The 57,671-nt window shown below is 59.5% G+C and carries 40 protein-coding genes and 1 tRNA gene (2 of these 41 running past the window's edge); 22 read left to right on the plus strand and 19 right to left on the minus strand.

Annotation, left to right across the window (positions count from 1 at the left end):
- Positions 1-719 carry the final stretch of a glycoside hydrolase family 97 protein gene (locus tag LOC68_RS25200; RefSeq protein WP_230224153.1) on the plus strand. 1,177 nt of this gene lie to the left of the window's left edge, so 719 of the gene's 1,896 nt are visible here — the last part of the coding sequence; the start codon falls outside the window, past its left edge; the stop codon is at positions 717-719.
- Between the two features lie 119 nt (positions 720-838).
- Complete coding sequence (locus LOC68_RS25205; RefSeq protein ID WP_230224155.1) at positions 839-2,428, plus strand: ankyrin repeat domain-containing protein; 1,590 nt, start codon at positions 839-841, stop codon at positions 2,426-2,428.
- A gap of 81 nt (positions 2,429-2,509) precedes the next feature.
- Here the strand turns inward: LOC68_RS25205 and LOC68_RS25210 are convergent, their stop codons facing one another.
- The gene (locus LOC68_RS25210) at positions 2,510-4,867 is read right to left on the minus strand and encodes an arylsulfatase (protein ID WP_230224157.1); all 2,358 of its coding nucleotides are present in this window, start codon (positions 4,865-4,867) and stop codon (positions 2,510-2,512) included.
- Between the two features lie 387 nt (positions 4,868-5,254).
- Between LOC68_RS25210 and LOC68_RS25215 the strand changes: the two genes are divergently transcribed.
- A complete protein-coding gene (locus LOC68_RS25215; protein WP_230224166.1) occupies positions 5,255-7,126 on the plus strand; it encodes a CocE/NonD family hydrolase in 1,872 nt (623 codons plus the stop codon).
- Between the two features lie 8 nt (positions 7,127-7,134).
- On the opposite strand, the gene LOC68_RS25220 is transcribed toward LOC68_RS25215, so the two are convergent.
- Positions 7,135-7,575, minus strand: coding sequence for a hypothetical protein (locus tag LOC68_RS25220; protein WP_230224168.1), 441 nt, complete (start codon positions 7,573-7,575; stop codon positions 7,135-7,137).
- 138 nt (positions 7,576-7,713) lie between these two features.
- Positions 7,714-7,842: a hypothetical protein gene (locus LOC68_RS28385; protein ID WP_255670720.1), complete on the minus strand. Its 129-nt coding sequence runs from the start codon at positions 7,840-7,842 to the stop codon at positions 7,714-7,716.
- Between the two features lie 117 nt (positions 7,843-7,959).
- On the opposite strand from LOC68_RS28385, the gene LOC68_RS25225 reads away from it, so the two are divergent.
- The 9 genes from LOC68_RS25225 (at position 7,960) to LOC68_RS25265 (ending at position 22,174) form a co-directional block, all read left to right on the plus strand.
- Positions 7,960-9,453: a class I adenylate-forming enzyme family protein gene (locus LOC68_RS25225; RefSeq protein ID WP_230224171.1), complete on the plus strand. Its 1,494-nt coding sequence runs from the start codon at positions 7,960-7,962 to the stop codon at positions 9,451-9,453.
- Between the two features lie 114 nt (positions 9,454-9,567).
- On the plus strand, positions 9,568-13,500 hold the full coding sequence (locus LOC68_RS25230) for a CHAT domain-containing tetratricopeptide repeat protein (RefSeq protein WP_230224173.1): 3,933 nt from the start codon (positions 9,568-9,570) through the stop codon (positions 13,498-13,500).
- Positions 13,501-13,502: 2 nt separating this feature from the next.
- Entirely contained in the window at positions 13,503-13,802 is a 300-nt protein-coding gene (locus LOC68_RS25235) for a hypothetical protein (protein WP_230224174.1), read from the plus strand.
- Positions 13,803-13,977: 175 nt separating this feature from the next.
- The gene (locus LOC68_RS25240) at positions 13,978-17,853 is read left to right on the plus strand and encodes a CHAT domain-containing tetratricopeptide repeat protein (RefSeq protein ID WP_230224176.1); all 3,876 of its coding nucleotides are present in this window, start codon (positions 13,978-13,980) and stop codon (positions 17,851-17,853) included.
- Positions 17,854-18,004: 151 nt separating this feature from the next.
- Positions 18,005-19,579, plus strand: coding sequence for a sulfatase family protein (locus tag LOC68_RS25245; protein ID WP_230224179.1), 1,575 nt, complete (start codon positions 18,005-18,007; stop codon positions 19,577-19,579).
- A gap of 118 nt (positions 19,580-19,697) precedes the next feature.
- The gene (locus LOC68_RS25250; protein WP_230224181.1) at positions 19,698-20,651 is read left to right on the plus strand and encodes a hypothetical protein; all 954 of its coding nucleotides are present in this window, start codon (positions 19,698-19,700) and stop codon (positions 20,649-20,651) included.
- 85 nt (positions 20,652-20,736) lie between these two features.
- A complete protein-coding gene (locus tag LOC68_RS25255; protein ID WP_230224183.1) occupies positions 20,737-21,510 on the plus strand; it encodes a 3-keto-disaccharide hydrolase in 774 nt (257 codons plus the stop codon).
- A 49-nt stretch (positions 21,511-21,559) separates the two neighbouring features.
- The gene (locus tag LOC68_RS25260) at positions 21,560-21,784 is read left to right on the plus strand and encodes a hypothetical protein (protein ID WP_230224185.1); all 225 of its coding nucleotides are present in this window, start codon (positions 21,560-21,562) and stop codon (positions 21,782-21,784) included.
- A 129-nt stretch (positions 21,785-21,913) separates the two neighbouring features.
- Positions 21,914-22,174 (plus strand): DUF542 domain-containing protein, encoded by a 261-nt coding sequence (locus LOC68_RS25265; RefSeq protein ID WP_230224187.1) that lies wholly within the window; start codon positions 21,914-21,916, stop codon positions 22,172-22,174.
- Positions 22,175-22,359: 185 nt separating this feature from the next.
- Here LOC68_RS25265 and LOC68_RS25270 read toward each other — a convergent pair whose 3' ends face one another.
- The 5 genes from LOC68_RS25270 to LOC68_RS25290 form a co-directional block, all read right to left on the minus strand.
- Complete coding sequence (locus LOC68_RS25270) at positions 22,360-24,930, minus strand: c-type cytochrome (protein ID WP_230224189.1); 2,571 nt, start codon at positions 24,928-24,930, stop codon at positions 22,360-22,362.
- Between the two features lie 722 nt (positions 24,931-25,652).
- Positions 25,653-26,111: an Imm30 family immunity protein gene (locus tag LOC68_RS25275; RefSeq protein ID WP_230224191.1), complete on the minus strand. Its 459-nt coding sequence runs from the start codon at positions 26,109-26,111 to the stop codon at positions 25,653-25,655.
- Positions 26,101-27,651 (minus strand): hypothetical protein, encoded by a 1,551-nt coding sequence (locus LOC68_RS25280; protein ID WP_230224192.1) that lies wholly within the window; start codon positions 27,649-27,651, stop codon positions 26,101-26,103. Before LOC68_RS25280 ends, LOC68_RS25275 begins: the two co-directional genes overlap by 11 nt.
- Before the next feature lie 1,528 nt (positions 27,652-29,179).
- Positions 29,180-29,252, minus strand: a tRNA-Lys gene (locus LOC68_RS25285).
- A gap of 93 nt (positions 29,253-29,345) precedes the next feature.
- On the minus strand, positions 29,346-31,298 hold the full coding sequence (locus tag LOC68_RS25290; RefSeq protein WP_230224195.1) for a sigma-54 interaction domain-containing protein: 1,953 nt from the start codon (positions 31,296-31,298) through the stop codon (positions 29,346-29,348).
- Positions 31,299-31,482: 184 nt separating this feature from the next.
- On the opposite strand from LOC68_RS25290, the gene LOC68_RS25295 reads away from it, so the two are divergent.
- Positions 31,483-32,316 (plus strand): enoyl-ACP reductase FabI, encoded by an 834-nt coding sequence (locus LOC68_RS25295; protein WP_230224197.1) that lies wholly within the window; start codon positions 31,483-31,485, stop codon positions 32,314-32,316.
- Between the two features lie 104 nt (positions 32,317-32,420).
- Here LOC68_RS25295 and LOC68_RS25300 read toward each other — a convergent pair whose 3' ends face one another.
- A complete protein-coding gene (locus LOC68_RS25300; protein ID WP_230224204.1) occupies positions 32,421-32,717 on the minus strand; it encodes a hypothetical protein in 297 nt (98 codons plus the stop codon).
- Positions 32,718-33,099: 382 nt separating this feature from the next.
- On the opposite strand from LOC68_RS25300, the gene LOC68_RS25305 reads away from it, so the two are divergent.
- From LOC68_RS25305 to LOC68_RS25320, 4 genes are all read left to right on the plus strand, one after another.
- Positions 33,100-33,549 (plus strand): CBS domain-containing protein, encoded by a 450-nt coding sequence (locus LOC68_RS25305; protein WP_230224206.1) that lies wholly within the window; start codon positions 33,100-33,102, stop codon positions 33,547-33,549.
- Between the two features lie 114 nt (positions 33,550-33,663).
- Complete coding sequence (locus LOC68_RS25310; protein WP_230224208.1) at positions 33,664-34,143, plus strand: ATP-dependent zinc protease family protein; 480 nt, start codon at positions 33,664-33,666, stop codon at positions 34,141-34,143.
- A 385-nt stretch (positions 34,144-34,528) separates the two neighbouring features.
- On the plus strand, positions 34,529-35,647 hold the full coding sequence (locus tag LOC68_RS25315) for a hypothetical protein (protein ID WP_230224210.1): 1,119 nt from the start codon (positions 34,529-34,531) through the stop codon (positions 35,645-35,647).
- Positions 35,648-36,098: 451 nt separating this feature from the next.
- Positions 36,099-38,126, plus strand: coding sequence for a hypothetical protein (locus LOC68_RS25320; protein ID WP_230224212.1), 2,028 nt, complete (start codon positions 36,099-36,101; stop codon positions 38,124-38,126).
- A gap of 110 nt (positions 38,127-38,236) precedes the next feature.
- Here the strand turns inward: LOC68_RS25320 and LOC68_RS25325 are convergent, their stop codons facing one another.
- The 3 genes from LOC68_RS25325 to clpX all read right to left on the minus strand — a co-directional run bounded on the left by LOC68_RS25325 (position 38,237) and on the right by clpX (position 41,349).
- On the minus strand, positions 38,237-38,689 hold the full coding sequence (locus LOC68_RS25325) for a hypothetical protein (RefSeq protein WP_230224214.1): 453 nt from the start codon (positions 38,687-38,689) through the stop codon (positions 38,237-38,239).
- A gap of 74 nt (positions 38,690-38,763) precedes the next feature.
- Positions 38,764-39,273, minus strand: a complete 510-nt coding sequence (locus tag LOC68_RS25330; protein ID WP_230224216.1) for a hypothetical protein — start codon at positions 39,271-39,273, stop codon at positions 38,764-38,766.
- Between the two features lie 798 nt (positions 39,274-40,071).
- Positions 40,072-41,349 (minus strand): ATP-dependent Clp protease ATP-binding subunit ClpX, encoded by a 1,278-nt coding sequence (clpX, locus tag LOC68_RS25335; protein WP_230224218.1) that lies wholly within the window; start codon positions 41,347-41,349, stop codon positions 40,072-40,074.
- A gap of 841 nt (positions 41,350-42,190) precedes the next feature.
- Here clpX and LOC68_RS25340 point away from each other — a divergent pair.
- From LOC68_RS25340 to LOC68_RS25360, 5 genes are all read left to right on the plus strand, one after another.
- Positions 42,191-42,841 (plus strand): bifunctional 4-hydroxy-2-oxoglutarate aldolase/2-dehydro-3-deoxy-phosphogluconate aldolase, encoded by a 651-nt coding sequence (locus tag LOC68_RS25340; protein WP_230224220.1) that lies wholly within the window; start codon positions 42,191-42,193, stop codon positions 42,839-42,841.
- 65 nt (positions 42,842-42,906) lie between these two features.
- Positions 42,907-43,872 carry a DUF1559 family PulG-like putative transporter gene (locus tag LOC68_RS25345; RefSeq protein WP_230224222.1) on the plus strand — a complete coding sequence of 322 codons (966 nt, stop codon included), beginning with the start codon at positions 42,907-42,909 and terminating at the stop codon, positions 43,870-43,872.
- A 339-nt stretch (positions 43,873-44,211) separates the two neighbouring features.
- The gene (locus LOC68_RS25350) at positions 44,212-45,972 is read left to right on the plus strand and encodes a hypothetical protein (protein WP_230224224.1); all 1,761 of its coding nucleotides are present in this window, start codon (positions 44,212-44,214) and stop codon (positions 45,970-45,972) included.
- 54 nt (positions 45,973-46,026) lie between these two features.
- Positions 46,027-47,133, plus strand: a complete 1,107-nt coding sequence (holA, locus tag LOC68_RS25355) for a DNA polymerase III subunit delta (RefSeq protein WP_230224237.1) — start codon at positions 46,027-46,029, stop codon at positions 47,131-47,133.
- 234 nt (positions 47,134-47,367) lie between these two features.
- Positions 47,368-47,625 carry a hypothetical protein gene (locus LOC68_RS25360; protein WP_230224239.1) on the plus strand — a complete coding sequence of 86 codons (258 nt, stop codon included), beginning with the start codon at positions 47,368-47,370 and terminating at the stop codon, positions 47,623-47,625.
- A gap of 3 nt (positions 47,626-47,628) precedes the next feature.
- Here LOC68_RS25360 and LOC68_RS25365 read toward each other — a convergent pair whose 3' ends face one another.
- From LOC68_RS25365 to LOC68_RS25395, 7 genes are all read right to left on the minus strand, one after another.
- Positions 47,629-49,257 carry a GumC family protein gene (locus LOC68_RS25365; protein WP_230224241.1) on the minus strand — a complete coding sequence of 543 codons (1,629 nt, stop codon included), beginning with the start codon at positions 49,255-49,257 and terminating at the stop codon, positions 47,629-47,631.
- A gap of 135 nt (positions 49,258-49,392) precedes the next feature.
- Entirely contained in the window at positions 49,393-50,532 is a 1,140-nt protein-coding gene (gene solA / locus LOC68_RS25370) for an N-methyl-L-tryptophan oxidase (protein WP_230224243.1), read from the minus strand.
- Positions 50,533-50,541: 9 nt separating this feature from the next.
- On the minus strand, positions 50,542-52,413 hold the full coding sequence (locus LOC68_RS25375) for a hypothetical protein (protein ID WP_230224245.1): 1,872 nt from the start codon (positions 52,411-52,413) through the stop codon (positions 50,542-50,544).
- 160 nt (positions 52,414-52,573) lie between these two features.
- Positions 52,574-53,875, minus strand: coding sequence for a Glu/Leu/Phe/Val family dehydrogenase (locus LOC68_RS25380; protein WP_255670715.1), 1,302 nt, complete (start codon positions 53,873-53,875; stop codon positions 52,574-52,576).
- 129 nt (positions 53,876-54,004) lie between these two features.
- The gene (locus tag LOC68_RS25385) at positions 54,005-55,027 is read right to left on the minus strand and encodes a hypothetical protein (RefSeq protein ID WP_230224247.1); all 1,023 of its coding nucleotides are present in this window, start codon (positions 55,025-55,027) and stop codon (positions 54,005-54,007) included.
- Positions 55,024-56,808, minus strand: a complete 1,785-nt coding sequence (locus LOC68_RS25390) for a hypothetical protein (protein WP_230224249.1) — start codon at positions 56,806-56,808, stop codon at positions 55,024-55,026. The genes LOC68_RS25385 and LOC68_RS25390 overlap by 4 nt, the downstream gene beginning before the upstream one ends.
- Positions 56,805-57,671, minus strand: partial view of a MotA/TolQ/ExbB proton channel family protein gene (locus LOC68_RS25395; protein WP_230224250.1) — the 3' portion only. It continues 465 nt past the right edge of the window; only the last 867 of its 1,332 coding nucleotides appear in the window; its start codon lies off the right edge, out of view — the gene reads right to left on this strand; its stop codon occupies positions 56,805-56,807. Before LOC68_RS25395 ends, LOC68_RS25390 begins: the two co-directional genes overlap by 4 nt.

A 57,671-nucleotide genomic window follows, 5' to 3' on the forward strand; every position in this document is an offset into this window, starting at 1 on the left:
CGCAGCAATGGACCGCGTGGCTGCACGACGCCGTGCGTAAAGCGGCCGATCATCAGCTGATGGTCGACATTCATGACGAGTACCGCCCTGTCGGCTATTCACGCACCTATCCGAACTTGATGACGCAGGAAGGCGTTCGCGGCGACGAGGCGACTCCGTCGACCAGCCTGGCGGTCACGACCCTCTTCACCCGCAACCTGGCCGGCGCGGCGGACCATACGATCTGCTACTTTGATCCGCGTGTCGACAAAAACTGGTCGCATGGTCAGCAACTGGCCAAAGCGGTCTGCACCTACTCGCCGTGGCAGTTCATCTACTGGTACGACACGCCGCTCACGTCGCAGCAAGATGGCAAGAAGTCGCGCAGCCGAATCGTTGCGTCGCCGGAACTGGAGTTCTATAAGCAAGTCCCGACCGTCTGGGACGAAACCCGCGTGCTCGACGGCAAGATCGGCGAGTACGCCGTGATCGCTCGCCGCAGCGGCGACGATTGGTACATCGGCGCGATCAACGCCAACCAGAAACGTGAGTTCAGCTTCCCGCTTGATTTCCTTGCCGCGGACAAAACGTATCAGGCCCGCAGCTACCGCGATGATCCGACTCTCAACACGAAGACCAAAGTTCGCATCGAAGACGAGCAGGTCAACGCCGAGTCGGAACTGGTCCTGACGCTCGAGCCGAACGGCGGCGAGGCGATTCGGATCTCGCCGGCCAAGTAGTTTGATTCTCTGCCGCAGCTTTTCCAATCGGCCGCGAACCTTCGCGGCCGATTGCGTATCTCGGTATCATGGATCGCAGTACGCGCTGCAGAGGACTACGCGAAGCTTCGGAGCGTCTGATGAAAATACATGATCTCGCGGCGAGCGGCGACCTGGAGGGGGTACGTCGCGAATTGGAACAGGGCGTTCAGGTCGATGTCGCCGATGACGAAGGCTACACGCCGCTGGCGCGGGCGACCAAAAGTTGGCAAGTCGAACTGCCAATGCTAGAGCTGCTGCTGGAAGCAGGCGCCGACGTTAATCATCGTGACGACAACGGCTACTCTCCCCTGCTCAATCTTTCTCATTGCCCGCACGATAGCGAACATCTGCTGCCGATGGTGGAACTGCTGGTCCGGCACGGCGCCGACGTCAACTTCGCCTCGAAGTATGGCGAGCTTCCGTTGATCGTCGCCTATCAAGGATGTCAGTGGGGCGTCTTCCAATTTCTACTTGAGCACGGGGCCGATCTGCGCCCGCTGCAGTGGACCGAATTGATGCGGGAAATTGTGTTGGGAGATCAGGAGACGGCGAAGCGGCTTTTGGCGGAACCGGGGGCGATGGGGTGTCGCGATCGCTACGAGCGCAATCCTTGGCTGCTGTCCGTTTGGAGCGGCCGACTTGAGATGGCTCAGCTGGTCTATGAGATCGGTGTTGACGTCGACCAGCGCGGTTGGTGCGGCGCCACCGCACTGATGTCGGCCGCCACGACCGGCGACGCCGCGATGCTGCGGTGGCTGATCGAGCTGGGCGCCGACCTCGAGTTGGTCGATGAATTTGGACAGACGGCGCTCGTGATGGCGTCGTCGTCTGGATCCGCCGATTGCGTTCAGGCGTTGCTCGTAGGCGGCGCCGATCCGGCGCACGCCGAGGGACATAGCGAAAAGCCGATCGTTGCGGCAATTAGTACCGACGTGGTGCGTCTACTAGTTGGCGCAGGGGAAGAGCTGAGCGAGGCGAACGCCGAAATGCGGCGAGCTTTGGTTGGTCTAACGCCGCACGAGAAGATCAACGTTAGCGACGCCGAGTATCTTGCCGGACGTGAGCGTACGTTTGGCCGCACGAATCCGGAAGTGATGGATGTCCCGTTTTGGCGGGAAATGGTGAAAGCGGGGATCTCCGCCTACGCCGGAAAGGTGCAGTTCGACCATGACGACATGATGAAACGCGTCTGGAGCTTTGACCGGTTCGGCACAACTCTCACCGCGCTTCCCGATGGGCGTTACGTCCAAATCGGCGGTGAACATGAAGACTTCTACGATCCCGATTTCTGTATCTACAATGACGTCGTGTTGTTCGACGGCGCCGGCGATTTCACGATCTTCGGTTATCCGGCCGAGTTGTTTCCTCCGACCGATTTTCATTCGGCGACGTTGGTTGGCGACGTGATCTATATTATCGGATCGCTCGGCTACTATGGGAGCCGGATCTATGGGACGACGCCTGTTTATCGACTTTGCTGCAAAAGCTGGAGCATCGAGTCGGTTGTGACGTCCGGCGAATGCCCCGGTTGGATTCACAAACATCGAGCCCTTCTGGTCGCCCCCGACTTGATTGTCGTACAGGGGGGAACGATCGTAGAAATCGTCGACGAAGATGAAGCGTATCGAGAGAACGAAGCGAATTACCAGTTGGACTTGAAGAGCGGTAGCTGGAGACTCCACGCGTAACGAACGATCCGTGCTCCCACCAAAAAACGCTCGGCCAATCGGCCGAGCGTTTCTCGCTTCTTGGAGGAAACGAACCGCGTCTTACTTCACTTCGATGACGACCTTCTCGATCTCACCGGTAAACTTGAACGGAGGTTTGTAGGTGGCGGCGACCGGTTGTCCCGAGTCTTCGCCGAGGCCGAAGGTGTCGGCGCCGAAGCGACCGCCGACCGTTCCTTCCATGCGACCGGAGGCGACCTTTTCGCCGTTCACTTTCAGCGTGATGTCGGCCGGGCCGCCTGGCTTTTCCCCTTGAAAGGCGAAGTCGACTTCCACCGTCGCTTCGCCCGCGGCCAGCGGCTTCGTCCCTTTCAAGACGAAGTGTTCGTCAAAATAGTTGTAGTCGAAGACCGGGACTCCCTTGTCGACGTACAGGACCAGGCCAGCCGCCAAGCCGCCGAACGCGACGATCACGCCATCGGTCTTTTCGCCTTCCGTTTTAACGTTCGTCGTCATCGTCCACGAGCGATTTTTCATCGGTGGCGCGGCCGTTTCAGGAATTCGCGTCGCTCCGGCGAAATAAGCGAAGGTGGTCGCCTTCGGATCGGCGCCAGGGGCCAAGGGCTTCGGAATCGCGAGTCGGCCCGAGCCGCGATCATCAAGCGGGTAAACCTGATGCTCCTCGGCCGCTTTGTCGAACAGCTTTTGCAGTTCGGCCAACTTCTCCGGATTGGCGTTCGCCAGGTCGTTCGCTTCGCTGAAGTCTTCGTTCAGATTGTAGAGCTCCCACTTGTCTTTGTCCCAGTTGCCGGGGGCGAAGTCCTGACGCCACGGGAACGTATGCTGGGCGTTCGCCTTCCAGCCGTCGGCGTACATCGAACGATTGCTGAAGACCTCGAAGTACTGCTCCGGCCGACCTTCAAAGTTCGGATTGGTGAAGCTGGCGTAGAACGACTTTCCTACGAGCGGATCTTGCTCGATGCCGTTGACCGTTTCCGGCATCGGAATGTGGGTCGCTTCCAGGATCGTCGGCACGACGTCGACCAAATGGAGAAACGCGTCGCGCGGTTTGTCGTCAGGGCGAATCTTCGCGGGCCAACTGACGATCATCGGGTTGCGGGTGCCTCCTAAGTGAGACGCCACCTGCTTCACCCATTGAAACGGCGTATTCCCCGCCCAGGCCCAGCCCATGGGATAATGCGGTTCGGATTCAGGTCCACCCAGCTTGTCGATGTTTTCCATCGTCTCTTCCAGCGTCGTCGTCAGACCGTTTAGTCCTTTGATCTCGTTCAGCGTCCCGTCGGGGCCGCCTTCGGACGAAGCGCCGTTGTCGCCGACGATGTAGATCACCAGCGTGTTGTCGGCGTCCGGCAGTTCCTGCACGGCGTCGAGTAGTCGTCCCACTTCTTGATCGGTGAACGCGAAGTAGCCTGCGAAGTTTTCCATGAACGCCGCATAAAGTTTTTTCTGTTCGTCGCTCAGCGAATCCCAGGCCGGGACCCAATCAGGACGTTTGGTCAGTTTCGTTCCCGGCGGAATGATCCCCTGCTCCAGTTGGTTCTTGAAGACCAACTCACGGTATTCGTCCCAACCCATGTCGAATTTGCCTTGGAACTTCTCCCGCCACTCGGCCGTCACATGGTGCGGCGCGTGCATCGCTCCGGGTGCGAAGTACATGAAGAACGGCTTCTCCGGTGCGACCGACTTCGCGAACTTCATCCGCGCGATGGCGCGGTCAGTCATGTCGGTCATAAAGTGGTAGCCTTCCTCAGGCGTCTTGTCCGCTTCGACCGGCAGCGTGTTCTCAAAAATCACCGGGTAAAACTGATGCGTTTCGCCGGCGTTGAAGCCATAGAAGTAGTCGAAGCCCATCCCGGTCGGCCAGCGATCGAAGGGGCCGGTCACGGTCGTTTCCCAGTCCGGCGTATTGTGGTTCTTGCCGAACCACCAAGTCGCGTAGCCGTTGTCCTTCAAAACTTCGCCGATCGTGGCGGTCGATTTGGGGATCATGGTCGAGTAGTTCGGGAACCCGGTCGCCCATTCCATCAAGAAGCCGCTGCCGCATTCGTGATGGTTCCGCCCAGTTAACAGAGCCGCTCGCGATGGACCGCAGATTGCGGTGGTGTGAAAGCGGTTGTATTTGAGGCCGCGTGAAGCGAGCTTGTCGAGATTCGGCGTCGGAATCAAGCCGCCGAAGGTCGAAACCTGCCCGAAGCCGACGTCGTCAAGGAGGATAACGATCACATTCGGGGCGCCTGCGGGCGCGGGGATCGGATGCTGCCAAGCCGCCTCCGAATCTTTGTAGGTCTTGCCGATCTTCCCTTCAAAGGGACTCAACTTCATCGGCAGTTTGGTCCGGTCCGGCTCGGCGGATTTTTCTTCGGCCTGCAGCCGGTGAGGCGCTGCTACGGAAAGAGTTGCGACTAGCAGCGCGATCGCAAGGTACCAGGTAACTCGCATATCGTCATCTCCCAACAATGTCGACTACGATTTGGCATTCAACGAGAAAAGAGAGTCGCAGCAATGAAGAGCTTCCGTAAGCTTACCATTACCGTGGGCGTATTGCCTCTCACGACGAGAAAAAAGTGGAAGTCGCGGCGAGTCTTCACAATGCGCCGCCCCGCCGCTTTTCCAGCGACTTTCTCCGGTTTCGCGGGGCGTACAGATCGACGGCGGTGAATGCGAAACTCCTCAAGGAAAGCCGCCGCTTTCTCACGCCGATCACCGCTAGTTGAAGTTGCACGTGATATCAGGCTAAGATGAAATCGCTCCAGCGAGCCCTGCCCCTTGTTCCCGCCTGACTTTCGCCGCAACCGGCGTCCCTTCCTGTTCACCGAAGACGAGACTATGCAGAAACGTACTCTTGGCGTTGCGCTATTCGCGGTTGTTCTCTGCTTGGCGTCGGCCGGCGCACTGGTCGCCCAGGATTATGTGGTCGAAAAGAACGTCATGGTCCCGATGCGCGACGGAATTCGCCTGGCGACCGACGTCTATCGTCCAGCCGTCGAGGGGCAGTCGGTCGCCGAGAAGCTGCCGGTCATCCTTAGCCGGCTCCCCTACAACAAAGATGGTCAGGCGACCGCCGCCAAGTACTTTGCGACGCATGGCTACGTCTTCGTCGCCCAGGATACCCGCGGGCGGTACAAGTCCGAAGGAACCTGGCACATGCTGACCGACGACGGGGTCGATGGGGTCGACTGCGCCGCGTGGATCGGCAAGCAGCCTTGGTCGAACGGCCGGATCGGGATGATCGGCACGTCGTATTTTGGCGGTACGCAACATGCGATGGCTTTGGCCGGCGCTCCAGAACTGAAGACAGTGATCCCGGTTGATGCAATGTCGAACCTGGGGCGACAAAGTCTCCGCAACGCCGGCGCCTTTGAGCTCCGGTTCTGGAATTGGATCTTCCTGAACGCCGGCCGCGGCAGCAACGCGGCCCTCGATGAAGGAACCGCCGCCGAGTTGAAAGAGATGGCGGACGAGCGTTTCTATTACCTGACTCATTTGCCGACGCGCCGCGGCATGACGCCGTTGAAGTTGGCGCCGGAGTACGAAGATTGGTTGATCAACGCGATGGAGCATGGCGCCAACGACGAGTTCTGGGCGCAGAACAACATCGTTGATCATCCCGAGCAGTACAAAGACATCCCGGTCTATCTCGTCTCCGGCTGGTACGACTCGTGGGGCGGCAATAACACAGCCAACTACATCGCTCTCAGCAAGACGATCAAGGGCCCGGTTTACCTGATCATGGGCCCTTGGATTCATGGCGCTCAATCGTCGTACGCCCACGGACAGGTCACCTTTGGCAACGAGGCTGCGATTGCCGATCAATGGGCCTGGCGACAAGAGTGGTACGACCATTGGCTGAAGGGAATCGACAACTCGGTCGGCAAAGCGGCGCCGTTCGCCACGCCGGTCCGCATCTTCGTCATGGGAACCGGCGACGGTTCGAAGGACGAAAAGGGATGCTTGGTTCACGGCGGCTATTGGCGTGACGAACAGGAGTGGCCCCTGGCCCGCACCAAGTACACGAGCTTCTATCTGCAGCCCGGCGGAGGACTAGCGACCAAGGCCGCGACGGCGCCGAACAGCGTGACGCAATTCCAATTTGATCCGGCCGATCCGGTTCCAACGATCGGCGGCAACATCTCGTCGGGCGATGACATCCTCGTGCAAGGCGCCTGGAACCAAAAGGGAGGCCCGCATATTTGGAATTTTCAACAGCCAGTCCCGATTTCGTCGCGACGAGACGTCCTGGTCTTCCAGACCGAACCGCTAGAGGAAGATCTGGAAGTGACCGGCGAGATCGAAGTGAAGCTCTACGCGTCGAGTTCGGCGGTCGATACCGACTTCACCGCCAAGCTCATCGACGTCTATCCGCCGTCGACCGATTGGCCCGGCGGCTTTGATCTCAATCTGGGAGACGGCATCGTCCGTGGCCGCTTCCGCGAATCGCTGACGAAAGAAAAGCTGATGACGCCGGGCGAGGTCTACGAGTTCACGATCAAACTTTACCCCACCTCCAACGTCTTTAAGCAGGGACATCGGATTCGCGTCGACATCTCCAGTTCAAACTTCCCTCGCTTCGACGTCAATCCGAACACCGGTGAACCGCTCAACCGCAATCGCCTGACGAAGGTGGCGGACCAGACGATCTATCATGACCCCGAGCATCCAAGCCGGATCATGTTGCCGGTGATCCCGGCGGCGAAGTAGCGGCGCAGCTAAAAGTCGGGTTCCTGTTCGAAGTAACCGAACCCGACTCCATGCTCCCGGAAGAATTCCTCCGCTCGGGCATCGAACGCCCCTTTACGAGCGCGAATGGACACGGTCCCTGTCAGAGAGGCGAGCCACGACCAATCGGCGGCGTCGATTTGGTGGTGGGAAAGTGAGATGGTCACAACGGCGCGATTTGCCAACGCTTGCATCGCGCTACGATGACGTTTGTCGAATGCGGACGGCGACACCGTTTCCGGAACATCGACAAAATAGCCCCCCTTGGGACCATATCTGACACGGCAACCGATCTCGCCAAGAAGAGATTGATTTCGGTAGTGCTGGACATTATTCCAACCCTGGTACGCCAGCCGAAGTCCCAAGCCAGCGACCAACAGCAAAAACACCGTCGTGAAAACTGTGTGTACGATTTTGGAACGTCTCGTCATATTCGCCTACGCTGGTGGTCGTCCGTCAGTCTCCTTCCTAGCGTCTCTGTTGGTCAAGCGTTTGGCAAGATAACGAGGCCATCGCCACGTCGGCGTGGCAATGGCGCCCCAGTTTACTCGTTACCGGTTCACCAATTTCTACGCCGCTTCCGAATACCGTGCCCCAACCGCTTGGATCTCCGCGGCTCCCTCGTTGATTTCGGCCAGTTCGGCGTCCGACAACTCCAACTCCGCCGCGGCCATATTCTCTTTCAGCCGATGCGACAAGAGGTTCTGTCCCCCTGGACGATCGCTTGCGGTATCATCGAACGAAGCGATCTTCCGTTTCCGCAGGAGAATAACGTGACGATCGGGCCAACACGCTTACAAACATTGCTCGACGAGGTGGTACGCACTACACCGGAGCAAACGGCCCTCCGGCACGACGACAAAGCCCTCACTTACGCCCAGCTCGACATGGCGAGTCGCACGATCGCCGCAGGCTTACGTCAGTTCGGAATCGCCCCCGGCGATCGGGTCGCGTGGCTCTTGCCCAATTGCCCCGAAGCGGTCGCGATCACGCTCGCCTGTTACCAGCTCGGCGCGATTGCCGTGCCGCTCAACTATCGCTACGTGACGCAGGAGCTGGAGGAAATCCTCACGCGGACTGCGGCGCGGCTCCTCTTCTATCATGCCGATCGGGCCAGCGTCGTTCAGCCCCTGACGTTGAATTCTCTGCAAACGATCGAAGTGGCCGGAGCCGGTGACGCCCCCCTTCCCTTTGAGCAACTGCTCTCCGGCGAGCCGGACGACGTCAGGGCGCCGGTTCACGAAGAAGACGCGGCCTTGATTCTCTTCACCTCCGGCAGCACCGGACATCCCAAGGGAGTCGTGCACTCGCACGGCGGCGTCTACAGCGCGATCGCCCAGTCGCGCGAACTGTTCGACTTTCAAGCGAGCGACGTCGTCCTGGTCGGCAAGCCGATCAGTCACGCCGGCGGACTCCACACGCAAATGATGGCCGCCTTTTTGGCTGGCGCCGAAGTTGTGCTGATGATGAAGCCGGCTCCGGCCGTCGCGGTCGCCGCGATCAATCAGTTCGGCGTCACCGAATATGGAATGCTGGCGAGCGATCTGCTCGACTTTGTCGAATACCTGGAACAACATCCGACGCCGCTGCCGACGTTGAATAACGCCATCGGATCCGGCGATGCGGTCCCGTCCGATTTGCATCATCGGTTTCGCGATTTGCTCGGCTGGGAAGTGATGGAAGGCGCCGGCATGACCGAGGTCAGTTGCTACTATGCCGGCAATCCACGTTACGGCAAGCGGAAGTGGGGATCGCTCGGCTTAGCGGCGCCAGGCATGCAGCTGCGCGTGATCGATCTGAGTGGGGATGATTGTCCCGTCGGCGTCCAGGGAGAAATCGTTCTGCAAACCCCTTCCGCTACGATCGGCTATTGGAACGACGACGAAGCGACGCAAACGCTCTTTCAAAACGGTTGGCTCCACACCGGCGACCTCGCCTATCGCGACGAAGAAGGCTACGTCTGGTTCGTCGGCCGGAAAAAGCTGATGATCGTCCGCCGCGGCTCGAACATCGCCCCGGCCGAAGTCGAGAACATCGTCGACGAACACCCGCTGGTTCACGCCACGGTGGTAGTCGGCGTCAGCGACCCGCGCGACGGCCAAATCCCGGTCGCCTGCGTAGCGCTGGTCGAAGACGCTGATCCGTCAGCCGAAGCGTCGATCCGCGAATATGTCGAGCAGCACCTGGCCGCGTACAAGAACCCGGTCCACTACCTGTTTCTGCCCGAGCTCCCTCGCAACGCAACCGGCAAATTCGACCGGCATCAACTGGGCGAACTCGCAGCTCAGCAGTTCGGCGGCGAAAAGTAAATCGCGGTAGCGCCGCAAAACTCGGTCCCCCCGAAAGTTGGTGCTGGCGATCCGTCGTGGTATCATGGCGGCTTCGCGTTGGCATCCGACTTTCTCGAACGACGAGCGAGCGAAATGGCAGTAATCCGGGCAGCAATCTTGGCGACCGCCAGCGTGCTGTTGATGTGCTGTCTGCTCGCCGGGACGCTGCTGTTGCGAAGCGATCGCTCGCCGCAAACGGGTCGTGAAACGGTTGCCGGGCATCTTCCGCAACGACCCAGCGCCGACCACTCGCCAACCGTGCTGGGCAAACTCGGCCATCATCTTCCCGATTTTCGTCCCCCGCGTCGCGCATTAATGCAGGATGGCGCGCCGCCGAAGCCCTTCGGGGCTCCTCAGGGGACGCCTCCCAATCCATTCCCCTCGACATCAGGTCAAAGCAATGTCCGAAACTTCTGGGAAGGGATCCAAGGAGGAATAAACGGCGGGTGGAAAGGTCCTGTCCAGAGACCAGAGTTCACAAGGCCGAACCAGTGGAATCCAAGCCAGCAATATTATTCCCCCGCGCCCACGGCGCCCGTCAATAGACCAGAGGTCCACATCGACGAGACCGGGCGGCTGGTCAGCAGCGGCAACGAACAACAGACGTTCAAAACGCTTGACGAACAAGTTGCAAAAGATCGTCGCGGTCTGCTTCCCACGGATAGCTCTTCCGCCGGAGCCGCTCACGAAAGGGGGCGGCTTGAGAAACAACTTCGCTTTCTCGATTCGGCGTTGATGTTGGCGAAATTCCTCGAAGGGGAAAGACGCTACGCCGAATGCCTGACACTGCGCGAGGAGATGCTGCAAGTTGCGACCGACGTTTATGGCCCGGATGACTGGCGGACCATCGATCAAAAGTTGGAGGTAGCGCAGCAGAAGAAAATCGTCGCCTTCAATTCGTCGCAATTGGCCGCCCTCGCCCAGTTGCAAGAGGCGAAGATGAAAATGCTCGAGCTGTACGCAAAGGGGAAATACGACGAGGCGATTCCCTACGCCGAAAAAGTGAAGGAGAGTTCCGCACAACTCTTGGGCGTCGATGATTCGCTTTACGCCAGTGCGCTCCATAATCTGGGAACGTTGCATCAGCGAATCGGCAAATACCCCGCCGCCGAATCGTTCTATCGGCAGACGCTCGACGTCCGTCGCCAGACGCTGGGCGCAATGCATCCGCGCTACGCCGGCAGCGTGAACAATCTCGGCGGCCTCTACTATCTGCTCGGCGACTATGCGAAGGCGGAGCCCCTTTACGCCGAAGCGCTCGCGATTCGTAAAGCGACGTTAGGTAACGACGATACGGACACTCAATCGACGCGTAACAATCTGGGACTGCTCTATCAGCGTCGTGGAGAGTATGAGAAAGCGCTCCAGATCGTCCAAGAGGCGTATGAAGTACGTAAGGCGTCCCTGGGCGACACGCATGCCGACGTCGCCGCGAGCCGCAACAATCTGGCGAGTCTCTGTCGTGTTATCGGCGACTACGATCAGGCCAAGTTGCTGTACCGAGAAAACATGGATGCTGCAAAAGCGACGGTTGGGGAAAGGCATCCCGACTACGCCCAAAGCGTTCACAATCTGGCCGTCCTTTACGAATCGACCGGCGAGTACCTGTTGGCCGAACCGCTCTATCGCCAGGCGCTGGAGATCTGGACGCAGGCCTACGGCGAAATTCATCCGGACGTCGCCCAGTGCCAGTCGAACCTCGCCGCGATAGATCGCAAATTGGGAAACTTTCCTCAGGCCGAAGCGCTGCTGCACGCCGCCTTACGAAGCCAAAAAGTTTTGCTGGGCGAAGAGCATCCGGACTACGCCAATACGCTGAACGAGTTGGGATATCTTTATTGGAAAATGGAACGCTACGCCGAGGCGAAAGAGCCTCTTCAGCGTGCGGCGGCGATTCTGCTCGCTTCGCTGGGGGAACAGCATCCCGAATATGCCGCTTGCCTGGATAGCCTGGCGTCGGTTGCGCGCGATACCGGGGACTACGCCACGGCGGAAAAACTCTTCAACCAAGCGACCGCAATCACCGCGGCTCGCCTTGGCAAAGAGCATCCCACTTACGGCGAATGTCTGACCAACTTGGGCGTTCTCTATCGCCGCATGGGACGCTTCGATCGGGCCGAAGCGTTGCTGCTGGAATCGCTCGGGATTCGAGAAAAGTCGCTGGGCGGCGAACACCCCGACGTCGCCGAAACGGTTTTCGAGCTCGCCCGGCTCTACCACCTGAAAAACGATTTACCGAAGGCGACCGCCCGCTATCAGGAAGCCTATGACCTGACCGCGCATCACGTCGACGTTACCTCGACGATCTTAACCGAGCCGCAGCAGTTGGCGCTGAATCGGTTGATGGCCGAACGTCTTTACGGTCTCTTAACGATCGTGCTCATGCAGCCGGAGCAATTCAGTCGTGGATACGAAGCGGTCTTGCGCTGGAAAGGGGCTGCGATGGTTCGGCAAAGGGCGATTCGCCGCATCGCCGATGAGCCGGACAGCGCCCAGCTGTTTGCAGAACTGCAGCAAACGACCCGCTTGTGGACGGCGCTGGCCCATGCCGAATCGATGGAGCCGGGCAATGAAGACCGCCAGCGGCGACTGCAAACGCTCGCCAACCGCCGGCAAGAGTTGGAGCTTGGTCTGTCAGAACGGAGCGCCGCGTTTCGTGCTTTCCCCGGCTCGCATACCGCCGCCGAGATCCAAAGGGCGATCCCGCCAGAGACGGTGCTGATCGATTACTTTGAGTATCTCCACTCGGCGGCGGATCCGGTCGACAAAGGGAAGCTGGTCACTTCGCGCAGGCTGATCGGGTTTCTCCTCCAGCGCGAAGGGGCGCCGTTGATGATCGACCTGGGATCGATCGCTCCTGTAGAACAAGCGGTCGAACAGTGGCGACAGTCCTTCGGCGCATCCTCCGAGGGCGTCGCAGCAGGCAAGCTGCTGCGCAACGTCTTGCTCGAACCGTTCGCGCCTCAACTGGCGGCGACGAAGACATTGCTGATTTCGCCGGACGGCGTGATCGGACGCATCCCTTTCGCCGCCCTGCCGGGGAAAGAAAAGGGAACATACCTCCTGGAAGACTATCGTCTGGCGACGTCGCCGGCGCCGCGACTGCTTGCTGAGAAGTCGGTCTCAACAAACCATCAACCGTCGAAGGATCTGCTGTTGATGGGAGGGATCGACTACAACCATCGGCAAGCGGCGCAGGAAGAGGCCGTTAAACCATCGACAGGGCGATTTCGCGGAAGCGAGGAGCAACTGCGAAATCTGACGAAGGATTGCTGGTGGTCGTATCTCCCCAACACGCATGGCGAAGTCGCCTACATCAAAACGCTCTACGTCGACGAACTGAAGGTCCCGGAGAACCTGGTCGCCTTTTACACCGAAGAGCGAGCCACCGAGGAAATGTTCCGTAACAGCGCCGGCGATTGCTTCGTGCTCCACTTGGCGACGCATGGTTATTTCGTGCTGCCTGATTCGGCGCGACGCGGCGCCGCCGATCGCGACGCCCCGAACCAGCGCTTCGAACGTCGGGCCGAATACGGCGCCGGTCTTCTCTCCGGCATCGTCTTCGCCGGCGCGAACAAGCCGCCGGAACTTTCCGCGGACGACGGCGACGCGCTCGCGGACGACGGCTATCTGACCGCCGACGAGATCTCGACGCTGCCGCTGTTCGGCGTAAAACTGGTCGTGCTGAGCGCTTGCGATACCGGTCTGGGCGAAATCGCCGGCGGCGAAGGGATTCTGGGGATTCAGCGCGCCTTTCAAATCTCAGGCGTCGACGCGACGATCGCCAGCTACTGGAAGATTGACGACCTGGTGACGCGCCGCTTGATGGAAGAGTTCTACAAGAACTACCTCCGCGAGGAGATGTCGCCGGTCGACGCATTGCGCGAAGCGCAGCTCTGGGTGCTGCGCAATCCCAATCAACTGCGCGGCGCTACGATCGTGCGAGAACCAGGCGCGGAAGAAGCGGACGAACGAACCCCGCCGCGTTATTGGGCGGCGTTTAGCATGTCGGGGATTGCCGAGTAGCCATGGAACATGACGGCGAAGAACAAGCTCCGCAAGGCCGTAGATCGTGGGCGGTCACGTTCCTCGTCATTTTCGTCATCATCCTTGGCGGAAGGCTATTGTCACGTAAATCGGTCGTGATTACCCCAACGCTAACGGCGGAGGAATTGGAGACGCTGCGCGCTTTGGAAGCGGAATCCGAAGCGTTGGACGCGAAGTTTGAGCAAGCGACAACGTTGATACGAAACGGCGAGACGCAGCAGGCACACGAGATCGTCGAAGAGATTCGCCGCCAGCGCAGCGAATCGGCAAAGGGGCCCTGATCATGAGTCCGCTTCCCCCTCTTGCGATGATTTGTTCTTTAGTAACCGCGGTGGTATTATGCCCCAACATCTGGAGTTCCTTGGTGCCGACCGATTTGCGCTGCCGACGTCAGGATCTTCGCCGACTATGCACATCTAGTTTGCATGCGAATTCTTTAATCGCTGGGTGAATAGCATGGCAGTATTCCGAGCAGTCTTGTTCGCTTCCGCCTGTCTGTTATTGATGCTCTCACTCCTCTTCGGCGCGGTGCTGCTGCGGAGTGAGCGGGCAACGACCGCCGACGTTCGCAGCGTCGCATCGCAATCGGCCAGCTCGCAAGAGTTGGAGTCTGCCTGGATCGAGTTCGAGGAGCGATTCGGCGAGATCGGATCCAATGGTCGGTCGATTCGGCAATTTGGATTTCGCGGCCGGCGGTCCAGAATGCAGCGCACGACCGCGCCTCAAAACAACACGGCGCCGGCAAAACCTCGGGCCATGAATTCATCGGACGAATCCGATCCCCCGTCGCCGGAAGCTCCGGTCGATCTGCCGGATGTTGATCCGGTTTATCCACGCAGCATGCCTCGTGCAGTCGTTAACCAACCGGAGAATAGTTTTAACGAAACGCAAGGCTGGAATCGCAACGACGTTTCGCAGGAGGAGATCGAGTCGGTCCAAAGCGTGGTTGCAAAAGATCGGGCCGACCTTCTGTTGAAACGATCGGCCTCGAATCCGACCAAGGACGACGATCATTGGATCGAAGAACTTCGCTTCCTCGATTCGGCCGATCTGTTGGCGCAATACTACGAGAGTAAGGAGCGCTTCGCCGATTGTCTTGCCGTTCGCCAGGAAATGCGAAAACTCGCGATCGAAACCTGGGGCGAGGACCATTGGCGATCGGTGGAGCAAAAGGAGGAGGAGCGGCGCCTCAAGAAAATCTCCGCATTCAGTCTGGGGGAACGATTGGCGCTTCGACAACTGGAAGAAGCGAAGACGAGAGTTCTTGAGCTCCACTCGCAGGGGAAGGACAAAGAGGCGATCGCCGATGGAAAAGCGGCTGTTGCAAGCGCCGCGCGACTCTTCGGCAAGGAAGATCTGAGTTACGCTACGGCGCTCCACAACCTGGGCGTCCTCTACCTGGCCATCGGCAATTCGACATTCGCCAAGACGAATTTTGAACAATCGCTCGAAACCTACCGCAAAATGATGGGGGAATCGCATCCTCGCTATGCGAGCGGCCTGAGCAGTCTCGGTGGACTCCACTACACGACCGGCGAATATGAGCAGGCCGAGCGGCTTTTCCAGGAAACGCTTGCGATTCAAAGGGCTTGCCTAAGCGAAGATGATCCCGAGTATCTTAAGACGCGCAACAACTTGGGGCTCCTGTATCAACGGATTGGCAACTACGACGACGCGATCGCCCTGACGAAAGAGACGTTTGAGTTACGGAAGGCGACGCTCGGTGAGGAAGATTCTCATGTCATATCAAGCCGCAACAATTTGGCGAATGCTTATCTAGCCATCGGCGACTACGACAACGCCGAGGCTCTCTACCAGGAAAACGTCGACGTCGCCAAACAGAACGTCGGCGAAACGCATCCTGACTACGCACGCTGCCTCCATAACCTTGGCAGTCTCTACGAAGCGAAGGGGCAATTGTTGTTGGCCGAACCTCTCTATCGCCAATCGCTCGACATCTGGACGAAGGCCTACGACGAAAGCCATCCCCATATCGCCAAGTGCCAGGTCAATCTCGGCTCGCTCCATCAAAAGCTGGGGAACTTCCCCCAGGCCGAAACCTACTTTCAAGCTGCGGTCAAAAACCAGCGATCGCTCCTTGGTGAAGAGCACCCCGATTATGCAAATTCGCTCAACGCTTTAGGGCATCTCTATTGGAAAACTGAGCGCTACGCCGAGGCGAAAGCGACCCTCGAGAAAGGGGCGGCGATTCTCTCCGCGGCGCTTGGCGAGCAGCATCCCGATTACGCCGCCTGTCTCGACAGCCTGGCGTCGGTCGAGCGCGATACCGGCGAGTATCTTGCGGCGGAAAAACTCTATCTCCAGTCGCGTCAAATCATCGAACGGCAATTCGGGAAAACGCATCCCTCCTACGCCGAACGCCAGAACAACCTCGGCGTTCTTTATCGGCGTATGGGAAAGTTCGATCAAGCCGAGCCGCTGTTGCTCGAAGCGCTGGAGATTCGGGAAAAGGTCTGCGGCGAAGAGCATCCCGGCGTCGCCGAGACCGTCTTTGAACTTGCTCGGCTCTATCACTTGCAAAACGACTTGCCGAAAGCGACTGCTCGCTATCAGCAGGCTTACGACTTGACCGCACGTCACGTCGACGTCTCGTCAGCGATCCTGACCGAACCGCAGCAATTGGCGCTCAATCAGTTGCTGGTGGAGCGACTTTACGGACTGCTGTCGATCGTGCAAGCTCAGCACGACCAATTCCCCGCCGCCTACGCCGCCGTGCTCCGCTGGAAAGGCGCCGCCATGGTGCGGCAGCGAGCGATTCGCCGAGTGGCCAGCGAGTCGGACAGCGCCGAGCTCTTTCAATCGCTGCAGCAAACGACCCGGCTTTGGACGGCGCTCGCGCATGCCAACGCGAACGAGCCTGTCGATAAGGAACGCACTACGCGATTGGCAGCTCTCGCCAACGAGCGGCAATCGCTGGAGCGCGAATTGGCTCAGCAGAGCGCTGAGTTTCGCGCTCTCCCAGGCGCTCCATCGCATGCCGCGATCGCAGCCGCGCTGCCGGCAGACGTTGCGCTGCTCGATTACTTGGAATATGTCCATTCGCAGCCCGACCCGAATGACGCCGGCAAGCTAGTCGCTACTCGCCGGTTGATCGGCTTTCTGATCCAGCATGACGGGCCTCCGATGATGGTCGACCTGGGGCCGATCGCCCCGGTCGAGCAAGCGGTCGACGATTGGCGGCAATCGTTCGGTACATCCCCCGACGGCATCCAGGCCGGCAAGGCGCTTCGCAGTATTCTGATTCAGCCGTTCGACGAACAACTTGCCCAGAAGAAGACGCTGATCATTTCTCCGGACGGCGTTTTGGGGCGAATTCCCTTCGCCGCGGTCCCGGGCAAAGAGGACGGCGCCTATCTGCTGGAAGACTTTCGCCTGACGACCGCCCCAGCGCCGCGACTGCTCGCCGATACGGCTGCCGCCGCGCAGAAGCGACCGTCGAAAGACTTGCTGCTGATGGGCGGGATCGACTACGACCATCGCCAAGAGCCGAAGCCAGCGACCAACAAACCGTCGGCCGGAAGGTTTCGCGGAACCGAGGAGCAACTGCGGAGCCTGACCCGAGGCTACAAATGGTCGTATCTCCCCGGCACCGAAGGAGAAGTCGCGTTCATCAAAACGCTTTACGTTGACCAACTGCAGGTTCCTGAGAACTTGGTCGCTCTCTACACGCAAGAACGAGCCACCGAGGAATTGTTCCGCAAAAACGCCGGCGATTGTTTCGTTCTTCATCTGGCGACGCATGGTTATTTTGTTCCTGCGGAAGCAGTGCAGAATGGCGCCGCGACCGATAGCGAACGATTCGAACGTCGCGCCGAATATGGCGCCGGGCTCCTCTCCGGCATCGTCTTCGCCGGCGCGAACAAACCGCCGGAACTTTCCGCGGACGACGGCGATGCCCTTGCGGACGACGGCTATCTGACCGCCGACGAAATCTCGACGCTGCCGCTGTTCGGCGTGAAGCTGGTCGTGCTGAGCGCTTGCGATACCGGTCTGGGCGAAATCGCCGGCGGCGAAGGGATCCTGGGGATTCAGCGGGCCTTCCAAATCTCCGGCGTCGACGCGACGATCGCCAGCTATTGGAAGATCGACGACCTGGTGACGCGCCGCTTGATGGAAGAGTTCTACAAGAATTACCTTCGCGAACAGATGTCGCCTGTCGACGCCCTGCGCGAAGCGCAGCTCTGGGTTCTCAAGAACCCCAATCAACTGCGCGGCGCCACGATCGTCCCAGAACCAGGCGCCGAAGAAACGAACGAGCGAACTCCGCCGCGCTATTGGGCGGCGTTCAGCTTGTCGGGTCTGACCGAGTAGACGCAGCATGCGTCCATTTAAGTCGCTACGCTTTGGGCGCCGTATGGTAAAATGCGGATCGCGCCTCACTCGTCGATGAAGGCCGGGTTGTGGGCGTTTGTTTGCGATTTCTCTGCCGGCATTTGCCTTTCACGCCTGGGTGACCCTCCTGATGATCCGCTTGTCCCTGTTCTGCTTCGCCCTGCTCGGCTGTTCCGCCCTGTTTGCGGACGATTTGGCGAGCCGCCCGAACATTCTTTTCATTTTTTCTGACGACCATGCGATCAAAGCGATCTCCGCCTATGGGGGCGATTTGGCGAAGGTCGCGCCGACCCCGAACATTGATCGTTTGGCCCACGAAGGGATGTTGTTTCGTAACTCGTTTTGCGCCAACTCGATTTGCGGACCATCGCGGGCCACAATCTTGACCGGCAAGCATAGCCACAAGAACGGGTTCATGCGCAACACCGGTAAAGGGCTCGATCAGTCGCAATGGACCTTGGCGAAAACGCTGCAAGCCGCCGGCTACTCGACGGCCGTGATCGGCAAGTGGCATCTGATGAGCGAGCCGCAAGGCTTCGATCACTGGGAGATCTTGCCGGGACAAGGGAGCTACTACAACCCCGACTTCATCCAACAAGATGGCAAGACGAAACGGTTCGAAGGATACGCCACTGATCTCACCACCGACAAATCGATCGCGTGGCTCGAGCAGCGTGATCGCTCGAAGCCGTTCCTGTTGATGTGCCAACACAAGGCGCCCCATCGAACCTTCGCTCCGCCGCTGCGTTTGTTGGACGCTTATGACGACGTTGAGATTCCCGAGCCGGCGACCCTGTTCGACGACTACGCCAATCGGAGCGTAACGCTCGCCACGAACGAAATGGAGATCGATCGCCATTTCGATTGGGCCTACGACGCGAAGGTCCGCAAGGACGAACGGGGGGACGTGAAGTTGCCGCCGCCCGATCGTTACGGCACGCCCGAATACAACCGGATGAATGCCCAGCAGAAAGCGGCCTGGGACGCTCACTTCGGTCCGCAGAACCAGGAGTTTCTGAAAGAATTTGCAGCCGGAAAGATGACCGAGCGCGACATCGTCCACTGGAAGTATCGTCGCTACATGCGGAACTACCTCTGCACCGTCAAAGCGGTCGACGAGAACGTCGGCCGGTTGCTGAAGTACCTCGACGACAACGGCCTTGCCGAAAACACGGTTGTCGTCTACTCGTCCGACCAAGGGTTTTACCTCGGCGAGCATGGCTGGTACGACAAGCGGTGGATGTTTGAAGAATCGTTCCGCATGCCGCTGATCATTCGCTGGCCCGGCGTCGCCAAGCCCGGCTCGGCGCCAGAGCAACTCGTGCAGAACATCGACTACGCTCCCACCTTTCTCGAAATGGCCGGCGAGCCGATCCCGGCCGAGATCCAAGGTCGCTCTCTCGTCCCGATCTTGAAGGGAGAGCCGGTCGCGTGGCGCGACTCCCTCTACTACGCCTACTATGAACTGGGGGAACATGCCGTCCCGCAACATTTCGGCGTCCGGACCGATCGCCACAAGCTGATCCACTTTCCGGTTAGCGGCGAATGGAACCTGTTTGATCTGCAATCGGATCCGCAAGAGATGCGCAGCATCTACGATGATCCCGACGCGAAGGAGATTCGCGACCAGCTGACGAAGGAGTACTATCGCCTCCGCGACGTTTACCAGGCCCCGCCGCTGCCGAAACCGGCGAAGGGCGACTAGCTACGCGCGTGATCGCGTAACTCCGGACCGGCAAGAAACAATTCCCCGGATTGGATCGTCATAATACTAGGCGGCTTCTCGCCCTCCGTTTTATGGTGCGTACCCCAGGGGACCGGAGATGAAGACCTTCGCGACGTTCTTAGTATCGGTTTCGGCAATTGCTAGTGCGGTAGGCGTCATTCAGGCGAAGGAGCCCATCTCCCTCCACATTGTCGCCGATATCGACGGCAGCGATCGTTTGAGCGTCAGCGCGCGAGAGATCTTCTGGGTTCATCGACATTGGGATTGGCCGAATCTGGTAAAGATCAACGATTTTGAATGGTCGCCGCGGTCGTCGCCGGTCTTGGGCGAGCAGGTGAGCCAAAGGCTACTCGCCGAGTCGGTTGATTTCGCATCGGCCAAGATGACCGTTCGCCAGGGACGCGATACGGTCGTGCTCGAAACGTTCGACGATCACATTCTGATCCACTTCGCCGATAGCCCGAATGGCCGTTCCAACTATGATCTGACGATTACGTTCGACCGTGCGGAACCAGTACGCCAGCGTCGCAAACGAACGAAAGAGGGCGTCGTCGGCATGGCCTATGTAAACGGGGAGAACGCCAACGTCGTTTTCCGCTACTTCAATGGCAAGGTCTTGGCGCCGTCCAATTTGAAAGAGGCCGATTTGCCGCCGTGGGACTCTGGGGCCAGCGTACAAATTAACTTTCACGGCGCGTTAGTCTTGCCCAAGGAAACGACCGTTCGGATTCGCCATGCCGGAGGATCGAGCACCCGCGGCCATGCGACCCTCTCGGTGGACGGTAAGGTGATCGAAACGCTCGGCGACGATCTGAAGAAGGTGAGCGAGCAACTGTTGGAACTAGGTGGAGGAAGCCATGCCGTCCAGTGGCAAATCAGCGGCGGCGATATCGGCCATTGTTTCTTGCAGTTTGCCGAGAGCGAATCAGGCGCCCTGCTGCCGCTAGTCCACACGTCCGAGACGCTCGAACAGCTCGAGCTCAATCCGCAAACGCGGTTTCTCGATGTTCGCTCGGAACAAACCGGCTGGCCGATCCCGGCCGGTTGGTAGAGTACGCATTTGCCGCCATCTTTGAACCAGCGAGGGCCATTCATTACAATAAAACCCTTCCAACACCCCCACCGCCGAGTCTCCCATGCCCCAGCGAATCGTCCTCTCCGCCCTTCTCTGCAGCCTGATCCTGTTCTGCGCCAGCCTTGCGGCCGAAGAGTTCGCTCCGCAGCAAGATTCGCTGCCGGTTCCGCCGCCGGCCGATGCGGTGGTATTGCTGGGGAAAGATACCAATCTGTTCCTCTCGAAAAACGGTGGCGAGATTGATTGGCCGCTGGAAGACGGCGTGGTTACGTCAACTCGCAGCGAAGCTCGCTCCAATCACATCCCCTCGCGGCTGCACTTCCGCGACGCTGACATCCATGTCGAGTTCATGCTCCCCGAAACCGGCAGCGGCAACAGCGGCATCTACATCCACGGCAACTACGAACTGCAAATCATCAACTCGGCCGGCAAGAAGCAGCTGACGCAAGAAGACATGGGCGCCGCTTACGGCTTCGCTCCGCCGCTGGTCGACGCCGCCCGCAAGCCAGGCGAGTGGCAAGTCTATGACATCCGCTACCGCGCCCCGCGCCGCGACGCCGAAGGCAAAATCACCGCAGAGGGAGAGATCACCGCGTGGCTGAACGGCCAGAAGGTGCAAGACGGCACGAAGGTGGGCGAACCCCGTTCGCAGTATCACCCCTATCGCTACAAGTCGACGCCCTACCTGCAAGAGATCTGGGAAAAGCAACTGAAGACCTCCGTCGGCCCCGTCTTCCTGCAAGACCACGACAACCCGGTGAAGTTCCGCAACGTCTGGGTGCGACCGCTCGATGACAAGTCGTGCCTGGTGGACGGACCGACCAAGAAGGAGTAGCGTCGGGGCGACGGCGCTCGTGCTGAACAAAAAAACGGAGTCATCGATCATGACGCAGCCTCGCTACGAGTCGCCGCAGCAACCGCATGTCTGTCCCAAATGCGGCTCCACGCGGATCGCCGACGTCCTCTACGGCCTCCCCGATTTTTCGGACGAGCTCCAGCAAGACCTGGACGCCGGCAAGATCGTCTTGGGAGGCTGCTGCGTTACGGGCGATGATCCGGTTTGGCGCTGCCGTGAATGCGGGCTAGAAATCTATAAGAAAACCAAGTGATCGAGTCGCCATCGTCCTGATATTAATTGGCGCTGAATGCGATCAGCGAAATGACGTTCGTTGCATCCAATCGCATTGATTCAGACGTGGCGCCCGTTCTCACCGAACGAGAATCCGGAAAATGGACTCATGGCGATGGAATCCCCTGAAGCGGACTGCGATCTCGACACCTCGGTTCCCGACTGGATCATCGACCACCCCGAAACGCTCTGTGTGTTTGAAGAGTTCGGCATCGACTACTCCTGTGGCGGGAAGTCGCTGGGATATGCCTGCGATCAGCAGGGCATTGATAAGCAGTTGGTGCTGACGGCGCTTCGGCAGAAGATCAGGACGTCGACAACGGCAAAGAGAGGCAAGGGAGACGGCGATTCTCCAGGCCAATCCCACTGATGCGACTGGCGTCCGCTCTTGAGGACGGAGACTTGAAAACGCCAAGACTCGCACGCCGGGCGGCGGAGAATCCCAAGTGGTACTGTATCGACTCGCAGGCCATTTTCGCGGACGACCAAGGCGACCAACAAAAGCGGACAGTCTTTCGACTGTCCGCTCGTTGATCTCCGGCTCGAAATCCCAGACTACTTCTGGAAGAAACCGTGCCCCGAATCGCCGCCGCTGATCAGGTAGGCGGTCAGGTCCAGAATCTCTTCTTTGGTCATCGACTTGAACAGCCCGGTCGGCATCGCTGAGATCTTGGAGACCGCCATCTCTTCGATGTCGTTGCGATTGATGTTGACCCGTTCGTTCGGGTCGGTCAGATCGGTGTTCAGCGTCATCGAGTCGCCGTTGAGATTGACGACCACGCCGGTGTGGAGCTTGCCGTCGGCGGTCAGCACTTTGATCGCCGAAAACTGATCGTTGATCACCTTGCTGGGGTTGATGACCTGATCCAAGAGGTCATGCGGCGAATAACGACGCCCGGCCGACGTCAAATCGGGACCGGTCATCCCCCCCTGATCGCCAAAGCGATGGCAGGCGTAGCAGCCTGCGGCGGCGAACATCTTGCGGCCGTTGGCGTAGTCGCGGCCTTTCAGCCCCGTCTTGGCGGCGTCTGAAAGTTCTTCGAGCGTCCACTCGGTCGTTTCCCGTCCGGCGAAGATCTCGCCGAGGTTCTCCAGCGCCGACTTCTTTTCGGCCTTCTTCGCCAGCAGCTCTTTCATGCTTTCTTTTTCGGCGTCGCTCAGCGAAGCGACGGCGTCGTCGCGAATGAACTCGATGAACTTGTCGAAGCTGGCGCCACCTTTGTAGTTGGCCGCTTTGAGGAACCACTCGATGTATTGCTTCCGCAGCTCCGGCGTCCAGCCAGCGGTCAAAAAGCGAATCGAACGGGCGTACTGCATCTGCTCTTCCTGGGCCGGCGCCGCGGCGATCAAAGCCATCGCCTTGGCGGCGACAGTCGGCGATTGCAGGTAGGCCAGCGTTTCGCAGAGCAGCCAATTCAGATCGGCCGATTGGGCCGGGAAGAGCGGATCGAGCTGGGCGATCAACTTGTCAACCATCGCTTGATCGGGGCGACCGAAGCGAACCAGGATGATCTGCTCGGTGCGAACCAAGGTCAGTTGCTCCGTCAAATTCAGCTTCGCCGCGTCGATCGCCGTGATGGCGCCCAGCAGCTTGTCGCGCATCGCCTCATCCACCGGGGGCGAATTCTTTTTGCGGTGTTGCGGATCGACGCCGGTCACGCGAGCCAAGGCCAACAGCGCCGTGACTTGTTTCGCCGGATCGGTTTCCGACAACGCCTTGGCCGCCCACGTATCGACCGGCTGATGTTCAATCGCGGTCTGCGCGGCGGCGCGAATGAAGCGATCTTCGTCCGCCAGGTGCGGCCACGCGGCGTCGATCGCCGCCGGATCTTGCTTACCATGGAACGCTTCCAGCGCGTGTCGCAGTTCGCGGGCTTCGTTGGCGGCGCTTTCCGGCTTCACCGGCGCGGTCGATTCGTCGCCGACATAGGTGACCCGGTACAGACCAGACTGCACGCGACGACCGCCGATCGTGAAGTACATCGCGCCGTCATGCGGGTTGATGATCGCGTCGGTGATCGGCAGCGGGGCGCCGGTCACAAATTCTTCTTTGGTCGCCGTATAGGACGAACCGCTCGGCGTCAGATGGACCGCATACAGCTTCCCCCAGCTCCAGTCGAGCGCGTACAACGCCTCTTGATACTTGGCCGGGAACTTCGCGCCGTAGCCGAACGTCATGCCGGTCGGCGAGCCTGGCCCGATGTCGAGGATCCCCGGCATATTGTCCGCGTAGAACGGCATCCGCTTGCCGGCGCCGTTGCGCCAGCCGAACTCGGCGCCGCTGGTGACGTGACAGATGCGGGTCGGACGATACCACGGGGTGTTGAAGTCGTATTCCATGTCGGCGTCGTAGGTGAACAGCTCGCCGTCATGATTGACTGCCGCGTCAAAGATGTTGCGAAAGCCGTTGGCGTACGCTTCAAACTTTTTGCCGTCGGGCGAAACGCGATAGATGATCCCCCCCGGCGCGAGGACGCCGCGGTTGTGCCCGCGACCGTCCGGCATGCTCGGCAACAGATGGTCTTCGCCCCAAACCTGACGGACCGGGGACGAATCGGCAAGTTCCGGCGCAATCGTGTTGTTGCCGGTCACCAGGTAAAACGCCTTGCCGTCCGGAGTCGGCAGCACCGCATGCACGCCGTGGTCGCTGCCGGAGTTCACTTCGTGCAGCAACTCCACCTTGTCCAGTTGATCGTCGCCGTTGCTGTCGGTGATGCGGTAGAGGCCAGACGGAATCTTCCGCTCGTAGTCGTTGACGCCCACATACAGCGAGTCGAACGCCCAGAGCATGCCGTTCACGCCGCGAATGTCGGCCGGCACTTTCTGCACATCGTCGGCGGTCAGCGTTTGGCCAGCCGCCGGCGGAGTGATCCGATACAGACCGCCGAACTGATCGCTCACCAGGATCCGCCCCTTGTCGTCGGTGCAGAGATTGACCCACGAGCCTTGGCTTTCGGCCGGGACCGAATAGAGGAGCTCCACCTTGAAGCCAGGGAGGGTCGTGATCAGGTCAATCGGCGTCGCGGTATTGCCGCTCGCCTTGGCGGCCGGCGATTTCGCGTCTGCGGCAAACGCAGCCGACACGGTCAAAGAGAACAGCAGCAGAGCAAACAAAGAGCGAGGCATGAGGCGTGATTCCTGAGGTTTGATGGAAGAGTTCGGCTTCGCGTTGTAGGTAGGGGAATTCCTATCGTAAACCGCCGACCGCCGAAGTTCCAGCATCCATGAGAGGGGAAATGGCGGGTGTCAGGCCAATTGAAAGGCCTGCGTTTCCTTACTTCGAGGGGCGGGACCGAGAAAACCGCCGCCAGGCCGCCTGACGCTCCTGGTGCCATGCTCTTACCGCGTCTTCGCGGAAAGAGCATGTCTTCGTCCTGAGGGTGCCATGGCCACGGCCTTGCGTGGCCATGAATGCGGCCGCCATTCGATTACGGGCCGCCTGACATCTACGTGATGAAGAAGTCACGTAGGCTGGGTCGAGACCCAGCAATTTCGACGTCGCGAACAGCAAGAGCTGGGTCTCGACCCAGCCTACGAAACTTTGTCCGAAGTTCGCTGCGAAGCGCGGCTCGGCGGCTTATTGAAGCACTACTATCGCCAAGCCGCGTAACGACCGACTTGCTTCCGCAATGCGCCGCATTCTGCTCGCGGTCCGCGTGCGCGCCGATAGCGTTGCAACCGCGTAGCGCATTGAATTAGCGGGCTTCCGCCGCACAATTCGTTGGGCCGCATTGTCAAAGAGCTTGTCGCGTCGCTCTCATTTTAGGGCAACTGCGTTGCGGACGACGTCAAGCGAACCGTGAATTTACTTTTGGCACAGGACGACGCGACCCGTGAACGGTTACGAATCACCCTAGCAAATCATGTTCGATATCCGGAGCAATTTTTCCCGCGTCTTTCAATTCCGTGCATATGTGATGAAAGTGCGATCTTGAGTTTTTGTCCAGCAATCGATGCATAGACTTAAGAAACAACCTTGCATCGAATCCTGAAGTGTTGTTGGAGGATGCCGCCAAGTGACGAGCCACCAGCAAGCTTGCCCAATTGGGGGACTTCAATGCCAGTTGCGAAAATGTCTTTGCAAATGCACGATAGAATTTATCCGGCACGGCTCTTTCCGAAACATGAATAATTCCATACATATTTCCGACGTCGTCGGAGCTATCATCGAGCAGCAAGAAAAGTTCCGAAAGCTCATCTTCACTAAGATTTGCTGAATAAAGTTCTGATAGCAGTTCATTCGCCTTATCTCGATCATCCGCAGCTAGAGACTCTGTTAATGCGGCTATAATCGGCTTAGAGTTCATTGATTGGCCTCACGACTTTAAGTGCATCTTGTACTCGGTCATCATTTCGCCAAAGAGCAATCCAGTCCTTGAGTGATTGTCGAGCTTGCGGACTATAAACACCATCTTCTTGAAGAATACGCCGCACGTCGCGTACGTCACGTCCAAGCGCTGTCCTGAATTGCTCCTCCATCAATTCTGGCGCTTTGTTCCTGTTTCCAAAGGTCCGTGTCCTGGCGTGACGTCCAGTGTTTGATGGATAGAAATGCTGTAACATGATTGCATAGCCATCGTCTCTCGAGATTCCGAACTTATCACGAATGTATTTCGAAGAGGGACCATGGTGCGGTGTGAGGTTGTCGCCAGGCACTCCTGGCGACAAATCGCCAAATCGTCCGACGATTAGTTCCCCCGGCTCAAGTTTGTTTTCGCTGATTGGGGCATCTTTTAGCCGTTTATTGGTCGCCTTAACAGCATCTGAAATTTGAGCAACAACATTCGCGCCGTTGGAACCCAACGTTACGGTGCGACGTGACGCATCCTGAAATTCCTCAGCAAATACCCCGACATACATCCGGGTGTACTGACCCGCCGAACTATTCCAGGCCCGTTTTATCCCAGCGCCGATGGCTACGGAAGCCCCTTCGCCCGCAACGCTGCCTACGGTATTAATCGCAAGCGATGTGGCGAGATCATTTCCATTATAGCCGACATCGTACGCCGTTTCGCCGCTGATCTCGATCGCCTGGCGGGTACCCCAAGTGAGGATCTGCATTCCCCATTTCCCCTTGGTGGCGATACCGCCGGTCGCGGTATTGATGGCGAAGTTTTTCCCAAACGAGCTAACTATGTTGGTTGCCGTCACCTTGGAGGGATCAAGGGAATAATTAATTCCCGTTTCGATGGCCGTTTCGGCGGCGGCGAACGCGCCCTGCGTTCCTACATAGGTCCCGACAGTACTGGCGCTGACGCCCGAAACGGTGGTGTAGGCGGACGACGTGAGCGCGCCGACGCTAAGGGAGCCAACCGAACTGACTCCCGCCGCTCCGGCGATTGCCAAGCCGCCGGCCGCGGCGCCGGCGACGCCGGCGGTACCTGCCGCGACGTAGAATCCGACTTCCAGGTCGGTATCCATCTCACCAGGGTTGGTGAGGTAGTGATAATATCCGCTTGCGAAACTTGGCGCGTTGCTGTCGCTTCCCTCGTAGGAATCGGTCGAAATGTCCAACAACTCCAACTGCCATTGGGGACTCTGGATGGATCGCGCCGACGGAAGTCCATTGACCCGTTCTACCAGACCAGTGCCGTAGGGAGACCAGAAATACGAATCGTTAAGCGCTTGAGAATAGATTGCGGTGATGCGCTCCAGTTCCGTGCGCTCCGCGTAGAACTTGTCGAAGGCCGAATTTGCCGCTTCTAACGCTTGGAGATATTGCTCCTTCGTGGAATCGTCCGAACTTTGCTCGACTTCCCGCAGATGTTTCGCCGCTGCCTGAGCGGCCTTCATTGCGGCGACGGTGACGTCGTATTGCTCTTGAACATCGTTGTAGTTTCCTGACAAGTTTCGTGCGGAAATTGACGGCAGGGTGGCACTGTCAGCCGACTCGAATCTTGGGTGCCACTGGCCAGAGCCAGTGTCTTCCTTGGAAGTGGTCAGAAGATTGGCGGTCTTGGGGAATTTGGACGTAACAGACTGGCACGTCAAGAAGAGCACTGGCTGAAGGTCAGTCGCACCCCAGAGGAGAAGGTCTGCCGGCGCCGTTCTGATGCGGCGTCAGTTGCGAGACCACGATTCGGAGCGTTACGTGCTCCCGCTCACCGTCTCATCTTTCTTCATTGACAAAGCGCACGCTTCCCTGCTCGATTACATCCACTTCGCGGGCATCTCTGCTCGGTAGCTTCGACTCTCGGCGGAGTCGGTTCGGGGCCAGGCTCGCTCGGGCGGTTGGGGCTTGGCTGGTTGGCGGCCGGTCGGCGGGTGAAAAAAGAAATGCTGGCGGTCCGGTGGGGATTGGGGCGGGGGAAGACATGCTTCAAGCCGGCGAAGACGCCGCAAGAGTGTGGCGCCAGGGGGCGAGGGGACGCCGCGAAAAAAAAGTGCGCGGTCCGGTCCAGTCCGGCTTGTGATCGGGGGCTGGTTGGTTGCTTGCGGCTGCTTTTCCCTCGCTCGCGCTTCGGGCTACTATTTCTCGGGGGCGGGGCGAAGACATGCTCTTCTCGCGAAGACGCGATAAGAGCATGGCGCCAGGCCGCGTAAGCATGGCGCCAGGGACGGCGCGAAAAAAAAATGCGCGAGTCCAGTCCACTGGTGGTTTGGGGGCGAAGGAACGTTGGCGGTTGAGTTCGTTTCCAGCTGAAAAAAAGTGCGTCAGCGGTCCAGTCCAGCGGCTCGAGCCAGACTGCGGCTTACCCAAATTGCCGCTTCGGGCCGTTGGGGTGGTCGAATCAAAAAAAGTTGCGGTCGAGTCCACTGTTGGTGCGGGCGCGAAGGAATTGCGACGCTGCCGTTCAGGCGATTCGCCGTGCAAAAAAAAGGGTCAGCGGTCCATCGTATTGAGCTTGGTTGATGCGTGGCGACGCGGATGGCGCTGCATCTTGTCGCTGCGCGACCCAACCAGTCTTGGGAGACTGGTCGGGCCACCCTCGGAAAAAAAAGATGCGCGGCGGTCCAGTCCGGTTGGTGATCGGGGGTTGGATGGTTGCTTGCGGGCGGTTTTCCCTCGCTGGGGCTTCGGGCTAGTATTGCGCGTGGGCGGGGTGAAGACATGCTCTTCTCGCGAAGACGCGATAAGAGCATGGCACCAGGCTCGCAGATCGTGGCGCGGGGCGGTGGTCCGCGGAGCGGACCCTACGAAGATGTGGGATGCGACGAAAAAAAATGGGCGAGGGTCCGGTCCTGTTTTTCGGACGGGCGGTTCGTTATTGGAGAATTCGGATTTGATTCGTCATTTGTGCTTCGACATTCGTCATTTCGCTTGCGGCCGCATTCCCTTGCTGGCGCGGCGGGCTAGTGAAGAGGTGGCGCCCGGCGGTTTAGGATCGGCGCATGAAAAAAGCTGACCTGTGGGGGCCAGCTGATTTTCGTGGAGTGCTCCCTGTTGGAGTCGAACCAACAACCTACTGATTAAGAGTCAGTTGCTCTGCCGATTGAGCTAAAGGAGCGTTTTCTTAGGAGACGCAGTTGCCTGTCGGCAGGTTCGCGTCCCCAGGAATTCCATAATGTAGCGTTAACATCGGATCTCACCAAGGAGGGCTTCAGTTTTCCTCGGCGAATTTTTCTCCGCTCCCGGAATTGTCGAGCATTTCGAGCTGTTTCATCTTCCGGTAGAGGTTCGAGCGGTGCATGCCGATCTTTTCGGCGGCGGCGCTGATGTTCCCCTGGGCCGCGTCGACGTGCTTTTGGATGTAACGTCTTTGAAATTCGGCGGTTGCGTCATTCAGGGGGATGTTCATCGGCGTGTTGTCGTGCGCGTCGAGCGAGTGGAACTGGAGCGACTCGGGCTGAATCACGTCGTCACTATGGAGGAATATGACGCGCTCCATCGTGTTGCGAAGTTCACGCACATTTCCGGGCCACGGATGGGCCAGCAAACGCCGCTCGGCCGCTTCGGCCAGGGTCGGCGTATGACGGCCGGTTTTGAGGGCGAAGTGGTGGAGAAAATGGTTGGCCAGGGTGACGATGTCCCCTCCCCGCTCACGCAGCGGCGGCAGTTCGATCGTCACCACATGGAGCCGAAAGAAGAGGTCCTCGCGGAATTTTTTCGCGCGGACCAGTTCTCCCAGGTCGCGGTTGGTGGCGGCGATGATCCGGACGTCGACCTGGATCTCGGTCGTCCCGCCGACGCGGGTGATCAGTTGATCTTCGAGCACGCGGAGGAGCTTCGATTGCCCGGCCAAGGTGAGGTCGCCGATTTCGTCGAGGAAGAGGGTGCCGCCGTCGGCGAGCTCGAACTTGCCGGGGCGCGTGGAGTCGGCGCCGGTGAAGGCGCCCTTCTCCGCCCCGAAGAGTTCGCTCTCGAGCAAGGTATCGGGAACGGCGGCGCAGTTGACCGCGACCAGCGGCTGCGCGCGGCGATCGCTGCGGAAGTGGATCGATTGGCTGACCACTTCTTTGCCGGTCCCGTTTTCGCCAAGCACGAGGACCGGCAAGTTCGATTCGGCGACGCGGCGGATCGTGCCGCGCAGCGTAGCGATCGCCGGGCAATCGCCGATCAGCTCCGCTTCGGCCGCGGCGGCGTCGGCCAGGCGATTGCGGCTGGCGAGGATCTTTTCGGTTTCCTGGGTGTTTTCGAGGGCGGCGGAAGCGTGCGACGCAAGTTCGGTCAGGCCGACTTCGTCTTCGGGGGTGAAATTGCCGACTCGCTTGTTGATCAGCTCGAACGCGCCGAAGATTCGCCCGCGTCGCCCGACCAGCGGGACGCAAAGGAGGTTGCGCGTATGAAAGGCGAGCGACTGATCGACCTGGCGGTTGATTTCGTCCTGCTGCAGTTCGTCGACGCGGCGCGGTTCGCCGGTTTGGACGACATGGCCGACGACGCCCCGGTCGTCCGGGACGCGGAGCTCGCCCCCTTCGATCCCGAGGGCCGGGCGACCGACGAGCGTCTTCTTCGGGCGATCCCAAAGGAAGATGCTGGCCCGCTCGGCGCCGAAGAGGTCGGCGGCCGCTTCGGCCATTTCGGTCAGCAGCGAATGCATGTCGCGGGTTTTCTGCCACGACTCGATGATGGTGAGGAGCTGCTCGAGCCGTTTCAGGCGAGCCTTCCGCGCGATGCGTTCGCGGATCAGCCCGACGCCGTAACCGAGCAGATGGGCGGTCATCGCGACGCGGGTTTGCAGGGAGCTGGCCTGCTGCGGCGTGGTGCGGACCGCCAAGATAAGATCGCCGGCGGTGGCGACGGTGATCCAGCCGTCGGCCAGGACCGGCTCGCGGGCATCGACGGCGGCGACCAATGCGGCAGTCGGCAGCGGATGACGGCGGCCCGCTTCGGCGAGGGTCGACCATTGGCCGAGGTTATTGCGAGCGGCGATCGCCAGGTAATCGGCCGAGCCGCGCTGGAAGATGGCGTCGAGGGCGGCGTGGAGGTATTTGTCGAGCCGGTCTTCGGCGGTCGCCAAAGCGACGACGCGCAGATGGGGGGCGCTGAGCAGATCGCGCGATTCGCCAAGGGCGAGCGCAGATTCGATTTCGTCGTAGAGGGCTCCGCCCATGCCGGGGTCTCCGTCACCGTCGTCAAAGGATAACGCCCCTATGTTATCAAATTGATTCGCGCTGGTCGCCAGGCGTATCAGGAAGTCCGCTTTTGACAGGGGCCGGAAACGGGTATTCTGGGCGATTATTACCACGGTTTACGAGCCGCAAGACATTTTGACGCTAGGCGGAGGAGATCTCGCAGTGCAACTATTCGAGGGGAAAAAAGGGCTGATCGTCGGCGTCGCCAACAATCACTCGATCGCGTGGGCGATTGCTGAACAAATCATGGCGGCCGGCGGCCAATGCGGATTTACGCACCTGCCGGACAAAGCGGATGACGATCGCAAGAAGAACCGACATCGCGTCGGCAAGCTGATCGAAGGAAACCCGAACGCGAAGTTCCTGGTTCCGCTCGACGTGCAGTCGAACGAGAACATCGCCGAAGTGATGGAAACGGCGAAGCAGGAATTCGGCGAAATCGACTTCCTGCTCCACTCGGTCGCGTTCGCCACGCTGGATGACCTGCGGGTGCCGACGGTCGAATGCAGCCGCGAAGGTTTCAAGCTGGCGATGGACATCAGCGCCTACAGCATGATCGCGCTGACCAACGCCGCGCGTCCGATCCTCAGCAAGAACAGCTCGGTCTGTGCGATGACCTACTTCGGCGGCGAGCGGATCGTGCCGGGCTACAACATGATGGGCGTCTGCAAAGCGGCCCTCGACTCGATCGTCAAATACCTGGCGTTCGACCTCGGCCCGGACGGCGTGCGCGTCAACGCAATCAGCGCCGGACCGCTGAAAACGCTGGCCAGCAGCGCGGTTGGCGCCAAGGGGATGACCGACCTGTACGCGGCGGTCTCGCCGATGGGAGACAACATCACCCACGAGCAAGTCGGCAAAGCGGGCTGCTACCTGCTGTCGGACATGTCGCAAGGGGTGACGGCCGAGATCCTGCATGTCGACGGCGGCTACAACCAGATGGGTAGCCCGGGCCGTTTGCTCGACATGATCGCGGAACAGGTCAAAGGGAAGTAACTTCCCCTGCTCTGACGAACCAAGAAATGAAAACGCCGAGCTGGAGATGTACCATCTCCAGCTCGGCGTTGTTTGTGATGCAATGCCAAGGAAATCGAAGGCGACTAGTTCGTCTTCGGCGTCCTGGTCTCGAGCCCTGGGAACCGTCCGCGGAGGAAGAGTCGTTCCCACCAGTTGGCGGCACGCAGGCGAGGATCGTCACGCTTGATGGCGTGGGTCTTGCCGCGTCGCGTCCGCACGACGATCGAGTCCTGGTCAATCTGCTCGATCACCCAGTACTTGTCGACGGCGTAGGTGTAGTACTCGCCCCGCGGTTCGGGGTCCCGATCATAAGCGCGAGGACCAGGATGAGTCGTGTGTTTGGTCTTACGATAGACCACCGGATCGCCCGGCTTAAACATAGTAGGTCTCCATTCCACACATAAAGCATGAGGGATCTTGCGCGCTACGCTCCAAACTACTTTGTTTCTTAATGTGCGTCAAATTCAACTGTAGGCGTCTTGGTTTGTTAAGGAAATGTTTAGAACGGATCGACGCTGCGACATGTCTCCGCTTGGGGGTATCAGGGCTCCTTTATGGGATTTTATCGGAAGGAATTATTCCAAAAGTCTGAAGAAAAAGATTGCAGTTTTTATGAAGAGGGGCTTAAAATGACCGCACTCCTCTCCAATCGAAGACTCTCCCCGCTCATCCAATCATTTTTCTCCTAGTTCATAGGGAAAGGGGACTGTGACGATGAATCTTCCGACTTCTGAAAGTCGAGCGCCGGTGGCACGCGACTTTATGGCGACCAAGCTAGTCACGCTTCGACCTGAAGATGACGCCTTGGACGCGATTCGTAAGCTTCTGCAATATCGGATCTCCGGCGCCCCGGTCGTTGACGACGCGGGGAACTATCTGGGGGTATTCTCAGAAAAGACGTCGATGAGCTTTTTGCTCGACGCGATGTACGAGCAGCTTCCGTCCAACGAAGTGCGGGCTTTCATGAACACCGATCCCAATCGGACGGTTGATGAAGAAGCCGACTTGCTCCAGTGCATCCAGATCTTCAAGAGCACCGAGTATCGTCGCTTGCCGGTTTTACGTGACGGTAAGTTGGTGGGGCAGATCAGCCGACGCGACGTGTTGAACGCCGCGGTCAAATTGGTTGATACCATCAAAGGCCGCCGCAACGGCAAGTTCGTGATGTATTTCAGTGCCATTCTGGATGTCGATCAGTCCCCGGTCGAATGATCGGGGACTGTTCCTCTCACTGAGCGTCGACCGGCGAAATTTGCATCTGCCGGGTCGAATTGCGATCGGCTATAATCTTCGCCAAAGCACGAAGCTGCACGCGCGAGGGTGAAAGTGACCGACCAGAATCCGAATTCGGCCGTCATCGGCTGGCAAGAATATGTAGCCCTACCGGAATGGAACGTTCCGCCAATTCGGGCCAAATCGGATAGCGGCGCTCGCTCTAGCGCCATCGACGTCGTCGACTTTGAAGAGCTTCCGGGGGATCGCGTCCTGTTTCACGTCGCTCTGTCGAAGCTCAACCGGGACAATCTGGTGACGATCGAAGCGCCGATCAAACGGCGAACCCGGATCAAGTCGAGCAACGGCAGCGTCCATGATCGGATCATCGTCGAGACGACGATCAAGGTCGGCGAGCATGAAGCGCTGGTCGAATTGGGCCTGGTCTGCCGCAAGACGATGCTCTGCCGGATGCTGCTGGGACGAACCGCGCTGGTGGCGGGACGCTTTCTGGTCAATTCGGAAAAGCGTTATCTATTAAGCCAAAAGCCCGCGTCGACCAAGCACAAGAAACGCCGTCCCGGAAAACCGTGAACCAGCCGGACGAAATCTACGTAACGGACCATGGCGCGGAACGTCCCCCACGCTAGCGTTGTTTCTCGTGCGGTTGCCCGGTTCTGTTCAAAACTGGTCTAGGTGATCGCGACGATCTGGATTAGGTTCACTGTAATCTTTACAAACGGCGATTGCGGCATGGAAGGTCGCTGGCTCCTCTTGGGGGGCCGTCGCTGGCACGAAGATACCCTCGTCGCATGTCACAGAATGCGGCGTACTCGACGAAGCTGCGGCGTTTGATCGGAATCAGCGTCGCCCTAGCTGCTGGAGTTCTCCCCCGGGAACCGACGCGGCGCCCCAATAGCGAGTTGCAGGAGGCGACTCGTCCAAGCACGATCCCAGAACACTTGGAGATTCCAAGAGCATGGAAGCTCGTATCCGCTTCGCGGCGATTCTGTTCGCCGCGCTACTCTCGCTAGGCGCTAACTACCGTACTGAGAACTTTGTGGTCACTGCTCCTGATCAGCAGATGGCCAAGCAAGTCTGCCTGGCGGCCGAAGGTTTCCGCAAGCAACACGCCCAGGAATGGCTCGGCCGAGAACTTCCCCCGTGGTCGCAACCTTGCCCGATCTTGGTAAAGGTCGGCGGCGGCGCCGGCGGATTCACCCAGTTCGCCTTCAATCGGGGCGTGCCGTTCAACTGGACCATGGAAATCCAAGGTTCGCGTGAACGGATTCTCGACTCGGTCCTGCCGCACGAAGTGCTGCACACCATCTTCGCGACTCACTTTGGTCGTCCCCTTCCCCGCTGGGCCGACGAAGGAGCTTGCACCACCGTCGAGCACGAATCGGAAAAGAACAAGAACACCAAGCTGCTGTACGAATGTCTGACGACTGATCGCGGCATCGCCTTCAATCGGATGTTCGCGATGGACGAATACCCGGCCGACGTGCTGCCTCTGTACGCCCAAGGCTATTCGCTGGCTCGCTACTTGATCGTTCAAGGGGGCAAGCCGAAGTACGTCGAATACATCGGCGAAGGGATGCGGACCAACAACTGGACCCGCACCACGCACAAGTTTTACGGCTATCGCAGCCTGAGCGACTTGCAGGTCGCGTGGCTCGATTGGGTTCGCGACGGCAGCCAGCTCGCCAACGTTCGCGGTCCGCAGCAGCCAGAGCAAGTGGCGATGAACGACAATCAGCCGCTGGTCCGCGGTCAAAGCCCGGACGGCCCGGTCGCTACGCCCGCTTCGTATGCGATGACGCCGCTGGCCGGCGATAAGTCGTCATCGGTGATGCAGGTCAGCGCCAATTCGGGCGACGGCTTCTATCACAGCGGCGGCAAAGACTCGGCGCCGCAAGACGCTGTGATGAACGTCGCCGCGGACGAAGCTGCTCGCCAGATCGGTTCGCAGCCGAGCTCGATCGCTCCGACCGAGCCGAGCCCGCCGTCGAAAGAAAAAGTTTTGCTGGAATGGGAACGAACCAGCCGCAACGCTCCGACGTATTACCTTCCAGGCGGAACGTCGCTGTTCCGCTAATCGAGCGAGCGACTCCTGACTGACGAAACGAAAAACGCCGACCCCCGCAGTCGGCGTTTTTTGTTTCTTGCGATGCGAAAAACTAGCCCGCAACGCAAGCGAGGGAATGCGGCCGCCATTCTCCTCTCCGCGAAGTCGTATCTTCTCGCGACGCCATCTCTGCGTTTGCGCGAAAGTGGACATGCTTCTCGTCGCTGGAATGAAGATTTGTCCGCGATGGTTGCAATGCCCAAAAATCAGGCTTATGTTCGTTCCTAAGCAGAGGGCTGGAATCACGCGTGTGAGATTGCATGCCGCGATTCTTGGATTTGCGACGCCGCCCAGTGAGCGCTGGCGAGTCGTTCTATGCCCGACCGTCGTAATGCCCATAGTGAGAGTTGGGAATCGACGCGGCGATTGCTTCTGGGGAATTACTCTCTTCTTTCTTGACGTTACATCTTTGAGGTGGTCAATGATCGGTCGTTCCCTGCTTGTCGCTGCGGTCTGTTCTGCGTTTCTATGGTCGGGGCTCACGACCGCCGCTGCGGCGCGGGGGCCTGAGAAAGCGATTACCGGCGTCGTTACTGCCGCCGGCTTGCCGCTGGAAGACGCTTACGTCGAGTTGTTTTCGTCCGGCTTTGGCGTCGCTCGTCTCATCTCGGCCGACACGACCGATGTGAACGGCATGTTCAGCGTCAATTATCGACGCTGCTCGCCGCGCGATTTGCTTTACGTCGTCGTTTCTGAAGGCGCCCCCGGCGAAAGCAAACTGGTTCTGGTCGCTATCCTTGGGCAAGTCGGAAAGAACTTGTCGACCAACGTCGTCGTCAATGAACTCACCACCGTCGCCGCCGCCTTCGCTTGTGCGCAGTTCATCGACGGGGACGAGATCTACGGATTTTCGCCTGGTCTTGATAACTCCTTCGCCACGACGACCAATCTGGTTGACGTGCAAACCGGCACGGCTGCGGCGGTCATCTCGAACTACAACAACGGCACGACGTTGTCCGTTTATCCCCGCAGCACCGAAGCCCTCCTCTACTTCAACACGCTGGCCGACATGATCGTCGCGTGTGCGGCCGACAACAGCGGCGCCGCGTGCGATCTGCTGTTCGCGCTGACGACGCCGGCCGACTCCCCTGCCCCGACCAATACGTTTGAAGCGATTCACAACATCGCGCGTAACCCGGCCGAGTTTGATAGCGCCGCCCTGCTCGCCTTGGCGGAAACGGCGCCTCTTTACGATCCGCTGCTGACCGATCCGCCGACCGCTTGGGTTCTGACGCTCCACTTCACCGAAGGTGGTTTCAACGCGCCGGGGCGGATCGCCTTCGACTCGAAGGGGAACGTCTGGTCAAACAATAACTTCTCGGGCTCGCCCCCGACCGTGACTCCGGCGAACCAGGTATCGGTCCTCGGTCCGCTGGGACAGCCGATCCTTAACAGCCCGATCATCGACTCGCATGTGAATGGTTCCGGCTATGGAACCGCGGTCGACATGTTCGACAACGGTTGGATCTCCAATTTCGTAGACGGGGGAATCACCTCCTTCTCTCCCAAAGGAAAGCAGCGGGTCTACATTCCGGCCAGCGCCTATCACACCAATCCGCCGGTCGTGGCGATGGGGATGGCGTTCGATCAGCATGGCAACCTCTGGGTGACCAACATGGGCGATTCGACCGAGCCGCTCGACGCCGGCTCGATCACCGTCTTTTTGAAAGCGAACCGCAACCGCGCGCTGACGTTCCCAGAAGGAACGAACGACGGATCGGTCGTCCGGAAACCGTTCAGCGTGGCGATCGATTGGAGAGGACGAGCCTGGGTCGCGAATTCAGGCTTCGCCCCGCTCCACGTCGGCGGAGTGGCGGTGTTAGAGCTGACGCGCCATGGCAAGTTCAAAGTGATCGCCCAGGTTGATTCGCACGCCCTTTCCGAATCGCCTGATTTGACGCTACTCCGTAAGCATGGCGACTTCTCTTCGCCGAAGACGATCGCGATCGACCAGGGAGGGAACGGTTGGATCAGCAACTTCGAGTCGAACATGGTGACGTTTATCGACGGTAAATCTTTCGACGCGACCGACTATGAAGCGGATCCGACGTCGCACAATTGGGGCATGGCGGTCGACGGCAGCGGCCAGCTTTGGATCGCCAGCTTTACGAATCCGCCGAGCGACGCGATGACGCCGCCGGTGATCTCGGTGATGCAAGGAACCGACTCCGATCGGGGCGAGTTCCTCTTCAGCTTCTCGAACCCCTCGATGCAGCACATCACCGGCCTGCAGATCGACGCCTCCGGCAACGTCTGGATTTGCAACAACTGGGACCTGGCCACCACGCCCAGTCAAATCATCGGCGGCGACGGCCTGGTGCAATTCATCGGCGTCGCAACCCCGGTCAATACGCCGTTGATCGGCCCCCCAACCACCGCCGAATTCTTCCACCCCAGATTCGGCTTCCGCAACTTCGGGCCAAGCAAGTGGTTTTCGTTCGGCTGGTAAAACCCAAACACTAGCCCGCAGCGCAAGCGAGGGAATGCGCATGCAAGTTACAAGAGGAGCGCGTCTGCCGAATCGGGCGGCGCTCCGTCAGGCCAAGGCCTGGCCAGTTTTTACTTAGTCTTAGGCATGACGAGTCTGCTACAAATCATTTGGTAGTCGAAGTTGAATTGGCTGTCTCGTCCCGGAAGTTCGGGAAAATGCGGGAGGATCCAAGGACTGCTAAATTGATGTTGAAACTCATTTCGCCAGATTTCAATATTCACCACATAAACTGGCAAATGATGGTCGGGGAACTGGCTGGCCGTTATATCGACGGCCAAGCCATCGACCTCGAGCCAATTGTGTGTGCGTTCCGGGCTACGATAGATACCTTCGGCGACTTCTACTCCAGTGATTCCTTGTTCGTCAAAAAAAAGGCCGAGTAAATCACATGTAGTGGTACACGCACCTGATGGGAAATCTCGCATAAGCCAAAGGTTGAATTCACTTGATTTGCACGCAACAATTGCCTCGCGAAATGAAAGTGCGGCATTTCGAATTGTCTCAATTTGCTGCTTTTTCATATCGCGGATTTCCAGGGTAGTGCAATTAGGTAATTGTAGGCCAGACTCTGGTCTAACACACGTTTAACGGAGCGTTACCGGAACTTTGTCCAAGAGAGGCCCGGCACGGTCAGCGTTTGATACGTCAAGCCAATCAGCGGACTCGATTCATCCAAGGCAAGCAGTGTGAAGAAACGTGCTCCTAGGGCTAATTGCCAACGCGAGTACTCGTGGGCAATTCCCAGCAGTCCGGACAGCCAAGGGAGATCTTCTTTGGCGGCGACATCCACGTTTCGGATCTCAAGTACGTGCCTTTGGCCCGGCTGCAAATCAAAGTCAAAGCCGTCGCGCAAGGCGTTCAGGTTTCCGCCATCCGACGTCAGTTTGTAGCCGAACTGCTCTTCCCAGAGGAAGATCTCTCCCATGTAGCTTACGACCGGACCGACGCCGTTGGCGAAATCGAGCGACGTGATGCCGTAGTTCTGCGACCGTAGCCACGCTAGGCAAGCGTCGCGATGTTCAGTTTGCACCGTCATCACTCCTTCCGCGGCGAGGATCGCCCACACGTCAAAACGCCTCCAGTCCAGTTCGGCGAACGCAGCCATCAAGTCTTTCTCCCTCTCTTTGTTTCTTGCAAAACAGAGCCGTTTTGTAGTATACTGACCCCTCACGATGCGGGCTTCTGATCAACGCCCCGTGCATTCTTTTTTCTATGTCCTCGGATTGGGCCGAGGTCGATTTAGCGACCGTCGATTTCGGAGCGGTTCGCTTTGTCTTTTGCCGCGCTGGTTGCGGGTGCGCTCTCGGTGCGCGCGGATCGCGAGTTACTGCCGGCGAGCTTGATTTTGGTTGTGGTCGGGACCAGTGCTGCGAGAAAAAAAATGCGCGGTCCAGTCCACTGTTGGTTCGAGCGCGAATGAATTGGGGCGATTCGGTATGCGGTGAGGTCCGGCGAAAAAAAGTGCGCTGTCCAGTCCACTGTTGGTTTGGGGACGAAGCAATTTTGGCGGTCTGGTTTACGCCGGCGCGAAAAAACGTGCGCGAGCGGTCCATAGTATGGAGCTTGGCTGATGGGTGAGTGACGCGGAAAGGGTTGCGCGACTGAACCAGGCTTAGAAGACTGGGCGGGACGCTTAAAAAAAGAACTTGGTCCGGTCCAGTCCTTCGTTGTTGGAGCTGCGAGATTCTTCATTGAATCAGCGGCCGCATTCCCTTGCTTGCGCTGCGGGCTAGTGAAGAGGTGGGTGAGACGCTTTGAGTGGCACGGCTCGCAGAGCCGTGCCACGCACGGATTCTGTATGCGCACAAAAAAGCCCCAGCCGGTGGAGAGTCGGCTGGGGCTTGGTTTCGCTATCGAGTTGTGGAGGTCAAAGTTGCTACGTCAAACAAGCGGAGGGGAAGTCTTACGCGCTTTTCGTTTCCGGCATCTTGAAGAGCTTGTCGCGCCCTTCGATGACGTCACGCGTGATCGAGAACGAGCTGCCCGGTTCTTGTTCCGGCAGATCGAACATGATGTCGAGCATCACTTCTTCGATAATCGAGCGGAGGCCGCGGGCGCCGGTACCCTTGTTCAAGGCACGTTGGGCGATCGCTTCCAGGGCGTCTTCCGAGAAGTCGAGCGACGCGTTTTCCATTTCAAACAGTTGCTTGTACTGCTTGATCAGAGCGTTCTTCGGCTCGGTCAGGACGCTCTTCAGCCCAGCGGCGTCGAGCGGTTCGAGCGAGCAGACGACCGGCAGACGACCGACCAGTTCCGGAATCAAACCGAATTCCAGGATGTCGTCGCTGGTGACGTTACGCAGGCACTCGGCCGAGTCGGCTTCGCTCTTGTAACCCGACTGTTGACCGAACCCGATCGACTTGCGTCCGAGACGCTTGCGAACGATGTCTTCGATCCCGACGAACGTGCCGCCGCAGATGAAGAGAATGTTGCTGGTGTCGATCTGGATGTACTGCTGTTCCGGATGCTTGCGTCCCCCTTGCGGCGGAACGTTGGCGACGGTTCCTTCGAGCATCTTGAGCAGGGCTTGTTGGACCCCTTCGCCCGAGACGTCGCGGGTGATCGAGACGTTGTTGGACGTCTTGCCGATCTTGTCGATTTCGTCGATGTACAGAACGCCGCGCTGGGCCGCTTCGACGTCGAAGTCAGCGGCGTGCAGCAACTTCAGCAGCAGGTTTTCGACGTCTTCGCCCACATAGCCGGCTTCGGTCAGCGTGGTGGCGTCGCCGATGGCGAACGGCACGTTGAGGATGCGAGCCAAGGTGCGGGCAAGCAGGGTTTTGCCGCTGCCGGTCGGGCCGGCGAGCAGAATGTTCGATTTTTCGATTTCGACGTCCGAGCCCTCGGCGCCCATGATCAGACGCTTGTAGTGGTTGTGGACGGCGACCGAGAGGACCTTTTTCGCGTTCCCCTGACCGATGACGTACTCATTGAGAGCCGTCATGATTTCGCGCGGGCTCGGAACGTGATTGAACAGTTTGCCGCTGGCGCCGCGACGACGATTCTCTTGTTCGAGGATCGACTTGCAGAGATCGATACATTCTCCGCAGATGTAGACGTCGCCGGGGCCTTCGACCAGCGGTCCCACTTCCCGGTAGCTCTTGCGGCAGAACGAACAGAAAGCGTTCTTTTTATTCGTCGAACTGCGACGTCCACCAGTGAGATCTTTTCCCGCGGGCATTCACAAACTCCTTTACGGCTTCTCAAAGTTGAACCGAGCGCGTCACGACGACGCGTCATTGGCGAAAGGGCGAAATTCGCCGTCTCGGTTCCAAACTCCCAGGTGTCGCTCGATTTGGCCGTAGGCTGTGAAGCCGTGGGCCCGGGGGGCATCCTTGTCCGCAGAGAGTCGAGCTATCAAATCTCTATTAAATCTATCTCAAGCGTCCGTACATTCCGGGCTCGATGTCACACGTTGCGTGTACAACCAGTGAATCGACCCAGCAGCCTCCCAGGCTTGAACTCCTAAATGTACGGATGCATCGTTACGTTTGTGCGGAACATAACCGCAAAAATGTCAGACATCGCTGGGCGGGCCCGCAGGCGGCTCTTCATTTGAATCTCTAGCCGCCTTACGGATTTGCGTCGAAATGTCCGTCTTAATCTTTCGGAATTCCTCGTCGCTTAGAGCACCCCGTGAATGCAAATCCCGAAAGTTTGATAGCAGTGTTTCTTGCTCTGGCAGGTCGTCGCCGGCGCGATCCCGAAACCTTCTCATAATTTGGAACGCTAGTATCAGTGCTACGAGTGAAAGCACTAGTAGCACAATTCCCTGTCCTAGGTTCCAGAACGTTTCTGCGTCCATTCTTGATTCAAGCGTGCGCGGAGTTGGAGAGGAGAACTACCGCGTGGCCCGAGCGGCGTCTGGTTTTGTTATTATCTCACGTTTGGCCGATTTGACAAAGCGTTACGCAAAATGCGGCCTCCGTTGAGCTTACCCTTTTTTCGCATTGAGCGGGGAAGCGGACGCCGGATGCGTCCCCCCCGGCCTGTGAAAACCTGTCTCTGGGAGCCCCACCGTCATGAGTGAGCCTACGATCGTCGAGCGGATCACCGCCTCTGGAATAGTCGCCGTTTTGCGGGCCGATCGCCCCGAAGCGGTGGTCGATATCGCCGAAGCGCTGCTGGCCGGCGGCGTCGACGCGATCGAGGTGACCTTCACCGTTCCCAAGGCGCACCAGGTGCTGGAAGCGGTCGCCGACCGGCTGGGGGGGAAGATCGTGCTGGGCGCCGGGACCGTTTTGGATCCCGAAACGGCCCGACTGGCCATTTTGGCCGGCGCCGAGTTCGTCGTCTCGCCGGCGATCAATCTGCAGACGATCGAGCTCTGCCGCCGCTACAGCAAAGCGATCCTCCCCGGCGCGCTGACCCCGACCGAAGTGCTGACCGCGTGGCAGGCCGGCGCCGACGTCGTGAAGATCTTTCCGTCGGAGATCACCGGCCCTCAGTATCTGAAAGCGCTGCATGGTCCCCTGCCCCATATCAAGCTGATGCCGACCGGCGGGGTCAACCTGAAGACGGCGGTCGACTTTTTGAAGGCGGGGGCCTGCGCCTTGGGAGTCGGCGGATCGCTGATCGAGAAGGAGGCGGTCGCGAGCGGCAATATGCAGCGAATCGCCGACCTGGCGGCCGAGTACGTCAAGATCGTGCAGGACTTCCGCGCAAGTCGTTAGCGAGGAAGGCCAGCGGCTCCTATAATCGGCAGAAATTGACGCCCCCCTCGCAGAATGCTTATCCCATGCCGATCTCGTTCACTTGTCCCCACTGCGGGACGCAAATGGAAATCGACGAAAGTTATGCCGGCCAAACGGGGCCGTGCGCCATTTGTGCCAAGGAAATCACGATACCGCAGCTAGGAGCGACCGGGCCTGCGACTCCCCAGCCGACGAAAACAGGGGCGCGGAAGCGAGTGTCGGAGGCGGATCAGGCGCGCATGCCGCTCTCGACGATTATGTTGATCCTCGGCTTCTCGTTCGCAGGGCTCGCTGGTCTGGCGATTTGCGGCGGCGGGGTCGCCAGCGTGGCGGTCCCGGCGATCAAGCAGGCTCGCCGCGACACTCAGAACCAAGCCTCCCGCGATAATTTAAAGCGAATCGCCGCGGCGATGGACGCGTACTACTCAACCTACGACGCCTATCCGCCGGCAGTGACGACCGACGCCAAGGGAAAGCCGATGCATTCGTGGCGCGTACTGCTGCTGCCGTTTCTGGGGCATTCGGAGATTTACTCCCGCTACAACCTGAACGTGCCGTGGGACGATCCGATGAACATGCAGCTTGTCAGCGAAATGCCGAACGTCTACCGGAGCTTTGACGAAACCGGAAACGGCTTCTTCGACACGCGGTTTGTGGTGATCCGGGGGAAAGAGACGCTCTTTCCGGACGGGGGCGGCGTCACAAAGGACGATATTAAGGACGAGTACGAATCGCTGCTGCTGGTGGTCGAAAAGAACGGCCCCGGCGTCAACTGGATGCAGCCCGACGACCTGATCTTGAATCGCGACTCCCTATTAATAGAAAACGACCCGGAAAACGCCGCGACGCTGACCAGCAGCCTGACCGGGAACGCGGTCATGGCCGACGGCGAAGCCTTTCTGCTTCCCGACATGACGAGCCAGCAGCTGATGCGCGACATGGCGACCCGCAAGGGGCAGGAAGAGGTTCATACCGAACTGCATGATCTGCTGAATGAGCCGCAGTATTAGTGAGACGACCGTAGGCTGGGTCGAGACCCAGCTCTTATTGGCCTACCGCGTAACACGCTGGGTCTTGACCCAGCCTACGATTGATTGTGTGGTAAACCTTAGCGATTAGGGGGCGGCGTCTGGTCACGTGAGTTTCGACGAGCGATAGCAAGCGACAGTTAGGCGGCACAACCGGCAGCAGCGCCTAGACGCAAAAACTCTTCGCCGTCGGCAAAGTCGACCATGGTTCGCTAACGAGACCTAGCAAGGCTGCTATCTCCAGCGACATTTCCTGAATGACCGATAGTAACGAATAACCGTCGTTGACTTTCGCAGACGTCGTCAGGGCAGCTATTTACATTGATTACCACCGTACGCCATTTGTCGCTGGGACTGGTCGGGCTAATGCTCTGCCCGCTAGGTCTGTTCGCCCAACAGGCCCGACCCACCGGTCCGTCGGCAGTGGAAGTGATGGAGACGCGGCAGCGCGAGTTTGCGATTCCGTTCCAGGTGAATCAGGACGGACCTAACCCGCCGGTCGAAGTTCACCTGATGGTCTCGAACGACCAAGGGGGCAACTGGACGCAGTATCGCGCCGAATCGCCGGCCGCCAATCGTTTCGTCTTTCAGACTAACAATGACGGCGAGTTTTGGTTCTCGGTTCGCACGATGACCCGCGACGGCAAGCTTTCGGTCAGCCAGCAGAAGCCGGAACTAAAGGTGCGCGTCGATACCGAACTGCCGACCGTTAAACTCGAACTGAATCCGCTGCCGAGCGGCGAGATCATCGCGCGCTGGATGGTGAGCGACGCGTTAGTCGATCCGAAGAACGTTTACCTTTCGTATCAAACGGCGCCCGACGCTCCCTTCACGAATGTGACGGTCGACGCGACGAAGGCCTACAACGAGAACAACGTGATCGCCGGCGAAACCCGCTGGTTCCCCCACGCGTCGACCCGCTACATGCTCGTTCGCTTTGAAGCGCATGACCGTGCCGGCAACGTCGCCAGCGCTCAGCAAACGACGACCGTGCCGCTGGTCGCGACGCGCCCGCAATGGGGCGCCGTTCAGGGACAACGCCCGGTACCCGATGGCGACATTTACCGCTCGACGGGAGGCGCCGGCGGCCCAGAAGATCCGTTCCGCCGCCGTGACAATCAAAAGCCGGCGTCGGTCCCCTGGCCTTCCGACAATCGTATTCCCGGCGCTCCGCCGGCCGCCGAGCCAACCGCTCCGGCAGCAAGCGGAGCTCCGGCGGCAACCGCCGGAATGGCCGTTCCGTCGGCGCAACCGGCCTCCAATCCGTCGGCTGGCAGCGCTGCGACGAACTCGCGTTTCTCGAACTATTCGCAATACTCGGCCGGCCCGGCCGAGTCGAAGCCGGTCGACAGCGCGGTTCAGCCGCCGGTCGCTGGCCCGAAGCCGCCGGAGCCGAATCTCGATCTGCCTCCCGGCGTTACGCCTGAATACGTCAACTTCAAGAAGTTCGAGCTGAACTACAGCGTCGATGCGATCGGCCCTTCCGGTATCGGTCAGGTCGAACTTTGGTTGACCAAAGATGGTGGCCGTACCTGGGAACCGGGCGGGATCGATCCTGATCAGACCAGCCCGGTGGAAGTCGAAGTGCAATCGGAAGGAACCTATGGCTTTCGCGTGGTGGTCGAAGGTGGGAACGGTCTAACCGGTCGTCGCCCGCAAGCCGGATCGCTGGCCGACATCTGGATCGTCGTAGACGAGACCCCGCCGGTCGCCAAGATCGCGAACGTCGTCTACGGCCAAGGCGCCCGGGTTGGTCAGCTCGATATCGAATGGGAAGCGGAAGATCGGTACTTCGGCGAGAAGGCGATTTCGATCTACTACGCTGGATCGCCCGATGGACCTTGGAAGCCGGTTGCCGAGAATCTGCCGAACGATCGCCACTTCGCCTGGCGAATTACGCCGGAAGTTCCGGCCGACATTTACCTGAAACTGGTTGCGACCGACGCCGCCGGAAATCGCCACGAATCGATGATTTCGCGGCCGATCGCGAACGATGGGCTGACGCCGCAAGGGAAGATCAAGTCGATTCGCCCGTCGACCTCTTCCCCCAATCAGGCGACTCTACCCGTGACAATCCGCTAACTGCCGGGTAGGCTACAGCGGTTTGATCGTCACGCTGCCTGACCCCATTTCGGCATGTCGAAAACCGTCCATTGCTTTGATTTTCTCGATGAAGACGCCGGCGAAGTCCCCGGGATGGCGATCGTCTACGGACGCGAAGCGCTGCTGGCTCGCCTGGCTTTGCGGCAGATTCGGCATGCGGTCGTCGGCGGTGATGACGAGGATGTGCCGATCGCCCGACTCGACGGCAAGACCGCCGCTTGGCGAGACGTCATCGACGAAGTCGGCACGGTCAGCCTGTTCGGCGGAGGAAGTCGCCGCCTGGTGATTCTCGACGGGGCTGACGACTTCGTCAGCCGTTACCGGGCCGAACTGGAAAAGTATGCCGACAAACCGAAGCGTAGCGGCGTGCTGGTCCTGGTGGTCGAGAACTGGCCGAAGAACACCAAACTGTTCAAGAAGCTGGACGAGACCGGCTTGCAGGTCGATTGCAACCTGCCGGAGAAGAAGTCAGGCAAGCGGAGCGTTCCGGACGCGAAGGCGCTGCACGACTGGATGATCAAATGGGCGAAGAAGACCCACCAGGTCAAGCTCGAGCGGGACGCCGCCGAGATGATGGTCGAACTGATCGGTCCGGAGCTGGGGCTGATCGATCAGGATCTGGCCCGACTGTCGCTGTACGTCGAACCGAACGGAAAGGTGACGGCTGACCTGGTTCGCGACGTCGTCGGCGGTTGGCGGATGAAGGCGATCTGGGACCTGGTCGATGCGGCGGTCGAAGGACGAACCGCCGGCGTGCTGGAAGACTTGGATAAGCTCTTCCAGATGGGCGAACGCCCGCAAAAGCTGTACGGTCAGATCGCCTGGTCGCTGCGGCGCTATGCGGCGGCGGCTCGGATCTATCAGCGAGCCCAGCGAACCGGCGAAGCGAAGTCGCTGCGAAACGCCCTAGCCGACGCCGGTTTCCCGAACTGGCCGAAGGCGCTTGATGAAGCGCAGGAACGGTTGAAGCGTCTGGGATCGATCCGCGCCGGTCGATTATTTCAACAGCTACTGAAGTTGGATCTCTCGCTCAAAGGGACCCACTCGCACGACGATCGAGGGCGGCTGGCGCTCGAAAAGCTGTTCGTCGGCTTCGCGGCGGAGCTCGATCCGCGTCATACGCATGGTGATCGCCGCTAAATCCGGAATTTCATCTGCGGCTCACATGATTCTCTTGCAATCTGCCAATAGTATTAGAGGTGCTATCGCATCCAGAAGCACTTGATGCGTGCAACTTGGAAATTTGAGAATCTCAGTCGAAATTGCGAACCGCCTCCAAGCTGCAGCCGTACGTTGTATTACAGACGGTCATGGATGGACCGTTGCTCATCTCATCTGCTAGCGAGGGGCGATTGTTGGATCGCCGAAACTAAAATGAACACGAATGTCGCACGGACGCCGGAAAAGACGGACGATTCCCAATTCAATCTCACCAACGCGGTCACCTACGGTTTGCTAACCGCGGTGCTGACGGCGCCGATTGGAGCGATTTTGGCGTTCTATCTCGCAGCGGACGACGCTTCGGTCACTACCCTCTGGCAGTTCCACGTGCAGGCGCCGGTTAGCTTTGGCGCCTTGGTCGCCTTTCTGACGTCGGGGCTGTTCGGCGCCAAGTTCGGCGCTCAGCTCTAATCCTTACGTCGCAGAAGTATTATCCGGCAGCGGCGAAGCGGTTCCCGCTTCCGGCAGCGGAGGAATGACCGCGCCTGATCCGCGGCGGTCTGACTGATTCTCTGCCGGCGCTGAATCGCTGGCTCGACGTCCCCCTTGGCTGCGTCGGTCTCCACCAGAGGCTTGCGGTTGCACCTCTGGCGCCGGCGCGGGAGGATCGGCCGCTCGACGACCGCCCGGTTGAACGGTGGCGGCAGGGCCATCGGGATGATCGCTGGCACGTTTCCCCCACAGCTTATCGCTCAGGCGACGACCCAACTGCACCGGACCCGGCGAAGTCAGCACCAACAAGCCGACGCCGATCGCGATGCCGCCGGCCAGGCCGACCAGCAGGATCATCGTCCGGCCAGGACCGATCGGATAGGTTCCGACCACCGGCGAGTCGACCAGGGTAATCAGGCTCGTCGACTCGGCGCCGAGCAAACTCGCTTTGGCGTCGCTCAACTGCTTTTGCGTGGTCGCCAGGTTCTGCAGACGTTCCTGGACGTTCGACGCCAGGTTGTCATACTGGGCTCGCATCCCGGCGATGCCGCCGAGCTTCGCCAGGACTTCCTTCTCTTGCTTGCCGAGCGAAACGATCAGCGCTTGATTGACGCGCAGTTCGTTGTCGACGGCGATATGAGCGCGGGCCAGCTCCGACAGCAGATTGTCGCGGACTTCTTCTTCCGCCGCGACCGCCGCGCGAACTTGCGGGTGATCGGGGTTCATGCGGCCCAGCAATTGCGATTTGTTCAGCTGGGCGTCGACCAGGCCATCCTTCAGACGCTGCAGCGCCGGTTGAGCCGCCAACAATTGATTGGGAGCGGCGAGCAGCATCTCGGGATTGTTCTTCGAGTCGGCGAGCAATTGCAGCAGTTCTTTCAGCATGTCGCGCTGCGACTCGGCCTGACGAAGTTCGTCGGTGATTTGGCGGTGGGTCGCTTGCAGCTTGCCGTCGGCCGATGCGGTTTCGTTCAGGCTGCGAAGTTCTCCCAGATCGCTGCCGACGCTCCGCTCGAACGTTTCCAGCTTGGCGGTCGCATCGTTCAGATCTTCTTGCGCCAGTTCAACGGCACGCTGCAGTTCGGCGATCACGCTGGCCGCTTTGCTGTTGCGAATCCGCTGCAGGGCCAATTGCAGTTCTCGGCTGAGAGCGGTCGCTAGTTCCGCCGCCCGATCACGACTGGTTCCTTCGACCGACAGAATCAAAACTTCGGTCGTACCGAACTCGGCGCCGTTGGGAGGAGCAATGCCGATCCGCGAACGCAACGTATCAATATCATCGAGCGACGGGAAATCGCTAGACGAGCCGGTCGGGCCGACCGTTTCGAGCGTCTTCTTCACCACCGCGGTGCTGCGAGCCGCCTGGACGATCGTCTCTTGCGCGGTGCGCATGTCGTCGATCGTGCTGAACCGCCCCTGCTTGTCGAGCTGGCCGATCGCCGCGTCACGCACCACCATGGTTTGCGAGGCGCTCCAGAGTCGCGTCTTGGCGAAGGCGAACACGAGCGCAAGCAAACCGCACGCGATCGTCGGCGCCAGGATCATCCACTTCTTTTCGAGGACTGTCTTGCGCCAATACTGGACCTGCGGGTTGTCGAGTAGACCGTTCATGATTCATGCAATGCAAGGTTCGCGGGTCAAACCGATCGTAACGATTGCGCATCCGGAGCGCTGTCGTCGGCGCGAAAGTATAGGTTGCGATAGAGCGCAGTTCAGAAGAAATAAGTCCGCATTTCGCCGTGTGATTTAGCGCGCAAAGCGATCAGGCGCCAGGAATTCGAGCGGTAACGGACTCGTCCCCCGCTCGACCAGATCGGCCAGCGCTTCACCCAGCACCGCCGTGAACTTGAAGCCATGCCCTGAAAGGCCGGCCGCCAACGCGATCCGCTCTTCGCCGGGATAGAGGCCGAGCAAAAAGTTCTCGTCCGGCGTCATCGTGTAGAGACACGTTTCATGACGAAGCGGTCGCTTGGAGACGCCGGGGATCGAACGTTGGAAGAACGCGGCGATTCGCCGCTGATCTTCCGGATCGGCCGAGTGTTCGTAGTCCCACGGCGAAGCGAGCTCCTGGCCGCCGCCATGTTCGGCGCCTTTTAGTCCGCCGCCAGGCGTGATTTCGGGGAAGCCGTAGAAGTAGCCGTGCGACGACTCAAAGAAGTAGCAGGGACAGCCGTTCGCCTCTTGCAGTCGCAAGTCGTCAATCGCGTACCAATGAAGATGCTTTCGCAACACTCGGAGCGGAACGTTGAGTTGCTTCAAGAGCTCGACTGCGCCAGAACCGCCGGCGATGATCAGCTTTGCGGCGCGGTACTCTCCACGCGAAGTCGAAACGCAAAAGCCTTCGCCATCACGACTCCAGGAGAGAATCTGCGTATCGCCGATCAGCTCTCCGCTATGCTGCTGCGCTAGTTGTAGAAACGTGGAGACGCAATCTTCGACCAGCAGATAACCGGCGCGGCGCTCAAAGGCGACCAGATGATCGTCGGGAAAGAGATACTGCGGAAACTGACGCGACGCTTCCACCGGAGTCAGTTGATCGATTTCCAAATCGAATTGCTCCGCGGCTCGCATGACGCCGGGGAGCACAATTCCATCCGGCGGGCCGATCTCGACCAGGCCGGTTTCGTGATAGAGCGAGCGCTGCGACTCCGCTTCCAATTCACGCCACAGCTCATAGCTCCGCTTCAGCAGCGGCACGTAGCTGGGATGTTCGAAGTAGGCCTGGCGGATGATTCGCGTTTCGCCGTGCGAACTGCCGTGAATGTGCGGCGGCTGAAATCGATCGATCGCCGCCGCGCGAAGTCCACGCTTCGCCAACTGGTAGAGAGCCGCCGACCCGACTCCGCCGGCGCCAAGGACCAGTACGTCGTACGGAGCAGTCGACATGGAAAACACCTATTGCTGCGGCTTGATCTCGAAATCGAGCGACGCTTGGCCGAACTTGTCGGTCTCTTTGTCGCGTACCGAAAGTTCCAAGCGATATCGGCCAGGCGGAATCCCCTCGGGCAGATAAAGTCGGTAGGTGAACGACAGGTCGCGGCGTCGATTGGCGCACCGATCTTTGTACTCTGGAAAAGTCCGAGCGTCGACACGGCGGCCGGTATCGTTGAAGATCTCGTAGCTCGCGCCCCAGGTCGACTCGAACTGGCCGTCGACTTCTTTGCTCGTCAGGTTTTCGATCTCGAGGTAAACCAGCAGCTCTTCGCCGGGCGTGAACGACGTTTTCTCAAACGGGGTGAAGTCGCCGAAGCCCTTCACGTTGCGGACGAAGGTGACGTTCCGCAGGTCGAGCGGGCAGAGCTCGCTCAGGCTGGCGGTCGCTTCCTGGAGCGATCGCAAGGCCAACAAACTGCGGCGATCGACCGGGATCTCGCTGTTATGGGCGAAGTCGCTGGCGGCGAACAGCAAGTTCGACCAGAACTCTTGTTCGGGGGCCGGGAGCGCTTCGATCTTCCTCATCGCTTCCCCTTTTCGCTCGGCGATCAGGTAAAGCATCCGCAGGTGAATTTCTTTCGTCTGTCGTTCTGCATCGGTCAGCTGTGAATTGCGAAGCGACATTTCCATCGCCGCGATCGCTTGACGCAGGGCGCTATCCCAATCTTGCGACGTTCCGGCCGGACGATCCCGTTCGGACCAGTACAAGATTCGCTTGTCGTCGCGGCGATGAGCGACCCACCCGGCATCTTCCAGATCGAAGATGATCGACTGCAGTTCGTCCAAGGTGAGGGCCGGAGGAGCGGCGACGTGATCGCTCGAACGGCCGCCATCGGCGGAATCGCTCGACTTGGCCGGTAACGCGTGTTTGTTGAGTTGGTTGAAGATGTCTTCCAGCGAAACGTGGCCGCGATTCCAAATCGCTTCCATCACCAACTGCTGGTCGGCGGAGAGTGGCTGAACCGCAGCCGGCGAAGATTTCGGCATGTCGGCCTTCGCCTGGTTGGCGGTTGGCGGAATCGCAGTCGGCGGAACATTGCTGACGACGCCGGTTCGCTGATCTTCCATCTGATCGGGATGAGCCCCTTGCAGGACCGCTTCTTCAGCGGTCGGCAGCGGTTCGACGTGCGATACTTGCTGCACCGGATAAGCGGTCGCGGCGGGCTGGGCGTGAGCGGGCTGATCGCGACGCGTGAATTCGTACTGGGTGAAGTTCGGATTTCCGGTGCGAGCGTACTCGGCGATCTGCTCGGCGGTCGGCAGATCGGCGGCGGATGTTCCTTCCGCGGTCGGCAGTCGCTGCGGCACGTCGCCGCGAGCTTGACCGACGCGTTGCTTCATTTGATCAAGCAGCGCGGCCAGTTGATCGTTCGAAGCGGCGGTTTGCTGCGGCGTGGTCGCCGGCTTGGCGGCCAGCTGCGTTTCGGCGGGCTTCTTCTCTTCCGGCGGTTTGGCCGAAGCGAATTGCGTTTCTAGAATCCCGAGCACGCGTTCCAGCTCTTCCGGCGAACTGCCGTTGAACTGACGGATGATCGCCGCTTTTTCGGTCTCAGGGAGAGAGAGCGACTGAACGCGAGCCAGGAAATCCGGGGGAAGTTGCTCCTGCTCGGCCGTAACTTCGTCGATTTCGCGCGACGCGGAGGCGACCACTTCTTCCTGTTCGTCGAGGACATGGCGCTTGCGGCGCGAACCGGCAGGCGGGCCTGACATAATGCCGGCCAACGAAGTGTCGCCAGAGCTATGCGTGTACAAACCGGGTACGCAACCAATATTGGTCGCCGCCAGGAGGAGGATGCCGTAAGCAATTCCGTAGTTCGTACTTCGAAACTTCATCACCAGACCTTCGCCGCGCGCGTAAAAATCGATGTTTCCGGGCGGGGATGGTAGGAAATGCTCAAGTTTGACGCAATAGCTGCCGGAGAGAATTTGCTAGCAGCGTTTTTCGGGAAGAAAACAGGGCGTCACGGCTCACAGAGCCGTGACGCCCTCCTGCTTAGTCTTCCTGGGCGGTGAAATACTGAGCGGTTCCTTGCGACGCGATCGCTTCGCCGATGCGGTTGAGCGCTACGACGTACGCGGCGGTGCGCATGTCGATCTCTTTCTGGTTGGCCAGGTTGAAGACGACGTTGAACTCGCGAGACATCGTCTCGTGGAGTCGCTGGTGAACCAGTTCGAGCGGCCAGTAGTAGCCGGCCCTATTTTGCGTCCACTCGAAATAGCTGACCGTCACGCCGCCGGCGTTCGCCAGAATATCGGGGATGACCAGCGTTCCCTTGTCGTTGAGGATATCGTCCGCTTCGTCGGAGAGGGGGCCGTTGGCCGCTTCGACGATTAGCTCCGCTTTGATCCGGGGGGCGTTCTCTCCGGTGATGACGTTCTCCAGAGCGGCCGGAATCAGGATGTCGACGTCGAGTTCCAGCAGCTCTTCGTTCGTGATGATGTCGGCCGAGATCGCTTCGCAGAGGGAGCCTTCGCAGTAGACCGCTTGCAAGCGTCGCGACTCGTTTTTGACATGCGCCAAGCTGGGGACGTCGAAGCCGGTCTCTTTGTAGATTCCACCGCGCGAATCGCTGACGGCGACGACGTTATAGCCGTCGGCGTGCAATAGGCGGGCGACCGCCTGGCCGGCGTTGCCGAAACCTTGCACCGCGACCTTCTGGTGCTCCGGCTTCCAGCCTCGCTTCGATTCGAGCTCTTTGATGCAGTAATAGGCGCCGCGGCCGGTCGCGTCGTCGCGGCCAAGACTGCCGCCGAGCGGAATCGGTTTTCCGGTGATCACGGCCGGCGTGTGTTGGCGACGAATCTTCGAGTATTCGTCCATCATCCAGCCCATGATCATGGCGTTGGTATAAACGTCGGGCGCTGGGACGTCGACTTCCGGGCCGATAAAGTCGGCGATCCGTTCGATGTAGCCGCGGGAGAGTCGTTCCAGTTCGAGCCGCGATAGCTCTTTCGGATCGACGATGACGCCCCCCTTCCCTCCTCCGTACGGAAGATTGGCGACCGCACACTTGAAGGTCATCCAGAAGGCGAGCGCTTTGACCTCGGCGAGGTCGACATTGGGGTGAAAGCGGATGCCTCCCTTGGTTGGCCCGCGGGTCGCATCGTGGCGAACGCGGTAGCCGGTAAAGATCCGCAGCGACCCATCGTCCATCCGGACCGGAATGGTCACTTCCAATACTTGCTTGGGATGCTTCAGACGGTGGACCGCTTCCTGGTCGATGTCGGCGTGCAGGAAGGCTTTGTCCAAGCGGGCGACAGCATGCGAGAAAATGTCATGCGCTATCTGATCCATGGCAGCGAATCCCGGGAGTTGCGATTCAGTTGGACTAAGGTAACGGTATACCTAGTCCTAGAAATCGTCAATTCGGGCTCCGTAAAAACCCGGTTAAGGGTTGTTAATTTTCAGTAGGCCGAGTGGCGGCTATTCCGCCGAAGAACGCGAGCCTTGGGGGGAGCCGCCGATCGGATGGTCGGCCGGCAGCGGTCGACCGGCGGTCGCAAAGCCCCGTTCGACCAGCATCAGCTTCAGCTGGCGGAACTCTTCAAAGCTGTCGGGATAGGCCCACAACGTGATGGTAGTCCGCTGCGGGTCGCACGCGGCCAAGCGCTGCATGAAGTCGGAATTCGGCTTCATCGCCTGCTCGAACGGTTCGCCCAGGTTTTCGGAGACCGGCACGAGGACGAAGTGATCGAGCTCGACTACTTCGCGACGAGCGGCGCCCATCTTGGTATCGACCGAGTAGGCGTTGCGATTCAAGACGTAGCGACAATAGAAGCCGCTGATCGGGCCGACGGTCCGCGTGATCGAACTCGTTTCGCGCAGCTGGTTCGCATTATGTTCGGCGTCCGCTTTCAATTGATCGACCAGCGAATTGAGCGGGACGAAGGTGATGCGGCCGTTGAGCAATCGAAAATGCTCTTCGCGACCAAAAACGGTCTTCGCCATCGGCGTCGGGTAATGCTTTAGCACGACCGACTCCGGCTGGAAGTTCTCGAGGCTTTCGAGCGTCGTGAAAACTTCGTTCAGTTTCGCTTTCTCGGCCAGCAGTTCGCGATTTCGATCGAAGTCGTTTTGCTGCACGCTTCCCAGTTCTTCGCGGCGCTTTTCGATCGCCGTGTTGGCGGCAGTCAACACGAACTGCATCTGGTTGCGATCCGAGAACTTCTGCTCAAGCTCTTGGCGAACGGCGGTTCGCTGACGCGTAATCTGATCAAGTTCGGCTTTCAGCGCGAGCGCTTCTCCCAGCGAGCCGGTTTCTTCCTGAGGTTCGACGATCGGCGAAGGCGTCGTCGGCGCAGCTTTGGCGTCAGTAACCGCTTCATGCGCCGTGATGCTGATGACCATGATCAAAATGATCAAAATGCCGACCAAGTTGGTCACGACGTCCAGAAAGGAGTCGAGCGACGGTTCGGACGAATCGCGAGATCGAACGGGGCGTCTCATTGGTTGCGCTCTACCTCCAGGCCGCTGCCGTTGAGCAGCGCCGACAGTTCTGCAAAGTTGCGCTCGGCGCCTGGCTGAACGTCGACCTTAAGAGTCGGCTTCCAGTAGATGCCGCGTCCACCGATTCCCCAGTCATCGATTCGCGACCAGACTTGCGAAACGAACTCGTCGATTCCGCCGCGGACGTCCGATCGCAGCAGCACGACTTGCGGCTGCTTGGTGCTTCCTTTTTCGGGAACCAGCACGATCCTGTCGGCCGCCACGACCACATGGATCGGACGCGTGATTCCGGTCGCGCGAGCCGATTGGCCCGGCAACGCCCAGTTGCGACCACGCGTATTGGCGAGCGATTGAGGCGGCGCTGGCGCGCCTCCGCTACTGGGGCTTCCCCCTTGTTGTCCGCCGGCCGAAGCCCCTTGAGGCGATCCGTAACCGCCGCTGGTGGTGCTGTCGCCGTTGGGATTTCCTTGTTTGCCGTCGGTCGAACCGGCCGGCAGCGACATCGCGTTTTGTCCGTCCGCGCCGCTAAGTTGTGGGCCTTGAGCGTTCCGCTGCGCTTCGGTCATGTAGCCGCCGGGGAGCGACGCCGCCATCGTTCCTTTTCCGCCGCTCGACGCGCGATCGAATTGTTGCGAACCGCCGCCGGTTCCTTGCGAACGATCAAACGTCGCGTCGCTATTCGGCCCTCCGGTTACTCGCGAGCCGGCGCCCGGTTGTCCGCTGTACTGACCTTCGAACTCGCCGCCAAGCGGAGCGCCTTGTTCGAGGAAGCTGTTCTTGCCGAACGGCGAGCCTTCGTCGTTCCGTCCGCCGCCGCTGGGGGTGAACCCACCGCGACTGGTCGCCGTGAGCAGGCCGGCATCTTCGACGCGACCATATTCACGCGGCGCCGCACGCATCACGGCGAGCTTGCGGCGACGAGCGATCTCGACCGTCTGCATCAACGTTTGGGCGAGGAAAGGATCGGACGGGGGATACTCCAGGTTCAGTTCGTCGTTGACCAGTTCGTAGCCGAATTCCGCGTCCCACGAAAGCATCGCTTCGCGGGCGGCGGCGTAGGACTCGGCGCCTTTCGGGCGAACGACCAACAGCGGATAGGGATCGGGCGAATTGGGGTTTTGCTTCAGCCGGTATTCGCGAATCGCACGCAAGGCGGCGTCGAGCGGATTGCCGGCGCCAAGCGGCGGGCGAAAGTCGGCGCCGTACAGTTCGATTCCTTCCGGCTGCAGAATGACCCGATCGCCGGTGCACTCGATATAGATCGGTTGGCGCCGCGTACCGTGAGGACCGTCATACGGAATGAGGGCGTAAGAAGGCTTTTTCTGCGCCGCTTTCTCGCGTTCTTCTTCCAGCTTCTGCTGGGCGTCGGCCAATTGTTGGCGAACTTCGGCCAGCTTGCGGTCGATGTCGGCTTCGTCCGACATCTTGGCGTCGCGCTGCTGTTCGAGCAGTTTGACTTGTTCGTCGAGCCCCCGGATTTCGGCGGCCAGACGGCGAATATGATCTTCGATGCCGCTCAGTTGCAGACGTTCGTTTTCGAGCTGTTCATGTTGTTCCGCACGCAGACGACGCAGTTCTTCCAAATCGGCCAGCGGAACCCCTGGGGTGACCGGCGCCGGCGCCGTTTCCACTTCCACCGGCGCAGCGTCGGCCGAGGCCCGAGCCTGTTGCACCAACACGACCAACAGCACGATCAGCGCGCCGACCGTGCAAATGAGGACCGCCAGGAACGGAAACAGGGAGATTTCTAAGCTATTGCGTCGTGCGTGGGCTCGGCTCATGCCGCGTGACCTTGCGAGGGCTTCTTCTCCAGTTCGATACGACGACTGCCGGAGTCGCCGATTCGGTTGTTCAGCAAGTTGATCGTCGCGGCGAGGCTAAGGACGGTCTCTTCAAAGTGACCGGCGCCGGCCAGCGAATCGAGGTTGCGGCTGAGGGTTTGTTCCAGCGAAGCGATTTCGCCGACCGCTTCCACCGCTCGCAACATGATTTCTCCTTGTTGCGACAGCTGATCTTGTTGTTCACGCATCAAACGAGCGTTAGCGTCCAGGGCCGATTGGAAGTCTTGCCAGTCGACGCGGATGTCGCGAATCACTTGTTGTTCGGCGTTGGCCAGGGCGATCGCATGGCGTTCGAGCGAGCCGGACAACGCGGCGGTCAGCGAGTCTTCCAACTGACGTTTGCTGGCGCCGACGATTTCTTCCCAGTGGTGATGGGCGCCGTCGATCGTGTTTCGCCAGAGTTGCGTTTGTCGTTCGACCAACTGTTCGGTCGCGTTCATCATCCGTTCGGCCATCCGCTGAATCGCGGCGACACTCGGGTCGCGGCTGCCGCCGGCTTGCTGGAAGCGGCCGTTGAGCTGAGCCGAAGCGGCGGCGTCGACGACGGTGATCAGTTCATTCTCCACGCGATCGCAAACGAACTGAGCGAACATCAGGAAGATGGAGAGAGAGAGGGCGAGCGCAGTCGTATCGAACGCGACGCTCAAACCGGCGAGCAGGCTTTCCATCGCCGCTTTCGGTTCGTTCACAAGCGCTTCCGGCGACAGATTGCCGAGGGCCAACGTGATGCCGATAACCGTACCCAAAAAGCCGAGCATCGGCGTCGCCCAGATCACGATGCGAACGAGCGAGTAGCTTTGATA

The organism is Blastopirellula sediminis (assembly GCF_020966755.1).
GTDB classification, from domain to species: Bacteria; Planctomycetota; Planctomycetia; order Pirellulales; family Pirellulaceae; genus Blastopirellula; species Blastopirellula sediminis.

Bases quoted from the DNA above. Each gene is read 5' to 3' on its own strand.
- LOC68_RS25205 (WP_230224155.1), top strand. From the start codon at position 839: ATGAAAATACATGATCTCGCGGCGAGCGGCGACCTGGAGGGGGTACGT.
- LOC68_RS25210 (WP_230224157.1), bottom strand. From the start codon at position 4,867: ATGCGAGTTACCTGGTACCTTGCGATCGCGCTGCTAGTCGCAACTCTT.
- LOC68_RS25215 (WP_230224166.1), top strand. From the start codon at position 5,255: ATGCAGAAACGTACTCTTGGCGTTGCGCTATTCGCGGTTGTTCTCTGC.
- LOC68_RS25220 (WP_230224168.1), bottom strand. From the start codon at position 7,575: ATGACGAGACGTTCCAAAATCGTACACACAGTTTTCACGACGGTGTTT.
- LOC68_RS25230 (WP_230224173.1), top strand. From the start codon at position 9,568: ATGGCAGTAATCCGGGCAGCAATCTTGGCGACCGCCAGCGTGCTGTTG.
- LOC68_RS25235 (WP_230224174.1), top strand. From the start codon at position 13,503: ATGGAACATGACGGCGAAGAACAAGCTCCGCAAGGCCGTAGATCGTGG.
- LOC68_RS25240 (WP_230224176.1), top strand. From the start codon at position 13,978: ATGGCAGTATTCCGAGCAGTCTTGTTCGCTTCCGCCTGTCTGTTATTG.
- LOC68_RS25245 (WP_230224179.1), top strand. From the start codon at position 18,005: ATGATCCGCTTGTCCCTGTTCTGCTTCGCCCTGCTCGGCTGTTCCGCC.
- LOC68_RS25250 (WP_230224181.1), top strand. From the start codon at position 19,698: ATGAAGACCTTCGCGACGTTCTTAGTATCGGTTTCGGCAATTGCTAGT.
- LOC68_RS25255 (WP_230224183.1), top strand. From the start codon at position 20,737: ATGCCCCAGCGAATCGTCCTCTCCGCCCTTCTCTGCAGCCTGATCCTG.
- LOC68_RS25260 (WP_230224185.1), top strand. From the start codon at position 21,560: ATGACGCAGCCTCGCTACGAGTCGCCGCAGCAACCGCATGTCTGTCCC.
- LOC68_RS25265 (WP_230224187.1), top strand. From the start codon at position 21,914: ATGGCGATGGAATCCCCTGAAGCGGACTGCGATCTCGACACCTCGGTT.
- LOC68_RS25270 (WP_230224189.1), bottom strand. From the start codon at position 24,930: ATGCCTCGCTCTTTGTTTGCTCTGCTGCTGTTCTCTTTGACCGTGTCG.
- LOC68_RS25275 (WP_230224191.1), bottom strand. From the start codon at position 26,111: ATGAACTCTAAGCCGATTATAGCCGCATTAACAGAGTCTCTAGCTGCG.
- LOC68_RS25290 (WP_230224195.1), bottom strand. From the start codon at position 31,298: ATGGGCGGAGCCCTCTACGACGAAATCGAATCTGCGCTCGCCCTTGGC.
- LOC68_RS25300 (WP_230224204.1), bottom strand. From the start codon at position 32,717: ATGTTTAAGCCGGGCGATCCGGTGGTCTATCGTAAGACCAAACACACG.
- LOC68_RS25305 (WP_230224206.1), top strand. From the start codon at position 33,100: ATGGCGACCAAGCTAGTCACGCTTCGACCTGAAGATGACGCCTTGGAC.
- LOC68_RS25315 (WP_230224210.1), top strand. From the start codon at position 34,529: ATGGAAGCTCGTATCCGCTTCGCGGCGATTCTGTTCGCCGCGCTACTC.
- LOC68_RS25320 (WP_230224212.1), top strand. From the start codon at position 36,099: ATGATCGGTCGTTCCCTGCTTGTCGCTGCGGTCTGTTCTGCGTTTCTA.
- LOC68_RS25325 (WP_230224214.1), bottom strand. From the start codon at position 38,689: ATGAAAAAGCAGCAAATTGAGACAATTCGAAATGCCGCACTTTCATTT.
- LOC68_RS25330 (WP_230224216.1), bottom strand. From the start codon at position 39,273: ATGGCTGCGTTCGCCGAACTGGACTGGAGGCGTTTTGACGTGTGGGCG.
- clpX (WP_230224218.1), bottom strand. From the start codon at position 41,349: ATGCCCGCGGGAAAAGATCTCACTGGTGGACGTCGCAGTTCGACGAAT.
- LOC68_RS25340 (WP_230224220.1), top strand. From the start codon at position 42,191: ATGAGTGAGCCTACGATCGTCGAGCGGATCACCGCCTCTGGAATAGTC.
- LOC68_RS25345 (WP_230224222.1), top strand. From the start codon at position 42,907: ATGCCGATCTCGTTCACTTGTCCCCACTGCGGGACGCAAATGGAAATC.
- holA (WP_230224237.1), top strand. From the start codon at position 46,027: ATGTCGAAAACCGTCCATTGCTTTGATTTTCTCGATGAAGACGCCGGC.
- LOC68_RS25360 (WP_230224239.1), top strand. From the start codon at position 47,368: ATGAACACGAATGTCGCACGGACGCCGGAAAAGACGGACGATTCCCAA.
- LOC68_RS25365 (WP_230224241.1), bottom strand. From the start codon at position 49,257: ATGAACGGTCTACTCGACAACCCGCAGGTCCAGTATTGGCGCAAGACA.
- solA (WP_230224243.1), bottom strand. From the start codon at position 50,532: ATGTCGACTGCTCCGTACGACGTACTGGTCCTTGGCGCCGGCGGAGTC.
- LOC68_RS25375 (WP_230224245.1), bottom strand. From the start codon at position 52,413: ATGAAGTTTCGAAGTACGAACTACGGAATTGCTTACGGCATCCTCCTC.
- LOC68_RS25380 (WP_255670715.1), bottom strand. From the start codon at position 53,875: ATGGATCAGATAGCGCATGACATTTTCTCGCATGCTGTCGCCCGCTTG.
- LOC68_RS25385 (WP_230224247.1), bottom strand. From the start codon at position 55,027: ATGAGACGCCCCGTTCGATCTCGCGATTCGTCCGAACCGTCGCTCGAC.
- LOC68_RS25390 (WP_230224249.1), bottom strand. From the start codon at position 56,808: ATGAGCCGAGCCCACGCACGACGCAATAGCTTAGAAATCTCCCTGTTT.